Below are 43,463 nucleotides of genomic sequence, written 5' to 3' on the forward strand. Positions count from 1 at the left end.
GCAACGCCGGCAGCCGCTGCTCCGGGTCGACGCGGTGAAGCTCGCCCACCACGGCAGCGCCGGCAACATCAGCGACGAGTTGCTGGCGCTGATCGACTGCCCGCGCTTCCTGATCAGCACCAACGGCAGCCGCTTCCGGCACCCGGACGCCGAAGCGATGCAGCGGATCATCGCCCGCTCGCTCCACCAGCCGCCGACACTGTGCTTCAACTACGACAGCAAGACCACCCGCCCGTGGGCCTCGGCCGAATTGCAGAAGCAGCTGAATTACCGTGCCGAATACAACCCGCGTCCGGATGCGCCGTACCTGGTCGAACTTTGACGCCCGGCGCAGGAACGTCGGGCCGGCGTGCGAAAAGCCACGCTCGCGGCATGGCCCGCGTTGTATTCTGAAATGATCAGGCTGGTGAGGCCTCGGAGGTCAATCGGTGACAGATGAACAGGCAAGCGCAGGGCAACTCGCCGGGCCGCCGCCGGCAAACGCGTCCGCGGCGTCGCCCGAGTGCCGCCGCCCCGAGCACTTGCCGATCGTCGGCATCGGCGCCTCGGCTGGTGGCCTCGAGGCCTACGAGGCATTCTTCCGCCAGCTGCCGCCCGACAGCGGTTTCGCCTTCGTGCTGGTGCCGCACCTCGACCCGGACCACGCCAGCCTGCTCACCGAGATCCTGCAGCGCTCGACAGCGATGCCGGTGGTCGAGGCCGCAGACCAACTGACGGTGGCTGCCGATACGGTCTACGTCATCCCGCCCAACCGCGAGATGGCGATCCGCAACGGTCAGCTGTGCGTCTCCATACCCGCGTCGCCGCGCGGCCTGCGGATGCCGATCGATGCTTTCCTGCGCTCGCTGGCCGACGACCAGGGCGACCGGGCGATCGGCATCGTCCTTTCGGGCACCGGCACCGACGGCACCCTCGGGCTGCGGGCGATCCATTGCGTCGGCGGCATCACGCTGGTCCAGGAGCCGGCGTCGGCAAAATTCCCCGGCATGCCGGAGAGCGCGATCGGCGCCGGTTACGCCACCTGTGTGCTGCCGGTCGCCGACATGGCGAGCGTGCTGCTGGCCGGGGTGTGCCAGTCAGTCTCGCACCAGCGGTCGCCAGCGATCCGTGCGGCGACCGGGACCACAGAGGCCACCGAGGCCGAGCTCGACGCGGTGTTGAAGCTGCTGTACGCCGCCACCGGTCACGATTTCTCGCTCTACAAGAAGGGCACCATCGGCCGGCGCATTGCGCGACGCATGCTGCGGCAGCAACTGTGCCGCGTCGACGACTACCTCGACTACCTCGGAGCACATCCCGACGAGGCACAGGCCCTGTTCAAGGACCTGCTGATCAATGTCAGCAGTTTCTTTCGTGACCCGGAAGCCTTCGCGCTTCTCGGACAGCAGATCCTGCCGCAGTTGCTCGCCGACAAACCGGCGGACTACGTGCTCCGCATCTGGGTGGCCGGCTGCGCTTCGGGTGAAGAGGCGTACTCGATTGCCATCCAGGTGCGCGAATTCATGGACCAGACGCAACAGGCGTTCAAGGTCCAGATCTACGGCACCGACCTCGACGAGGAGTCGATCGCCGTGGCCCGCGCTGGATTCTATCCGCCGAACGTCGCCGCCGACCTTACGCCGCAACGCCTGCAGCGCTTCTTCCTCCGCGAGGACGCCGGCTACCGGATCAAGAAGGAAATTCGCGAGATGCTGGTGTTCGCGGTCCAGGACGTGATCAAGGATCCACCGTTCACCAGGCTGGACCTGATCAGTTGCCGTAACGTGATGATCTACCTTGAGCCGGAAGCGCAAGACCGCCTGGTTCCGTCGCTGCACTACGCGCTGCGGCCGCAGGGCGTGCTGTTCCTGTCGCCGGCGGAGAGTCTCGACAGCTATTCCAAGCTGTTCGCGCCGGTGAACCGCAAGTGGCGCTTCTACCGGGCGATCGGCACCGCGGCTTCGACCTCCGCCTGGATGATCGGCGGCCTCGGCTTGCCCGGCGGGCACCCTGGCAAACCGGACGACGGCCTGGCCAGGAAAGCCAGGCAAGGCAGTATCGCCGACCTGACCCGGCGGGCGCTGCTGCAGTCCTTCGCGCCGGCGTCCGTGGTCACCGACGCCACCGGCAACATCGTCTTCGTGCACGGCGACACCGGCCGATTCCTGCGCCCGGCGCCGGGACGGGCAACGCTCAACGTCGTCGATATGGCCGTCGATGGCCTGCAAGCCGAACTGCGCAGAGCCCTGGGCAGTGCTTCCGGGCAGGGCGTCACGACCAGTGGGCGCCAGGTGCCGGTACGCATCAGCGGCGACCTCCGGACGGTCCGCCTCAGCGTGCGTCCGCTGGCCAGCCCGGACACCAGTCAACAACTCGTGCTGGTAAGTTTCCAGGATGTCGCAGCAAGCGCGGCCAGTGAACCGGCCGCACCGGCGCTCGACAAGACAAGCCCCGCGCTGCGCCGGGTCGAAGAACTCGAGCGCGACCTCGCGCAGACCTGGGAAAACCTGCAGACGACGATCGAACGGCAACAGGTCACCAACGAAGAACTGATGTCGACCAACGAGGAACTGCAATCGACCAACGAGGAACTGCAGTCGACCATCGAGGAGCTGGAAACGTCCAAAGAGGAACTGCAGTCGATCAATGAAGAACTGGTGACCGTGAACGGCGAGTTGCAGGCCAACATCGAACACCTGGCAAGCACGCAGAGCGACCTGAAGAATCTGCTCGACAACCTCAGCAGCGGCCTGATCTTTCTCGACCGGCAACTGCTGGTCCGCCGCTTCACACCCGCGTCGACCGACCTCTATCGCCTGCTGGCCAGCGACATCGGCCGCCCCCTGGCCGATATCAATCCGTGTTTCGACGGCCCGGACCTGCTGGGCGACGCCCGAACGGTACTGGCTACGCAACAGCCGGCCGAGCGCGAACTGCGCTGCGTCGATGGCCACCACTACCAAGCGCGCCTCAAGCCTTATCGCACACCGGATGACGACGTGGATGGGGTGGTGATCACCTTCACCGACATCAGCGCGCACGTCGCCAGCGAAGCCCGCGCGCACGCCTCCCAGATCTTCGCCGAAATCGTCGATACGGTACGCGAACCCTTGCTGGTACTCGATGGCGATCTGGTCGTCGTCGCCACCAGCCGCTCGTTTTACCGGCGCTTTCAGAGCAGCAGTCAGGAGACCATCGGCTGCCGGCTGTACGATCTTGGCGACCGGCAGTGGGATATCCCCGCCTTGCGCGCGCTGCTGGGCGAGGTCCTGCCGCGCGACCAGATCGTCAACGCGTTCCTCGTCGAGGCCGACTTTCCCCGCGTCGGCCACCTGCAACTGCTGCTCAACGCCCGCCGCGTCGCCGGCGAGACGGCATTGATCCTGCTGGCCATGGAAGAAGTGCCCAGCGCCCGGACAGACCCCGGCGTTTGAACGCTGCGTTGCGCACCGTCATCGTCGCGTCGGCGCGGCCATCGTGCCCGAACCGCCGAAGACCCGGCGCTTCACTGCTCAGCCGCCGGCCAAGCAGACGCCTTCGGCGACAACGGCAGCCAGACCCGGAAGCAGCTCCCTTCGCCAGGCGCGCTGCGCACCTCGATGCGCCCGCCGTGCCGACTGACGATCCCCCACGCCGACGCGAGGCCGAGTCCGGTGCCGGCGCCGATCGGTCGCGTGCTGAAGAACGGATCGAAGATGCGCTGCAGGTTTTCGGGCGCGATCCCCTCCCCGTTATCTTCGATTTCGATCCACAGTTGATCGCCCGTACGGCCGGTGCGCAGGAAGATCTGTCCAGGCCGGGCGCCGTCCATCGACTGCATGGCATTGACCAGCAGGTTCATGAACACCCGGTTGAGCTGACTCGGACAACAGTGCAGCTCCGGCAACACACCGTACTCACGAACCACTTCGGCGGTTTGGCGAAGCTCGTGACAGGCCACGTTGAGGGTGCTCTCGATACACGCGTGCAGGTCGACGACCTGCCATTCGGACTCGTTGATTCGGGAAAAATCCTTCAGGTCGCGCACGATTCGCGCCACGCGCGCGACGCCATCGGCCGATTCGCTGACCAGAGTGCCGGCATCCTCGCGCACGAAATCGATGTCACAGCGCTCGCGCACAGCGAGGATTGACTTCAGGACCGAAGCGTCACAGCCGATCAGACCTTCGGCAGCGGCGTAGGCATCGATCACCGCCAGCAGGTCCGCGACATAGCGGCCGAGAGTCGTCAGGTTGGACGCGACGAAGCCCAGCGGATTGTTGATCTCGTGCGCGACACCAGCCGCGAGCTGGCCGACCGAAGCAAGCTGCGCGGATTGAAGCAGGTGCGCCTGCGCGCTTGCCAATTCCTGCAGCAAGCGCTTCTGCTCGGCTTTTTCGCGGGCCAACTCCCGATTGGCGCGAGTCAGGGCGCGCTGCTGGTTGGCCAGCTCGTCATTGAGGCGCATGACCGCGGCGAACAGGCGCTGATGCTCGTGCACGTCATGCTCGGCGACCAGCCCGAGATGATCGTTGTGCCGAAAGACCCTGCTCAATAGCGAATGCGGCTCGCCGAGCTGGTCAACAAAAGTGATCAGGCCGCGGTAGACAGCTTCGCCGGGGGCGGCGCGGGAGGCCGTTGCGGCCAGCTCCGCGAAAGTCGGATTGACGAGGTAGCGGGCGACATCGTCCACCGTGCTGCCTGGCGGGCGCTGGAGCAGCACGTAGAAACCGTCGTTGGCCGAGAGCACCTCGCCCGACAGACTGATTTCCGCCAGCGCGACGGACTGCAGCGACTGCAACCATGGCACGGGTACGGCCCAGGTGCCCTGCCCCACGCCACGCTGCTCGCCGGCTTCCTCGTCGCCTCCCCCGCGGTGGCTCATGGCGCGGCGCCACCGCGATCGTCTGCCGCCGCGCTGACGACGCGGTTGCGGCCACCCTGCTTGGCCCGATACAGCGCCGCATCGGCGCGCGCCAGCAGGCTACCGCCGTTCTCGCCGGGAGCCAGAACGGCCACCCCAAGGCTGGCAGTGACGCCGGGCAGCTTGGCCATCGCTCGGCCGGCCACCGCCTGCCGCAGGCGCTCGGCCGCCTGTTCGGCCTGGAGCGCGGTGGCGCCAGGCATCAATACGACGAACTCCTCACCGCCGAGGCGTGCAACGGTGTCGGACTGGCGCCGGCAGGCGCGCAACAGCGCGCCGACTTCCTGCAGCACCTGGTCGCCGGCTTCGTGCCCCCAACCGTCATTGACCCGCTTGAAATGGTCGATGTCGAGAATGATCAGCGCCAGGGGTTGCTGGTAGCGCTGCGCTCTTTCGCATTCGGCGGCCAGATTCTCGTCGAGATGGCGACGATTGCCGACACCGGTCAAAGCGTCGGTGAGCGAAAGCTCGCGGATCGCCGCTTCCCGTCTGGCCAGTTCGCGGTTGGCACGGATCAGGTCGCGATGCGCCGCGTCGAGCGCGCTGTTCAGTTCCAGCATCAGCACCGAGCTGCGTTCGAATTCGTCGATATCGTAGCCGGCGACCACCAGCATCCCGCCGTCACTGGCGAACACCGTCCCGGTGAGCGTGCGCATCACGCCGCCATGCATGTCACCCAGCGTCAGGCGCCCCCGATGGACTACCCACCGGGCATCGGGCAGGACCCGCGCGAGCGCGTCGAGGCGCGGCTGGGAGAACAGGTCCCAGGCCGCGTGCCCTTGATCGGCGCAGACCCGCAGCAAGCCTGCGTTGCCGTACAGCAGTGCGCCACCCGCGCCAAAGCGCGCGATGACCACCGCCTCCAGCGAATCCAATACTTCCGGCATTTCGGGTAGCGGCACCGGCGAAGCCTAGCCGGCCGGCAGCGAACCAGCCGCGGCGGACGCGCTCAAGGCGTCGGCACCGAGCAGGTCGGCGCCGATATTCCGCGCGAGGAGCGGGAACTGGTTGAACACCAGCCCGCCGACGACGATCCGCGGGCAGTCGTCGACAAAGCTCGCCCGCAGCACGCCTACCGCTTCGCGCAGAGCACGCAACTGCTGCGGTAGCGACGCCGACAGCCCGACCAGATCGGGTTGCAGCTGCCTGATCTGGTCGGTCAAGGCCGGCAGCGGCGTGTTCGCGCCCAGGTAATGCACCGTCCAGCCCGAGACCTCGAAGGCATCGGCGACCATTCGCAGTCCGACGCAGTGGTGGTTCCCCGCCGGGCAGGCGAAGAGCGCCTTGCGGCCATTGTCCGGCGCCGGTTCCACACGCCCGAAACCTTGCGCCATCATCGTTTGCGCGATCGCCGTCGCGAGGTGCTCCTGGGCCACCGATACGTTGTTCTGCTGCCAGCGGCGGCCCACTTCGTAGAGCGCCGGCTGGATGACGTGGATCTCGGCGCCCGGTAGCGAACCCTCGCGGTCGAGCGCCTGGTTGAACAAGGCCGACGCCTCGCGCCGGCGGCCTGCGAGCATGGCGTCCGCGAAGAGCGCGGCTTCCTCCCATGGATCGGGGCACGGGCGATCGTAGGCGGGCGCGGCAAGGCCGGCAGCCAGCGCCGTTCTCCCCGCGACCAGCGCCGCAACCATCGGCGCCGCCGCAGAACCGAGCTGCCCGCTGAAGAACAGCGCCAGATCGTCGAGCGAGCGTGTCAGCGAAGCGTCCGGTATGCCGCGCGCGGACAGGACCTGCGCCAACCAGCCGAGGTAAGCGGTGAACGCCGAAAGATCGCCGGTCTCGAGCGTCGGGCGCAGAAAATCAAGGTGGAAAGCGATGTCCTCGGCACAGGCTTCGCGGGCGCGCGGCCCGCGTCGGGCAAACAACTCGGGCCAGGCACTCACGCTCGCGGCCGTCGCATGGGCAATGGCCGCGTCGCGCAGGGCAACGAAGCGTTCGATCGTTTCACCATCGGTCTGGTAACACGCTCTGCTGTTCATTGCGCTCTCCTGCTTGGATAAAGCTGCCGCATGCTCATTCGGCGACCAGCTCAAGACGGCTGATCTCGGTGCGGCCCGGCACCAGCTTCAATCCCTTGGGCATGCCGCGGTGCGAATCGTGGTAAACATGGCTGCGATGCCAGGCGTCGAAGGATCTCTCGTCGAGCCACCAGGTCATCAGCCAGAACTCCTCGGGGTGGCCCTGCGGGCGCAGCACTTCCATGCGCACAAAGCCGGCCACCGCGTCGACCAGGTGCGGCCGCGCCACAAAAGCCGCACGGACCTCCTCTTCCATGCCGTTGGCAACAGTGAAGCGGCTCAGGGCAACGAACATCGACTCTTTCTCCTCGTGGTTAGCCGGAATCATCCGGACCGTGTGCCGGGTCGGCAAACCCGCCTGCGTACAGCACCCAGCGCGGCAAGCGCTTGCCGCCCCATGCACTGTGCTCACCGTACCGCCAGTCGCCGCCGTGTTGAGCATCGTGGGGGCGCAAGGACTCCGGCCACCGCTCAGCCGCCGTCGCTGCTGAAACGTTCCTTCCAGGCGCGGAAAGCGTCCCTGATCTCGCTCTTCAGGTGTTCATCGTCCCAGGGCTTGCTGAGGTACTTGTGGATCGATCCGCGGTTGATCGCATCGGTGACCGCGGTGATCTCCGAGTAGCCCGAGAGCACCAGGCGCACCGTGCGCGGGTGGAGCGTCTTGACCCGGGACAGCAGTTCGGTGCCGGTCATCTGCGGCATGCGCTGGTCGGACACGATCACTTCGACCGTTTCGCGGGCCAGCACGCCGAGTGCCGCGGCGGCGCTGTCGGCGACCAGCACCCGATAGCCTTCGCGGCGCAAGACGCGCCTCAGCGCCGACAGGATACTGGGCTCGTCGTCGACCAGCAGCACCGTCGGCGGGGTGTCACCCTTGCCGGCGCCGAAATCGAGCCGCCTGCCCGAACGGCGCAAGGCAGCGATTTCGGCGGCCGGCAGTGGCCGCGAGAACAGGTAGCCCTGCATCTCGTCGCAGTCGCTGCGGCGCAGGTAATGCATCTGCTCCTCGGTCTCGACCCCCTCGGCGAGCACCACCTTGCCAAGCTTGTGCGACATGGCGATGGTCGCCTGCGCGATCGCCGCGTTGGTCGGATTGCTGGTGATGTCGCGAACGAAGGACTGGTCGATCTTGACGACGTCGATCGGAAAGCGCGAGAGGTAGGCGAGCGACGAATAGCCGGTGCCGAAATCGTCGAGCGACAGCCGCACGCCGATTTCCTTGAGCCGGTCGCTGGTCCGCGCGGCGATCGCCACGTCGTGCATCATCGCCCCCTCGGTGATCTCCAGTTCCAGCGTTCGCGGGTCGATGCGGTGCTGGGCGAGCGCATCGCCAACCGTCGAGTACAGCTTCGGAAAGCGGAAATGACGCGCCGACAAATTGACCCCGACCTTGATCGGCGGCAGGCCGGCGTCCAGCCACTCGCGCATCTGCCGGCACGCCTCGGCGAGCACCCACTCGCTGATCGGGATGATCAGCCCGCTCTCTTCGGCCCAGGGAATGAATCGGCCCGGCGGCACCAGACCCCGCTCCGGATGCTGCCAGCGCAGCAGCGCCTCCAGCCCGATCAGCGCGCCGGTCTGCAGGCTGAGCTGCGGCTGATAGTGCAGGATCAGCTGCTGCCGGTCGACCACGTGGCGCAATTCGCCGAGCAGTTCGCGACGATCGGCGTCTTCGCCACCCGCCGCCCGGTCGAAGGTGACTGCGCTGTCGCCGCCGTCGCGCTTGGCCAGTTGCGTGGCGCTGGCGGCGCTCGCCAGGAGTTCGCCGGCATCGCTGCCGTCAGCCGGAAAGCAGGCGATGCCGATCGACATGGTGAGTTCGATGCTCCGCTCGCCGACCTTGAACGGTGGCCGAATGGCCGCGAGGAGGCGGCTGGAGACTTCTTCGCAATGCGCCGCCAGAGGCACTTCCGGGGCCGGCAGCAACAGACCGAACTCGTCGCTGCCGAGGCGCGCGACGACGTCGGCCTCGCGGACGGTGGTGTCGAGCCGGCGCCCGATCTCGACCAGAACGCGGTCGGCATCGTCGTGCGCGAGCAGGCTATTGACGCTCGAAAAGTCATCGACGTCGAGATGGACGACGGCAATTCCGGTCCTGGCGGCGCTGGCGCGCTGCGCCAGACGCGCCAGTTCGACCAGGAAACCGGCACGGTTGCGCAGCCCGGTCAGCGCGTCGGTGCTGCTCAGCTCCAGCAGTCGCATTTCGGCTTCGTGCTGCTTCGACGAGTCTTCGCCGATGGCGAAGTAGAAGCTGCAGCGTCCCGCCTGGTCGACGATCGGTGAAATGGTCTTTCTCTCGGTGTAGATCGCGCCGTCCTTGTGCCGGTTGACGAACTCGCCAGTCCAGGTCAAACCGGCACCGAGTGCTGCCCACATCGCCTGGTAGGTCTCGTCGGGAGTCAGCCCGGAGCGAAACATCTGCGGGCGGCGCCCGATCACCTCGTCGACGGCATAACCGGTCATCGCCAGTGCCGCCGGGTTGGCGAAGAGGATCGTCAGGTCGGCGTCGGTGATGACTATCGACAGCGGGTTGTTCTGGGCGATGTGCTGGAACAGCAGCGCCGAGGCCATGCTCTGGTGCACCCGCGTGACGTCGGCGCCGACCAGAAAGATCGGCGCGAGGATTGCGTCGGCCGCGACGCGGTATTCGATCGACCAGGAAATCCAGATCTGCCGGCCATCGTGGGTGGTCAGCGGCGCCTCTACCTGGTGAACGCCGCGGTGCGCGCTGCAATCGCGAAGTTCGGCGAGGAACTCGGGCGAGTTCGTCGGGTCCGCGCCGAACAGTTCGATCAACGGCCGCCTGAAAACCTGTCCGAGCCGGGCGAAGCCGAGCAGGCGCAGGCCAAAGGAGTTGACATACCAGACCTTGAGATCGGCGTCGACGCGGATCACCACCATGCCGAGCGCATCGTAGATCGATTCCTGCGGCGTCTCCGGGCTCAAGGCCGCGTCCCCCCGGCTGGGCCGGCGATCGGCAGCAGCACACGGAAGCGCGACCCACACCCTGGCTGGCTATCGACGCTGATCGTGCCGTGGTGGCGCTGGACGATTTCCGACGCGATCGCCAGCCCCAGGCCGCTTCCCTGGCCGACCGCCCGGGTGGTGAAGAAGGGCTCGAAGATCCGCTCCTGGACTGCCTGTGGTATGCCGCTGCCGGTATCCTCGACTTCGACCCAGGCGTAGCGCCCTTGCTGGCCGGTGCGCAGGGTGATCGTCCCGGCGGTGGCGATCGCCTGCCCGGCGTTGACCAGCAGGTTTACGAACACCTGATTGATCTGCGCCGGAAGACAGCGCACCGCCGGCAGCTCGCCGAAGTCGCAAACCACCTTGACCTTGTCGTGCTGCTCGTTCCAGACCACCTTCAACGCTCTCTCCAGCCCGCGATTGAGGTCGGCGTCCTGCCACTCGGCTTCCTCACGGTGCGAAAAATCCTTGAGGTCGGTAACTATCTTGCGCACCCGCGCCAGGCCGTCGGCCGAATCGCGGATCAGGTCGGGGATGTCCTGCCGCAGGTAGTCGAGTTCGATGTCCTGCCATGCCTGCTCGGCGGCAAGCCGCGCCGGATGATGGCGGGCCAGCGCCGCAACCGCTGGCGCCGTGGCATCGATGGTCGCCAGCAGACGTTCGACATAGTCCTTGAGCGAGGCCAGATTCAAACTGGCGATACCGACCGGTTTGTCGATCTCGTGCGCCACCCCGGCCGCGAGCTGACCGACGGCGGCCACCTTTTCGGACTGCAGCAGGCGCCCTTGCGTTCTCTCGATGGCCTCGATCGCCCGCTGCAGCTCGCCCTGCTCGCGCAACAGGTCGGCATTGGTCGCCGCCAGTTCGCGGCTGCGTTGGTCGACCTGTCGCGCGAGATCGGCGTTGGCCTCGACCAGTTTCGCCCGCGCCGCCTGCAGCTGCACGTTCGCCTCAACGAGTTTGCGGTTGCGCTCGGAGACGACCGCATAGAGGTCGAGCAGCGCGTCGGCGAGCACCGTCTGCGCCGTATCCTCCTTCGTTTCGCGCGCCAGCGTCGCCGCTTCGGCAGGCGTGTGCCCACTGGCGATCAGCGCCAGTTGCCTGGCCATCGACTGGTCGTCGGTGAGCAGGTGGAGCGTCAGCCAGTTGGCCAGGAAGCGCAGCAGCAGCTGACCGTCGATCTGTTCGTCGGCATCGACCTGCCGCCGCATCAGCGCAACTTCATCGACAAAGGCGCGGTGCGCACGCGCCTGCTGGCCGAGGCACGAATCTCCCAGACCGCCCTCGCGCATCAGGCGTTCCTCGTCGCGAAAGTGCGTCTGCGCGTATTCCGCCAGACGGTCCAGCAGCGCTTGGGCGGCCTCGGCACCGACCGGCTCACCGCCAGAGAGCAGCGGTGCGACGTCGTTGATCAGATCGACGAGTCGGCGATGCTGGCCATCGATCAGGTCGATGCCGGTCACAAAGTGCCTGCTCCATTTCATGAAGGTCATAGCTGTTCTTTCTGGTGCATCGGCCAATGCCGCCCGGCCGGCAAGGCCACGCGCCCGCCCCCGCAAGCGTCAGCGAGCAGCCGGCCGGGTGCAGCGACGAGGACGCCGTTCATGCGTTCATGCAGTCATCGAACCGCTCTGACTGCCGTCGATCGGCAGCGTGATGCGAAAGCGCGTGCCGCGACCGACCGCTGACCGGAAGTCTATACGACCGTGATGCTTTTCGACGATCCCGAAGGCAATCGAAAGGCCAAGCCCGGTCCCCTGGCCGATCTGCTTGGTGGTAAAGAAGGGCTCGAACAGCCGCTTCTGAACTTCTGGCGACATGCCGCGCCCGGTGTCCTCGATCTCGACCCAGACGGCATTGACCACACCAGCCGCATCTACCTCGCTGCCGGTGCGAATGTCGATTCTTCCGCGCGTCTCGATCGCCTGCGCGGCATTGACCAGCAGGTTCATGAACACCTGGTTGAGCTGCGACGCCAGGCAGTTGATCGGTGGCAGTCCGGCGTAGTGGCGTTCGACGTCGGCCTTGTACTTGAGCTCGTTCCAGACGATGTTGATCGTGCTGTCGAGACCCTGCTCGAGGTCGGCCCACTGCCACTCGGCCTCGCCGACGCGCGAGAAGTCCTTGAGGTCGATGACGATCTGCCGCACACGTTCGAGCCCTTCCTTGCTTTCAGCGATCAACTTCGGCAAGTCCTCGACGATGTACGGATGGTCGCACGCGGCCTTGAGCCGGCGAACCTCGTCGAACATGCTGCCGCCGGCTTGCGCCGGCAGCTGCGCCACGCGGTCGACAGCGGCGTCGATCGCCAGCAGGTCGTCGACGTACCCGGCGAGCGTCCCGAGGTTGGAGTACACGAAGCCGATCGGGTTGTTGAGTTCGTGCGCCACGCCGGCCGCGAGCTGTCCGATCGCCGACATCTTCTCCGATTGCAGCAGTTGCAGGTGCGCCTGTTCGAGCTGGTCCTTGAGTTCGGTCACCTCGGCGAGCCGGCGCGCCAGATCCGCCTCGGCGCGCCCCCGGCGGACGACGTTCCAGACGTCGTTGCCGATCAGTTGCACGCTGGTGACGTCGAAATCGTCATAGGGGCCCGTCTTGTTACCCACCCCGATGATCATTCGCACCGCGCCCTCGTCGAGCACCGGCACCGAGATCAGCCGCTGCAGTGGCGCGTGCCCGTCGGGCAGGCCGCGCCGGGCGGGATGCGCGGCGTAATCGTTGAAACAGACGGCGCGGCTCTCGCGGCAGCAGTCGGCCCATATCCCCGCCTGGCTGATCGGGTAGTGGGCGTCGAACATCGCGCTGCAGCTCTGCAGCGCGCCAGCGGTCCAGGTCGACAGCTCGATCGTCTCCTGGTCGTCGTTGACGAAATGCAGGAAGCCGATACGGCTGGTGGTCAGTTTCTCGGCGAGTTCGAGGGCGCAAGCGAGGAACTCCTTCTCTGGCAGCGTCCCGCCACGCGCGTTGATTTCGAGCAGCGCCGTGGTTCTCTGCTCAAGCTTGTAACGCTGCGTCACGTCGATCGTGATGCCGCCGAGCAGGGGCGGATCATCGTTCTGCCTGATCACGAAGCGGATCGACTGATACCTGCTGTCGCCGTAGCTGCGCTCGACGACCTCGCTGTTGCCGGAATCGAGTACCTGGCGATCGCGGGCGCTGACCCCTTCGCCCCGATCGCCGGGAAAGATCTCGGCGCTGGTCTTGCCGATCAGCTGTTCGGCGTCGCGGTGCAGCAGGTCGCGGCAGCGGCGATTGACGTGCAGCATGCGCAGCGACTGGTCCTTGATGTACGCCAGCCCGGGCAGGTGGTCGAGAAAATTCCTGAGCATTTCGCGCGTGTGGCCGAGCTCACGTTCGGCGCTCTTGCGCGCGTCGATGTCCTCGATGATCACCACGAAGTGCTTCGGCGTACGGTCTTCGTTCCAGATCAGCGCCACCGTGATGTTCACCCAGACGCTGCCGCCGTCCTTGCGGATGTAGCGCTTTGCCTTGCTGTAGGTGGCGATTTCGCGCGCCAGCATGCGGTCGACCTCGGCGACATCGGACGCCAGGTCGTCCGCGTGCGTGATGTCCTGGAAACGCAGGCGCAGCAGTTCTTCCTTGCGATAACCGACGATCTCGCACAAGCGATCGTTGACGCTCAGCCAACTGCCGTCGGGGGCCACCAGCGAGATTCCCACCGCGGCCTGCTCGAAGGCCGCACGCAGTTCCTCTTCGCTCTGGCGCAGCCTGGCCTCGTCGCGCCGCTGCGCGGTGACGTCGAGGACGACGCCGACCACCGTCGGCTTCGCCGCGTCGGGCGCCAGCAGCTGCGCCGTGCTGCGCACCCAGCGCAGGCTGCCGTCCAGCGGTCGAACGATCCGGTATTCGATGCCAGGAACATCGTGCCTGGTGGCCACCACGTTGCGAAAGGCGCGGTCAAGCGCCTGCCGGTCATCGGGGTGCACCAGCGCCAGCCAGCCCGCCCAGCTGTGGGGATAGGCCGCGTCGGCGCCGGCGATCGCGTACAGGGACTCGCTGACACCAAAGCGGTCAGTAGCGACCTCGTACGAGAAGAGACCGAAGCCACCGACCTGCTGCGCCTGCCGGATCCATTCGTCGCGTTCGAGCAGGCTGGCCGTCGCCGCCGCCTGTTGCTGCCAGTGGCGGCTCAGCAACAGCCCCAGCAGGGTGCTCAGCACGGCAAACAACGCCACCCCACCGGCGCCCACCCAGGCGTGCCGCCGCCATGCCGCGAGCACGGCCGCGCGCGGCTGTCCGACGATGACGTAGAAACCGAATGTCGCGCTGCGCGCGTAGGCGACCAGCATCTCGGTGCCGGTCCTCGTCGTGGCAAAGAAACCCTCCTGTGGCGCTGTTTCGACAGCCGTTCGCAGGGCAGCGACCAGCAGCCCGCTTTCGCCCTCGGCAGCGTCAGACTGCCAGGCACGGCCCGCCACCCAGCGAAACTCCGAGTCGATCAGGCCGACTTCAGCCGGGTCCTTGGCGACCATGCCGATCAGGGTGTTGTGCAGGTGCTCGACGCGCAGCGATGCCAGCACGATGCCATTGAAGCGCCCGTCCGGAAGAGCTATCCGCCGCGCCAGGACGATGATTGGCGTGCGGGTGATCCGGCCGGTCAGCGGCTGACTGATCGCCAGCCCGGCCTTCGGATCGTCGCGCAGGTGGATGAAGTAGGCTCTGTCGGCGATCGGGACCCGACTTCGGCGGTCCTCCGCAGGCGAATAGACGATGTTGCCATCGGCATCGGCGATGCGCAGCAGCGCCAACGCCGGATGCCATCCGGCAACGCGCTGCAGCCAGTTTTCCACTTCGTCGCGCCCATGCGAGATCTGCTGGGCGTACTCTTCCGCAACGATCTGAAGCGTCAGGTCGATCCTTCCGTACTGGTTCTCGACCTCCTTGGCGATCAGCCGGACGAGCGCCGCCCCCTGCGCCTCGCTCTTGTGTTCCTCGCTACGCCGCGACTCGGCGAAGAAGTACAGTACCGCAGCGGCGACCGCCAGGTTGAGGCCAACGATGATGACGGCGAGGTAGCGGCTGAAGAGCTGCGGCGGCGCCGACCAACGACGCATCCCGCCGGTACTTGACGGCTGCTGGCCTGGCGATGTGGGCGAGCTTGCATCAGACATGACTTTGCTGGTTCTCCGAAAGCGCTCTGACGCGCGTCTGGCCGTCCAGCGAGGGAGAATAAGCCCAGCGCGGCAAAAAGGCCATCGCAATAAGGGCCTACCCGGCGTTGCCGACGCGACATTGCCCAGGCCGCCGGTACGGGGCACGACGCGCTGCCGCGGCGCTGGCCGGCGATGACCAAACGGGTGCTCTCTGATAAAGTTCGGTTCGGCGCGACGGTGACCGCGAGAGCGCAGCGAAAGGACCCTGATGAGCAGTCTGGAAGGTGCGTCGATCCGCGCAGCAAGCCGGGTGCGCGAAGCGCGCCAGCGCTTCGCCGTGTGGGCGCGCCGCCCGTCCTGCCGCGCGCGGACCTTGCCATGACGATCAAGCTGAGCATCCGTCAGGGCCTGTGGCTGTTCGTCGTGCTTGGCGCCATGATCCTGAGCAGCATCGCCGGGCTGGGCATGTGGGGCACCTGGCGCGGCCAGGAGGGTCTTCGTCAGGTGCTCGAAGACGAGGTTGGACCTACGCAGAACCTGATTGTGGTCGACAAGGAACTCACCCACCTGCGCGCGCTGTTGTACGGCGTCCTCAACGACGACATGAGCGCTGCGGGTGCCCGACTCCACCTTGAAACGGCCCGCCGCGACCTTCCCCGCGCCTGGGCGCTGTATCGCGAGGCGACGGCCGGCGAGGCCACCGCCGATGAGCAGCACCTGGTCGACACCATCGAAGAGGCCATGCTCTGGCTGCCGGGCTTTGCTTACGGCCTCGACGAACTGCTGGCCCGGCGCGACCTGGCGGCGATCGCGACCGTCCTGAAGGAGGACTGGTGGGCGTTGCAACTGCAGGTGGTGATCCCGGTCCGGCAGCTGATCGCGTTGCAGGAAGGCCACGTCGCCGAGTCTTACGCCGCCGCACAAGCCGTCTATCGGAAAGCGCTGTTCGGCGAGCTGGCGCTCTTTGTCGTTGGGTTGGTGCTGCTTCTGACGTTTTCGCGCCGGCTGTTGCGCTACGTCGGCTACAAGCTAGACGTCATCGAGGGCGCCCTGCTGCGGATCGGCCAGGGGGACTTCGACACGCGCGTCAAGGGCACTCATCGCGGTGAGTTCGGCCGCATCATCGTGGCACTCGACCGGACCGCCGATACCCTGCGTGCGGATCGCGAGGCGATCAATATCCTGCAGCAGCGCCAGGCGTCGATCCTCGAATCGATGGTCGAGGGGCTCTACGGAACCGACGCCGAAGGCCGGATGAACTACGTCAATACGGCGGCCGAGCGCCTGCTTGGCTGGACCGCGGCCGAGATGCTCGGCCAGCGCCCGCACGCCATGTTTCACCACACGCGCGCCGACGGCAGTCCGTATCCGGCCGCGGAATGTCCGCTCTCAGGCGCCCGACTTCGCCAGGAACCGAGCGCCGCGAGCGATGAAGTGTTCTGGCGCAAGGACGGCAGCAGCTTTCCGGTCGACTTCGCCGGTTCGCCGATCGTCGCCGGCGAACGCACGGTTGGCGCCGTGGTCGTCTTTCGCGACATCAGCGAGCGGCGGAGCGCAGAGCGTGCCAGGCAGAAGTTGCTCGCCGAGTTGCACCAGCGCAACGAGCAACTGACGGTGACCGAGGACCAGTTGCGTCGCAAGGAGGAGGAGCTGCGCAGCGTCCTCGACAACCTGCGCGACGGGGTGATCACGATCGATGAGCAGGGTTTGATCCGCTCGTTCAACCCGGCGATCTGCAGCATCTTCCAGCAGCCGCCGGAAGCCTTGTACGATCAGAGCGTGACGATGCTGATACCGTCTGAACTGCGCGAACCGCATCGCCGCGGCGTGGCGCGTCATCTCGCCACCGGTGGGGCGCACCTGCTCGGCAAGACGGTCGAACTCGAGGGGCTGCGCAGCGACGGATCGCGCTTCCCGATCGAGCTGTCGATCAATGCCTATTCGGTCCGCGGAGAGCGTTTCTACAGCGGCATCATCCGCGACAGCACCGCCCGCAAGGACGCCGAAAAAGCCTTGCGCAATGCCCTCGACCAGGCCCAGGAATACCTCGACGTGGCGCTGGCGGTGATCGTGGTCATCGACTGCGACCTGCGCGTGCGGATGATCAACCGCGCGGGCTGTGAGTTGCTCCGGCTGAGCGAAACCGAGATCGTCGGCGCCAAATGGTTCGATCGCTTCGTTCCCGAGCCGCAACGCGAGTCGCTGGGCGACAGCTTCCGGTGCTGGCTGGCGGGCAGACCGAAGGGCGTCATCGCCGCCCACAACCAGAACGACCTCCTGACCGCCGACGGCCGGATCAGGCGCGTGTTGTGGAGCAATGCCCTGCTGCGCGATTCGTCCGGTACGGTGACCGAGACGCTGAGTTCGGGCATCGACATCACCGAGCAACACGCCGCCGAACTGCAGCTGCACGCCAGCATCGAGCACCTGACCGAGCTCAACCGCAAGCTCGGCGAAGCGCAGAACCAGTTGCTGCAAGCGGAGAAGATGGCTTCGATCGGCCAGCTGGCAGCCGGCGTGGCGCACGAAATCAACAACCCGGTCGGTTTCGTCAATTCCAACCTCGGCAGCCTCAGGGACGAAGTGAGCAGCCTGCTGCAAGTGATCGATGCCTATGCCGCTGCCGACACGGTCATCGCCGAGCATCCCGCGCTGCGCGACGCGATTGCCGCCGCCAGGGAAGCCGCCGATCTGGATTACGTGCGCGACGACGTCGGCAAGCTGATCGATGAATCGCTCGAAGGCCTGCAACGCGTCCGCAAGATCGTCCAGGACCTCAAGGACTTCTCCAGGGTGGACACCGCGGAGTGGCAGTTCGCCAATCTCGAGGCCGGCCTCGACAGCACGCTGAACATCGTCTGGAACGAAATCAAGTACAAGGCCGCGGTACACAAGGAATACGCCGGTGTTCCCGAGGTCGAATGCATCCCGGCGCAGATCAACCAGATCCTGCTCAACCTGCTGGTCAATGCCGCACACGCCATCGAACAGCGCGGCACGATCACCCTGCGCACCGGCTTCGATGCGCAGCAGGTGTGGGTCGAGGTCGAGGACAGCGGCAAGGGCATCGCCCCGGGGAACCTGGAGCGGATCTTCGAACCGTTCTTCACCACCAAGCCGGTTGGCCAGGGGACCGGCCTCGGACTGTCGCTGGCCTACGGCATCGCCAAACGACACGGCGGCCGCATCGAGGTCAGCAGCGAAGTCGGCCGCGGCACCCGCTTCCGCCTGCTGCTGCCGAGCACGCGGCCGCCGGCCGATGCGCTGGCGGCGACCGCTGCCCTGACTTCCGTCGATGACCAGCAGCACTGAGCGCGCCGCAGCCATGCCGACCTTCGCCGGCTCGCTGTTACCTGCGCCAGCCTGGGCCGGTACCTCCGGCAACGACGGATGGTCGGCACGGAGCGCGACGCCATCGAAGTGATCGAGGTCGCCGAAGGCCGACCGATCAAGACGTGGACCGCAGGCGTCCCGGTCGAGGCCGCGGCGCGCCAGCAGTTGCTCAACACCGCCCGCCTGCCGTTCATCTTCCACCACCTGGCGGTGATGCCCGACGTGCACCTCGGCAAGGGGTCGACCATCGGCAGCGTCATCCCGACCAGCGGCGCGATCATTCCGGCGGCGGTCGGCGTCGATATCGGCTGCGGGATGATCGCCACCCGCAGCACGCTCAAGGCCGGCGACCTGCCGGACCAGCTGCACGGCCTGCGCTCGGCGATCGAGCGCGCGGTGCCGCACGGCCGCACGATCGGCCACGGCCAGCGCGACCAGGGCAGCTGGCGAGACCCGCCGCCATCGGTCGACGCGCTCTGGGCGGGGCTGCTGCCCGGCTTCAAGCGCATCGTCGCGAAATATCCGCAGCTGCACGATGCCAACCACCGCCAGCACCTCGGCACGCTGGGGACCGGCAACCACTTCATCGAGGTCTGCCTCGACGAAGCCGAGCGCGTCTGGTTCATGCTCCACTCGGGGTCGCGCGGCGTCGGCAACGCCATCGGTCGCTGCTTCATCGCGCTGGCGCAGGCCGACATGCGCCAGCATCTGGCCACGCTGCCCGACCGCGACCTGGCCTATCTGCGGGAAGGCAGCGTCCATTTCGACGATTACCTCGAAGCCGTCGGCTGGGCGCAGGACTATGCCCGCTGCAACCGCAGCGCGATGATGGCCCAGGTCGTCGCCGCCGCACGCCAGGTGATCGGCCAGCCCTTCGCGATCGACGCCGAGGCGGTAAATTGCCACCACAACTACGTAAGGAAGGAAACCCACTTCGGCAGCGAGATTTTCGTCACCCGCAAGGGCGCACTCTCGGCCCGCCAGGGCGAACCGGGGATCATCCCCGGCTCGATGGGCGCCCGCAGCTACATCGTCCGCGGCCTGGGCAACGCCGAATCGTTCTGCTCGTGCAGTCACGGTGCCGGACGGGTGATGAGCCGCAACGAAGCCCGGCGGCGGTTCACGCTCGCCGACCAGCAGCGCGCCACCGCACACGTCGAGTGCCGCAAGGATCAGGAGGTGATCGACGAGATCCCGATGGCCTACAAGGACATCGACGCCGTGATGCACGCCCAGCGCTCGCTGGTCGAGATCGTGCATACCTTGCGGCAGGTGGTGTGCGTCAAGGGCTGACTCGCCGGGGTGAGCGCGGCAGCGCACCGTCGGCGAGACGGTGCGGGGCGAGCACTGCCGCTGTCAGGCGTGTTCGATCGGCGGCGCGACCTTGAAGATTTCGGCCAGCGTGGTGACCCCGGCGGCGACCTTCATCGCCCCCGAGATGCGCAAGGGTTTCATCCCTTCGCGGAATGCCATCTCGCGGATCTTGGCAATGTCCTTGTTTTCGCTGATCGCCAGCTTGACGTCCGGCGACAGCATCAGAATCTCGTACAGGCCGACGCGTCCGAGGTAGCCGGTCATGCGGCAGTCGAGACAGCCCACCGGCCGGTAGAAGCGCGCCGGACGGTTGGCTTTCCAGGGAGCGACCAGCTGATCCCACATCGTTTCCTCGAGGCCGTTCGCCTGATGCTCCTGCTTGCAGTGCGGGCAGAGAATGCGCACCAGCCGTTGCGCCATTACCCCGAGCACCGTCGCACTGAGCAGGTACGAGGGAACGCCGAGGTCGAGCATGCGGGTCACCGCGGCCGAGGCGTCGTTGGTGTGCAGGGTCGACAGCACCAGGTGGCCGGTGAGCGCCGCCTGGATCGCCACTTCGGCGGTTTCCAGGTCGCGAATCTCGCCGATCATGATGATGTCCGGGTCCTGCCGCATCAGCGCCCGGACGCCCTGCGCGAAGCCGAGGTCGATCATGTTCTGCACCTGCATCTGGTTGAACGCGGCCTCGACCATTTCGATCGGGTCCTCGATGGTGCACACATTGACCGCCGGCGTCGCCAGTTGCTTGAGCGTCGAATAGAGCGTCGTGGTCTTTCCCGATCCGGTCGGGCCGGTGACCAGGATGATCCCGTTGGGCCTTTCCGACATCGTTTTCCAGCGCGCCTGGTCGTCGTCGGTGAAACCAAGGTCGGCGAAGCTGCGCACCAGCACCTCGGGGTCGAAAATCCGCATCACCAGTTTTTCACCGAAAGCGGTGGGCAAGGTCGACAGCCGCAGTTCGGCCTCCTGACCGTCGGCGGTGCGGGTCTTGATCCGGCCGTCCTGTGGTCGGCGCTTCTCGACGACGTCCATCCGGCCGAGAATCTTGACCCGGTTGATCATCGCCGCCATGACGCTCATCGGGATCTGGTAGACCTGATGAAGAACGCCGTCGATCCGGAAACGCACGATGCCGACTTCGCGCCGGGGCTCGATGTGGATGTCGCTGGCGCGCTGTTCGAAAGCGTACTGCCACAGCCAGTCGACGATGTTGACGATGTGCTGGTCGTTGGCGTCGAACTGGCGATTGGTCCGGCCAAGCTCGACCAGTTGCTCGAACGACGACAGGCTGCCGCCCTGACCGCCGAGCTGCGCGGCCTTCTTGACCGAACGCGCCAGGTTGTAGAACTCGACCAGGTAGCGCGCCACATCGACCGGGTTGGCCAGCACCCGGCGGATGTCCTTCTTGACGATCGGCCGGATCTCCTTTTCCCAGTCGCGCAGGAAGGGCTGTGTCGTCGCCACCACCACTTCGCGCGTCGTCACCTTGATCGGCAGGATGCCGAAGCGCGTCGCGTAGGCGCTCGACATGACTTCGGTGACGGCTGTGAAATCGACCTTCAGCGGGTCAATGTGGTGGTAATCGAGCCCGACCCTGCGCGCCAGCCACTCGCCGAGTTCTTCCAGGTTCAGCGCTTTCGGCGGCTCCTGATGCGACTTCCATTTCTGGTCGGCGAGGATCACCAGCGGATGCGCGACGAGGCGATTGAGACGGCTCTCCTTGAGCAGGGTATCGGCCTCCGGCTGGCCGACCAGGCGATCCTCGACCAGCCAGCCGAGGAGCTCAGCGAGCGTCAGACGATGTTCGTGGACGGTATTGACCGCTGCTTCGGGCATCTGCGCGCTTCCTGGACGATGATCGGCAACTATACCGGACAAGGCTCGCACTGCTCAATGCCGGCCGCCAGACGGTGTAAGATGGTGCCGCCCCGGCTCGCCAGCCGGGTGCCCCTTCTGGCGGCCGATCAGGCGGCCAGCACTCGAGCAAACCATCAGGAGACCCCCATGCGCCACAATTCACTGATTATCGCTGCAGTCGCCGCCGCCCTGTTGCCGATGCCGGCAGCGGCCCAGTTCGCCGCCGGCATGCAGAGCGGGATGGGCCAGGGGATGTACGGCACGGGGCCGGGCTCGACCGGAATGGGAGCGGGCATGCACGGCGGCAAACGCCACCAGGCGATGCACGGCCCGGCCGATTGCAGCAAGTCGGCCAACCCGGAACAATGCGCGGCGCGCCAGGAAGCGCACCGGAAAGTCTTCGAGGCCTGCAAGGACCAGGTCGGTTCGGCGCGCCGCCAGTGCATGCAGGAGCAGGCGCAGAAAACCGACTGCACGCAAGCGCGCGACGCGCAGCAATGCCAGGCCCGCAAACAGGCCTACGCGGCGTGCGCCAGCCAGTCGGGAGCGAAGTTCCCGACTTGCGTGCAGCAGCGGCTGCCGTCCGCCGCCTGCAGCACGGCGACCGACGCCGCCCTCTGCGCGCAGCACGAGAAGGCCAGGACCTTGTGCGCCAACAGGAACGGACCGGACCATCTCCAGTGCCTGCGTGACGTCCTGGCACCGGGCAAGTAACGCGGGTTGAATGGGTTGAATGGGCCGACCCGGGTGATCGGGTAGCCGGCTGCAAGCAGCGCGGCGCACCAGCCGCATCGGGACCGTCAGTTGCCGGCGGTCAGCTGCAACGCCACCGCCGCCGCTCGCCACCTTTCCAGCTTGCTGGCGAAGGCCAGCGTATACGCCGGGCTGGTCGACGGCAGGATCCGCGTTTCGTAACCCTGCGCCTGGAACCAGCAAGCGGCTTTGCCGGCGGTCTGACCGTTGAAGCAGACGCTGACCAGGCGTGGCGCGTCCACCAGCAGCCGCGAGAAGTCGTTGCGTACCGGCGACTCGATCGCCGAATCGAGCGCACCCCGCCGCCGGCAACTGCGGTAGACGTCCCAGACGCCGAGCCGATGACGCAGCAGGCAACGCTGCTTCTCGGCGTACGCGAGTTCGGGCAGAGGCTCGTCAAGGACGGCGCCGAGCAGCCGCCAGAACTGGTTCTGGCGGTGCCCATAGTACTGTTGCGCGGCCAGCGACGCCGGTGAAGGGAAGCTGCCGAGAATCAGCGTTCTGACCCCGGCGTCGAGAATCGGCGGCAGTCCGTGCAGAAGCTCCGGGCCGCCACCGCTCACTAGCGTCCGCTACCCAGCGACAGCGCCAGCATCAGGTCGTTGATCCGCTTGACGAAACCCGCCGGGTCGTCGAGCGAGCCCCCTTCGGCCAGGGTTGCCTGCTCGAGCAGCAGGTTGGCCCAGTCGTCGAAACGGTTTTCCTCGTACTTGAGGCGCTGCACCGCCGGGTGCCGGGGGTTGATCTCGAGGATCGGCTTGCTCGCCGGCGCCTGCTGCCCGGCAGCCTTGAGGATCCGCTGCAGGTTGCCGCCGAGGTCGTACTCGTCGGCGACCAGGCACGACGGCGAATCGGTCAGGCGGTGCGTGACGCGAACGTCCTTGACCTTGTCGCCAAGCGTCGTCTTGACCTTTTCAAGGAGCTCCTTGTACTCGTCAGCGGCCTTCTCGGCCTCTTCCTTCTCGGCGGAGTCCTCAAGCGTGCCGAGGTCCAGCCCGCCTTTGGCCACCGACTGCAGCTGCTTGCCGTCGAACTCGGTCAGGTGACTGGTCACCCACTCGTCGACGCGATCCGAGAGCAGCAGCACTTCGATGCCCTTCTTGCGGAAGATTTCGAGGTGCGGGCTGTTCTTCGCGGCGGTGAAGGTCTCGGCCGTGACGTAGTAGATCTTTTCCTGCCCCTCTTTCATCCGCGACACGTAGTCGGCCAGCGAAACGCTTTCCTCGGGCGTGTCGGCGTGCGTCGAGGCGAAGCGCAGCAGCTTGCCGATGCGCTCCTTGTTGGCGAAGTCTTCGCCGACGCCTTCCTTCAGCACCCGCCCGAACTCCTTCCAGAAGGTGGTGTACTTTTCCTGCTCGGCGGCTTCCTCGCTGTCAGCCAGGCCTTCCAGCAGGCCCAGCACGCGCTTGACACAACCGCCGCGAATCGCCTCGATGTCGCGCGACTGTTGCAGGATCTCGCGCGAGACATTGAGCGGCAGGTCGTTCGAGTCGACCACCCCGCGCACGAAGCGCAGGTAGAGCGGCATCAGTTGCTCGGCGTCGTCCATGATGAAGACACGACGGACGTAGAGCTTGATGCCGTGGCGCGCACCGCGGTCGAGCAGGTCGAAAGGTGCTTTCGACGGGATGTAGAGCAGTTGCGTGTACTCCTGCTTGCCCTCGACGCGGGCATGGACGTGCGCCAGCGGGTTCTCGAAGTCGTGCGCGACGTGCTTGTAGAACTCGTTGTACTGCTCGTCGCTGATCTCCGACTTGGGACGCGTCCATAGAGCCGAAGCCTGGTTGACGGTTTCGTCCTCGTCGGTGACCACCTGTGCCTTCTGCTCGTCGTCCCAGCGCTCCTTTTTCATCAGAATCGGCAGCGTGATGTGGTCGGAGTACTTGCGGATCGTTTCGCGCACCTTCCAGCTCGACAGGAACTCGTCCTCGCCGTCGCGCAGGTGCAGCACCACCTCGGTGCCACGCGCTGCCCGCTCGACCATCTCGACGGTGAAATCGCCCTCGCCGCCCGACTCCCAGCGGACGCCCTGATCGGCTTCCAGACCGGCGCGGCGCGAGGTCACGGTGACCTTGTCGGCGACGATGTACGACGAGTAGAAGCCGACGCCGAACTGGCCGATCAGGTGCGCGTCCTTCGCCTGGTCGCCGGTCAGCGCCGAGAAGAATTCGCGGGTACCCGACTTGGCAATCGTTCCCAGGTGCTGCACCGCCTCGTCGCGCGACAGGCCGATGCCGTTGTCGGTAATGCTGATCGTCCGCGCTTCCTTGTCGAAGGCGACGCGAATCTTCAGCTCGGCGTCGTCACCGTACAGGCCGGCATTGTTCAGGGCCTCGAAGCGCAGGCGGTCGCAGGCGTCGGAAGCGTTGGAGATCAGCTCGCGCAGGAAGATCTCCTTGTTGCTGTACAGCGAGTGGATCATCAAGTTCAGCAGCTGCTTGACCTCAGCCTGAAAGCCTAGTGTTTCCTTTTGTGCACCCATTGAAAACTCCGTGAAAGCGTTATGAAAGAACCCGGATCGAACCAGACTGCCGCGCGCCAGCGCGCAATGGAGCACCACTTGGGGGCAATCGCAGCGATTTCAAGGCCCGCCGGCGAAGCCGGGAACCGCGCATCGGCTCCCTACGGTGCTGGCTCGCGAAGCCGTTCATCATTGGAAAATGATCGTCGGCGCCGACCTGCTCCGGTTACCGGACCTTCGCACGCACCGTGCCGGCAGTCAGTGCGGCCACGGTAAAGCAACCCGCGCGCGACTGAACCCCTTGCCCGGAAGCAATCCATGCGGAGCGAATTTAGCGCATAATATCATCTGTCTGAATTCTCGATAAAAAGGAAGCTCGGTAACTTTTTGGAAGCCTTGCCGATGGAATCCAGCTCCGGCAACAAGCCCTTCCGCATCTTGTCGCTCGACGGCGGCGGCACGTTTGCGTTGATTCAGGCAAAGGTGCTTGACGATCTTTTCCCGGGCGAGGATGGGCATCAGGTTCTCAGCCATTTTGACCTGGTGTCGGCGTGCTCGGGCGGGGCGATCGTCGCCGCAGCACTGATCGAGGGTTATGCGCCGCGTGAAATCTTCGGTCTGTTCGACAACCCGGTCAATCGCCACGAACTTTTCGGGCGCTTGCCCTGGTACCGGAGTCTATTGCAGTTGCTTACCGGTGTTCTTTCACCTTCGAGCCCGGTCGGCAAGCGTTTTTCCACCGACGGCAAGCTTGCATTCCTGCATCGCATACTGCCCGGGATGGGCAGCACCCCGCTGCAGGACCTGCACGGCATCCTCAACGCCAGTATCGCTTCGCTGCGGGCGCGGCGCGATGAAGCGAGCCGACCCCTGTCCTTCCTCTTTGTCACCTACGACTTCGATCGCGACCGGGCGCGCATGATGCGCAGCAATGTCGGCAGCCCGGCCGCCAGTTTTCCGCACCGGCAGCAGCGCGCGACGCTGGCGCAAGCGGCGCATGCGTCAAGTACCGCACCGATCAACTGGTTTGACAAGCCGGCCGAATTTGACGGCTGTCGCTTCTGGGACGGCGCCATGACCGGCTACAACAATCCGGTGCTGGCGGGCGTTGTCGAGGCCATCGCCCTGGGTGTGCCGCGCCGCGACATCGGCGTGCTGTCGCTGGGCACCAGTACGGTCTTTCTGCCCGAACAGGGCACCCCAGGGATCCCGGATGCGCTCTGCCGGTCGCGCGCCAGAACCGGCTTCCTCCCTGAACTGGTCAAGGTCGGCAAGACGATCATCGCCGACCCCCCGGATGCGCACACCTTCATCGCCCACATGATGCTCGACGGCGGGCTGCCGCTCGACGTCTCGTGTTGCCCCTACACCGAAACCGCGGTCGTGCGCATGAATCCGGTGATTCAGCCGATCATCGACCGCGCGACAGGGGAGTGGACCGTTCCGGCCGGCTGGAGTATCGACGAGTTCCGGCGCATCGCCGAGATGGATATCTCGGCGAGCAGGCAAGACGACGTCGACTTGATCAAGCGGCTATGCGACGGGTGGTTGGGTGATGGCTGGCACAACCAGCCGGTCCGGGGTTGCGGGATCTGGGCATCGCCGCCTTCGCAGTCGCCCTCGCCCACCTCGCCGAGCACCGATCGTCTGTGCGAAATCGGCCATCGCTGGTACAGCGACGCCAGGGCGGCCTGGACCGCGCTGTCGGCTCAGTGACAGCGGACTGAGCCCCTCATGCCGAAGCCACGAATCCTGATCGTCAACTGCTATTCCGACAACCACCGCGGCGCAAGGGGGAACCCCTGGATTGTGCCGCAGTCGATTGCGCCAGCCGTACTGGCCGGAATGCTGGACCCGCCCCGCGTCGATATCCGGCTCGCCTGCGAGTTTCGCGACGGTCCTTTCGAGGATCTTCACGCGCTGCAATGGGCGGAGCTGCTGGTACTGACCGGCCTGAACCCGGCGTTCGACCGCATGAAGCAGGTGACGGCCTATGCCCGAGCGGTCAATCCGGGCATTGTCGTGGCGATGGGTGGGCCTTTGGCGCGGATGCTGCCGAATCTCAGCCAGCGCTACTTCGATTTCGTCTGCGGCGACGATGTCGAGCAGCTGGTAGCGGTCGTCGATGCCGTCTTTGGCCCGGGGCACGCCGCCGAAACGCCGATTCCGCGCCACGATCTGTTGCCCGCGAGTCGCATCATTGGCTACGCCGAATCGTCCCGCAACTGCAACTTTCGCTGCAGCTTTTGCTCCATGACCGCCGAAGACCGCAAATTCATGGCCTACGACCTTGCCGCTGTGCGCCGGCAGATCGAAGCCCTTGGCTACCGCCAGTGTGTGATGTTCCTCGACCAGAACTTCTTTGGCGGACCGCGCGCTTACTTCAAGGCGCGCATGGCCCTCCTGAAGGAGTTGTTCGAGCAACGAAGGTTCGGCGGCTGGGCGGCGCTGGTGACCGCCGATTTCTTCACCGACGCCGACAACCTCGCGCTGGCACGCGAATCCGGCTGCATCGGCTTTTTTAGCGGCGTCGAATCGTTCAGCCGCGCGCAGGTCACTGCCTTCAACAAGAAACAGAATCTGCTGCTGCCACAGGAGGAAACAATCGCTTCCTGTCTGCAGGCCGGTCTGGTCTTTCACTACGGCCTGATCTTTGACCTGGCTGACCAGACCATCGACGAAGTGCTGGCGGAAACCGAATTCATCGTCGCCAACCCGCGCATCACCCTGCCGAGCTTCCTCAGTTTTGCCATCCCGCTGCTGGGCACGCCGCTGTTCGGCAACAGGCTGCGCGAGGGGCTGTTCCTGCCGAACGTCAGGCTGCGCGACATGGATGGGCGATCGCTGCTATGTCACCCTCTGGACTCCGTCGAGAAGGCCGTCGCCTTTGCGGCGCTGATGGATAAAGGGCTGATGTCAAAGCGCAAATTGGCAGCGCATGCGTGGGGATTCTGGCGCCGCTATGGCGCCACGCTGTCCGGCTGGGGACTGTTGAGCGGCCTAGGAAATGCCTGGGCGATGAGCTACCCGCGTTTCGGCAGCAATGGTCGCGACGGCATCCGGCCCGGCCGGGACGGCTGCCGCAGCTACCTTGCCGGCCGCGAACCGCTGGGGTCGCTGTATCGTCCACGGATCAGGATTCCCGAACGCTACCGCGCGCATTTCGAGCCGCTATGCGTCACCGGTCCCGATGGCGAGCTGCACGACGACCTGCTTGACGACGCCGCCCGCCTGCTCCACCCGGTCAGCGGCGAAACGGCGACCATTCCCACCTATAATGCGGTCGCAGTGCCCTGACCCGAGCAGGTTCCAGGCGACTCCGGCGACAGGGAGCGTGGATGCCGACAAACTACGGATGACGCGTGTGATGACCAAGCGGCTTTTCAAAGGTCTGGTGCTCCTGGTACTGATCGCCCTGATGCTTCCGGGCGCCTCGCCGAAGACCAATATCTTCTCGGCGGGATTGACCCCTTTGTGGGATGCGCCGCAGGGTCCCGGCCGGTCGAACGAGGCGAGCCGCTGGCTGACCCAGATCCGCGACTCGGTGTCGCTGCCGCGCGCGGGTTGCGCGACGCTGGAGTTGCCGGACCTGTCCCTGACCAAGCCAGCCCGCGCCTTCCAGATCAAGGTCGCGCGCGACCAGTTCCGGTCCGGATCGCCGATCATCTACCTGCAGGAACCGATCGCCGAGTTCTTCATAGTCATCGCCACCGATGTCAATGGCTGCCCCTGGTTGTCCATTTCCGGTCGCGGCTTGCCGTTCGCCCACCGCGACATCGTCAGCCCGTTTCCTTATGCGCGTCTTCCCGCGTTGGCCGAAGGCGCGCCAATCACGGCGATCGTCCAGGACTACAAGGCCATTCGTCCGTGGATCATGCTCGCCAGCGAGACCAGCTTCGTGCGCGACAACACCGTGCTGTGGGTCGGCCTGGGAGGCTACAGCGGCATTCTGCTGATGATGATCATCGTCGCCATCGGCTTCGACGCCTACGCCGGCAGCCGGGTCGCATTGGCCTACGCCTTCTATTGTTTCGCGCTGCAGGTCTGGCTGGTGCAGAATTTCGGCATCGGCTCCGCTTTCGTTCCGTTCTGGCCTGGCCCGCACTACTTTCCGATCCTGCAGGCGGTCTCGGTGGCGGGCGTGGTGCTCGGTATCGGCTTCGCGGTGCTGGAGTTCCTGCAGCTTCGCGGGCGGGTGCGCGCGGCAATTGGCGGCTTTGTCGTGCTCAGCGCGTTCTTCTTCCTCGCTTCGGCCTGGCAGCCCGCCGGTTACCGTGCCGGCGCAGCCGTTCTCTTCGTCCTTGCGCTGGCCACCATCGTGCTGCTCGTCAAGGGCGTTTTCAGGGGCGATACCTCGATCAGGCTGTTCACCCTGGGGCTGGGCGCGACCATGGTCGGCGGCGGGGTGCAGGCTTTTTCGGTAATCGGTAGCGGCGTCGAGGTCAGCCGCATGGCGGCATTCGCCTTTCCGATCGGCAGCCTGTTGCAGGCCGCTTTCTGGCTCGCGGCACTGATCATCCGGCTGCGCAGCGAGCATCGCGAATTGCACGAACTCGAAGGAAAACAGGCGGCGATCATGTGGGCGACACCGGACTTGATCCTGGTCATCGATCGGCAAGGAATCTGCCTCGACTACAAACAGCCTTACGCTACCCGATTCTTCGTCGCCGAAGGAGATCTGCTCGGCAAGAACGTCTCCGCCGTTCTGCCGGCCGACACGGCAAGCACCATCCAGCAGGGTATCGAGGACGCGCTGCTGCGTGGCGATCTGCAATCGGTGTTCGTCGAGCTGCCGGTGGATGGCAGCATCCACCACTACGAGGCGCGCATCGCGCCAAACGGACCCAACAGGGTGGTCATCGTGGTGCGCGACATCACGCTCCAGAAGCACAACGAGGAAAAAATCCGTCGCCTGGCCTATTTCGACACGCTGACCGGCTTGCCGAACCGCCAGAGCTTTCTCGAGCGCCTCGACCGCGAATTGCTGCGTGCGCGGCGGACGAATCGGGGCATGGCGCTGCTGTTTCTCGATCTCGACGGCTTCAAGCGCATCAACGACACGCTTGGGCACAGTGCCGGCGACGCCCTGCTGCAGACAGTCGCCGACCGCCTGCAGGGACAACTGCGCGCCGGTGCCTTCATTGCCCGGCCGGCACTCGACGAATCAGGCCTGCATTTCGCACGCCTTGGCGGTGACGAGTTCACCGTCGTCCTGCCCGATGTCGACACCGCCGAGACCGCCTGCATGGTCGCACAGCGGATCCAGACGGTGCTTGGACGACCGGCTCTGATCGGCGAACAGGAGATCACGATAACGTCGAGTATCGGCATCGCGCTTTTCCCCGACGACGGCGACGACGCCGCGATGCTGCTCAAGCACGCGGATACCGCGATGTACTACGCCAAGGAGCAGGGGCGCAATAACTGGCAGCTGTACGAGCGCACTCTGACCGCCCGGACGACGGCGCGGCTGGCCCTTGAGGGCGATATTCGCAAGGGCCTCGAACGGGGCGAATTTCGTCTGTTCTACCAGCCGCAGGTAAGCGCCAACGATGGTGCGGTGGTCGGCATCGAGGCGCTGATTCGCTGGCAGCACCCGCAACGGGGCTTGGTGTCGCCGGGAGGGTTCATCGCCGTTGCGGAAGAAAGCGGCCTGATCGTGCCGATCGGCGAATGGGTGCTAAATGCCGCCTGCAGTCAGGTGCGGCAATGGCAGCGCGGCGGCATCTCGGTACCGCGGGTGGCGGTGAACGTTTCGGCACGCCAGCTTGGTGCCGCGGATTTCCTGGACAGCGTTGCGGCGATCATCGCCGCCACGGGCATCGCGGCAGAGGTGCTCGAACTCGAGTTGACCGAAAGCATCCTGATGGATCCGGAGGCCAAACGAATCAAGGAGCTGTTTCACCTGCGCGCAATGGGAGTGCACTTCTCGATCGACGACTTCGGCACCGGCTACTCGTCGCTGTCGTACATCAAGCGCTTCCCGATCGGCACCCTGAAGATCGATCAGAGTTTCGTCCACGGCCTGCCGCAGAATGCCGACGATGCAGGGATCACCACGGCGATCATCTCCATGGCCCGCAGCCTCGATCTCGATGTCATTGCGGAAGGCGTGGAAACCAGAGAACAACTCGCCTTTCTGCAGCGTGCGCACTGCCCGAAGCTGCAGGGCTACCTGTTCAGCCGCCCACTGCCGCCAGATGAGATGGAAGCTGTCCTGCGTCGCGGCCGCATCGACCTGCCCGCAAGATGAGATGCAAGCTCTCCTGCGTCGCAGCCGCATCGACCTGCCCGCCAGATTCGCCGGAGAATGAGCCAGACCGCGCACCAGCTGGACCGCCGCACTCAGTCGTCGATTGCCCGATAAGCCACTTCGACGACGTCGACCGTACGGCTGCCCGCCGGACTCTGAAAGCGCACCGTGTCGCCCGCCCGCGCCTTGAGCAAGGCGCGCGCCAATGGCGACACCCAACTGACCCGCCCGCGCGCGAAGTCGGTTTCATCGACGCCGACGATCCGGTAGGTCTGCTCGTTTCCCTGCTCGTCACAGATCGTCACCGTCGCCCCGAAGAACACCTGCTCGGTGCCCGCGCGGCCAGCCGGATCGACGATCTCGGCGAGATCGAGACGTTTGGTCAGGAAACGAATCCGTCGGTCGATCTCGCGCAGCCGCCGCTTGCCGTAGATGTAGTCGGCGTTCTCGGAGCGGTCGCCGTTCGACGCCGCCCACTGGACGACACTGACCAGCTGTGGCCGCTCGACACGCAGCAGTTGCTCGACTTCCGCCCTGATCCGCGCGTGCCCGGCCGGGGTAATGTAGTTGCGCGTCCCCGCCGGCAGCCGGAACGAAGGATCGAGGCCCCTGCCGTGGTCTTCGTCATCCTCGTCGTCAGCCGCCGACTCCATCGTCAATGCCTTGCTCATGCTGCTTCCGCAAAGGGAACTGGCAAACCGGGAAAATCCAAAGCAAACGGCGCAGGTCTGGAAACCTGCGCCGCAATCCAGACCCCGGCAGCGATCAGTAGCCGATATTGAAAGCGGCGATGTCGATGCGCACCGTGTCGCGCCCCAAAGCCAGCGCCGTGTAGCGGGCGAAGCGCGTCGCCCAGTCCTGCCGGTCGACAAAGCGCTGCTCGCCACCGTAGCGCGCGACATGGAGGATCTTGTCGATGATCAGGACCTTGCCCATCGGGTTGCTCGGTTCGCATTCGAGGTCGGCAAACTCCTTGTCAAACCAACGGCGCGCTTCTTCGGGAGACCCTGCAGCCAGTTCGGTATGGGGAAACTTGAACTCATACTCCCTGTCCCGCCCAAACGAAACGATAATGTGATAAACCATCTGCCTCCTCCCGGCGGTATTTCCAAACAACAATTTGACCCCGTATTCTATTCGCAAAAGGCAGCCGATGCGGCAAGTCCCGAACGCGCGCAGCGAGTTTACCACCGGCGCCCGCGCCTTTGTTCCGCTGAGCATGAGCATCATACCTTTTGGCGTCGTTTGTGGCGCAGCGGCGAGCACCGCGGGGATGACGCCGCTGCAGGCGCTGGCCATGAGCTGGGTGATCTTCGCCGGCTCGGCGCAGATCGCCGCCACCCAGCTCTTTGCCGGCGGCGCGCCACTGCTGGTCATTCTCGCCACCGGGGCGATCGTCAACCTGCGCTTCCTGATGTACGGCGCGTCGCTGGCGCAGCACTTCCGCTCGCTCGGCCGCCGCTGGCAAGTGACCATCGCCTACCTGCTGACCGATCAGGCCTATGCGCTGACGGTGGTACACAGCACGCAGCACCCCGAACGGCAGGACCACCTGCACTGGTTCTACCTCGGCCTGGCCGGAGCGACCTGGGCTTCGTGGCAGCTGGCGACGATCGCCGGCATCCTGCTCGGCAGTCTGGTGCCGCCGAGCTGGTCGCTGGATTTCATCGTCCCGCTGACCTTCATCGCGATGGTCGTGCCACTGCTCGGCGACCGCGCGATGAGCCTGGCGGCGGCGGCCGGCGGTCTGGCATCGGTGCTGCTGGTGCTGCCGTTGAAGCTCAACCTGATCGGCGCCGCGCTGATCGGCGTCGCGGTCGGCCTGAGCGCGGAAAAATTGCGGGTGGAAGCGTGAGTACCGTCGGCAGCGGGCCGACCGGCGACTTGTTGGTCTGGTCGATGATCATCGGCATCGGCGCCGCCACCTTCGTCATCCGCCTAGCGCCGATCGCCCTGCTCGCCCACCTCGAACTGCCGCGATGGCTCAAACAGGCCCTGCGTTACGTTCCGCCAGCCGTGATGGCGGCGATCATCGCCCCGCCGTTGTTTTTTGCCGGTGGCGGGCCTACCATGAGCCCAGACCTGCCGCGCGTCGCGGCCGCCACGTTGGCGGCGCTGATCGCGTGGCGAACGCGCAGCACCTTGTGGACGGTCGTTGTCGGCATGCTCGCCCTGTGGGGTCTGCAAGCCGTGCTCGGCTAAGCCACTCACCAACCTACCGATAGGCCCCCGACCATGATGACCGAAGAAGAGATCGCTGCAACGCGCGCCAACCTCGCAGAACTGCACGTCGAGCATCACGACCTCGACCTGGTGATCGATCACCTGCTGCTCAGCCCGCCACCTGACGATCTCCTCATCCGCCGGCTCAAGAAACGCAAGCTGCTGCTCAAGGACCGGATCACCCAGCTCGAGGGAATGCTCGAGCCCGACGTGCAGGCTTGAGTGTTGCGGAACGTTCGACGCAAGCCTGGAGCGCGTCCGCACGCGACGCCGGAAGCCAGAATACCAAGCCACGGCAAATGGAACGGCCAACGCCTCGCCGAACGCCCCCGGGGAGAGCCGCATGCAACTGACCGTCAGCGGTCGCCGCTGCCAGATCGCCACCGGCGGACGCCCCTTCGAACCGGCCGGATCGGCCTGGCCGCCGCTGCTGCTGGTGCACGGCGCCGCCAACGACCGTGACTGCTGGCTGCAGGTCGCCGGCGCTCTGACCGCGGCCGGCTGCGCCGTGCTCGCGCCCGACCTGCCCGGGCACGGCCTGTCGGACGGTCCGGCCTTGCGCAGCATCGAGGAGATCGCCGACTGGCTGCCGGCGCTGCTCGACGCCGCCGCGGTCAGCGACGCCGTGCTGGTCGGGCATTCGATGGGTTCGCTGGTCGCCCTCGAGTGCGCTGCGCGCCATCCGCAACGCGTCAGGCGGCTGGCGCTGCTTGGCAGCTCGGCGCCGATGCCGGTCGCCGAGGCCCTGCTCGGACGCGCGGCGAGGCACCCGGACAGCGTCTGTCGGTTGATCACCGAGTACTCGCACACGCCGCAGTTCCTGCTCACCGGCGGTAGCGGGCACGGTGTCTGGGGAGCGGGCGCGACGCTGGCGATCATGCGCCGCAGCCCGCCTGGCGTGCTGGCCACCGACCTCGCCAACTGCAACGACTATCTGCATGGTCTCGAAGCGGCGGCACAGGTGTCGTGCCCGACCCTGCTGCTGGTCGGGCGCCGCGACCGGATGACGCCGCGCCGCAACCTGCCGCCGCTGCAATCGGCGTTGCGCCAGGTCGTTCGCTCCGAGATCGCGGACTGCGGGCACGCGATGATGAACGAGCGGCCACAAGCGATCGTCGCCGAACTGCTGGCCTTTGTCGCCGCGCCGGCTACAGCGGCGGCGTCAGCGACGCCGGCCCCCGCAGTCGCTGGCCCCCCCGGCCCTTTTCCTCTCCCGAACGCGCCAGGACGATCACCGCGGCAAGGATGATCGCGCCGCCGAAGCCCTGCCAGGGACCGATCGCCTCTCCGAGGAACACCGCCGCCAGCAGTACGGTCACCACCGGTTCGAGGGTCGACAGCGTCGCCGCGTCGGCGGCACCCAGCCGCGCCATGCCGGCGAAGAAGGCGATGATCGCCACCACCGTCGACAACAGCGCGATGCTGCCGACGGCCGCCCAGGCCCCGGTCGACACCGGCCAGGCCGGCCCGCGCCAGAGCACGACCAGCCCGAAGACCAACGCCGCGGCGAGCATGATCACCGTCGCCGAGGGGATCGCGCCGCTCAGCGGTGTCACCCGCTCGCCGACCAGGATATAGACCGAGTAGATCAGCGCCGCACCGACACCGAGCAGAATACCGAGCGCACTGCCGGCAAGGCTGCCGCCGACGGCCAGCCCGGTACCGAGCAGGGCAGCAGCCACCGCCAGCAGCCGCAGCGGCGACAATCGCCGTCGTGTCAGCAGCGCCGACAGGACCGTGACGATCGCCGGATAAAGGTACAGCAGCAGCGCGGTCAGCCCGGCCGACGCGTACTGCAGTGCGGCAAAATAGCAGAACGACTCGCCTACGTAGCCGATCGCCCCCATCGCCGCCAGCAACAACAGCTGCCGTCCCCGCGGCCAGGCGATACCGCGAAGCTGCATCAGCAGCGCCATCGCCCCACCGGCCAGCGCGAAGCGCAGGAACAGCATGCTCGGCAGGTCGACGCCGTCGGCGTAGGCCAGTTTGGCGAAAATCGGCATCGCCCCGAAACCCGCCGCCGAAGCGACGATGCAGCCGACACCGACGAGGCGCCGGCGGGCCGCGGGATCAGCGATGACGGTCACCATCGGCAGTCACCATCGGAGCCGGCGGGCGCAGCCGCGTTGCCGGCGGCGCCCGGCTCACAGTTCAAGCTCGGCAATCAGCGGTGCGTGATCCGAGCAGCGCGCCCAGGCCAGGCCGTTGGGAACGTGCATGTCGAGCACCTGGAAACCGCGCACGTAGATGCGGTCGAGCGTCAGCCACGGCGCGAAGCTGGGGAAGGTGCGCGAGACGCCGGCGCGCGGGTCCTTGGCGGTGCGCCACGAGAGCAGCCACTGCAGCATGCCTGGTGTTTGCGGCACCGCCCTGGCGGCGACCGCCACTTCCTCGACGCCCAGGCGGTCGCGCAGCAGCCCATCGACCCGCTGCTGCCAGTCATTGAAATCGCCGGCGATGATCAGCGGCGCGCCGGCTGGGACTTCGCGCAGCACCAGATCGGCGAGAAAGGTCGCCTGGCGAAGGCGGCTGCGCTTGATCAGGCCGAAGTGCAGGCAGATCAGGTGCACGTCCTTGCCCCGGCCGCGGCCAAAGCGCATCACCGCGTGCAGCAAACCGCGCTTTTCAAGCACGTGGTCGGAGATGTCGTGGTTGACGAAGTTAACGATGCGGTGGCGCGAGAGAATGGCGTTGCCATGATGACCGTGCGGATAGACCGCGTTCATGCCGTAGGCGCGGTGCGCGTAGGCGCCGAAGGACAGGAACTCGAGCTGGGTGCCCAGCGGCTGGTCGGGGTGGTGCGCGAGCCGCTCGTTGCGGTCCTGCACTTCCTGGAGGAAAACGATGTCGGCGTCGATCGCCTGCAGCGCCTGCCGGACGTCGTGGATCCGCGGCCGCCCGCGAATGCCGGTGACGCCCTTGTGAATGTTGTAGGTGGCAACCCTGAGCTTCATGGCTGGGCCTGTGAGCTACCGTCTCGATCGTGCGTCACGGCAGGCGTTCAAAATAGCGATCGATCAGTGTCGGATCGTCGAAATGACGCCGCCCGACGAAAGCCGTCGCGTGGCGTCCCCATTGTCGCATCTGGCCGGGGCTGGCGATACCCATCGGCCAGAAGAAGAAGCGTTCGAGCCGCTCGCTGCCGGCGATCAGTCCGTCAGCATCGAAGGCGCTGCGCGACCCGCCGTCGGGTAGCGGCAGCATGCGCAACTGGTCGTCGTCGCGCAGCGCCATGACGACACCGACCCCGCCGTTTGCGTCCGCGCGCTCGACGGCGACCCGCTGCAGGTAATGCGTTCGTGCCGCCAGCCAGAGCACGACGCGTTCATTGTCCGCTGGCGAACGTACGCTGGCGGGCGCGAACAGACCTTCGTCGATCGACTCGGGCTGCGGCCTCGCCCGCACCCGCTCGGTCGGGAAAAAGAGGTGATAGCAACCGCAGGGGTGAATGCTGTCGTAGAGCAGTGCCGCTCCGTCCTCGGTCAGCGTGACGCGCCACAGCAGGCCGTCGAGGCGTCCGGCGAGGACGTCGAAAGCGTGCGCTGGCGGCCGCGCCGGGAACCAGGCGGTGTACACCAGTTGCAGCAGCCAGCGGCCAGCGATCCGGGTGTGCGCGGCGCGCACGTAGAGCAGCGCTTGGTCAACGGCGACGCCGATCCGGAGCGCGTCGCCGTCGCGCTGCCAGACCAGCGCACCGGGGCGATCGTTGTCGTCGGCGGTCGCGATCGCCAGGCGCGGCGCGTGGCGAACGATCAGCTCGGCCAGTTCCTCTTGCGCAATCGCTGGCAGCCCGAGCAGCGGTGCGACCGGCAAGCTCGGCACCGCGTCCAGTCGGGCGGCCGGGCGATAGGGAAGGCGCGGCAGGCTGCCCGGAGCGCTGGCCGGGGCGGCGCCGGCAAACTCGGCGAGCGTCTCGCGCTGCCAGCGGCGGATTCCGGTGGCGAACGGATAGCGCGTCAGCGCGTACAGGCCGACGATGCGCTCGGCGGTCGAGTAATCGTCGGGGACCTGCGCGGCTTCCAGCAGGGCCGCCAGACGACGCTGGTCGGCGCGCGCCAGGACATCCCGGCAGGCGGCAAGCGCATCGGCTGCGGCGGCGGTGTCGCCACCGGCGTTACGCAGCTCAATGCGCCGCGCGCCATCGTCCAGCGCGGCCAGCGCCGACATCCACTCGCCAGCGCGCTGCGGGTCCTTGGCTACCGCCGCGGTACTGGCCAGCAGCGCCAGCGACCGGTCGACGCGCAGGTAGGGAAAACCGGCAACGCGCGGCGCCTGGGCGTCGCGCGTGCCAGCCGCTTCGATCGTCGCGTCGCTGGCCTTGAACAGACGCGCACAATCGCCGAGCGCGTCGTCATGCTGCAGAAGCTGTGCCACCGGTTGCTGCCGGTAGGGGTCGATGCTGACGCAGCCGACCAGCACGCAGCCGCTCAGGGCAATGCCGAGGGCGCGCATCAGCCGGCGGCCGCGGCCGCCTGCCGGCGGGCGATCTCGCGCAACATCGCCTCGAACTGCTCGCGCATCGTGCGGCGCACCGCGCCGACGCCGAACAGCGAGCCGATCAGCGGCGGCAGTGGCCGCGCCAGCGCGAAGCGCGCGTCGTAATCCAGGCGCACGCCGGCGCGCTCCGGCAGAAGGATCGGGGTCAGGCTGTAGCGGCCGGTGAAGCTGCGCAGGGTCGCCTCCTCGCTAGCCGCCGAGCTGGCGGCCAGGGTCGCCAGGACGGTGCTGTAGGGCGTGTGCCGGACCAGCAGACGAAGCTGCACCGGCAGCTCGACGAACAGCACGGAGAACACGCCCACCTGCTCGATGGTCAGCAGATTGCCAGTACGGTCCAGCACCCGGGCGCGGGTCACGCCGGGGACGAATTCGCGCAAGCGCTGGTAGTCGGTCAGCGTTCCCCAGACCAGTTCCTGGTCGGCGGCGACCTGGGCGCTGGCATGCACCACATAGGTCTCGTCATCGAGCGCCACGTCGATCGTAACGGCCGTCGTGGTGTCGATAGCAGGTGTCGCCGCCAGACCGGCGCCAAAAGCCAGCCCCAGCATGGCGAGCAGCAGCCAGCCCCGACGGCGGTCAGAGCAAGGCGCCGCCAGGCTGCGTGCGGGATCACTCATGCTCGTCCGCGGAGCGGCCGTCGCCCGCCGACGCCAGGCCAGCTGCGGTCGCCTTCCCGGCCTGCCCCCGCGCCGCCAGCCACTCGCTGCAACGGTCGAGGTAGAGGTAGATCACCGGTGTGAAGTAGAGCGTCAGGAACTGCGAGAAGAGCAGGCCACCGACCACCGCCAGGCCGAGCGACTGCCGGCTGGCGCCGCTGGCGCCGAAGCCGATGGCGATCGGCAGGGTGCCGAGGAGCGCTGCCATGGTGGTCATCATGATCGGCCGGAAGCGCACCAGGCACGCCTCGTGGATCGCTTCGCGCGGCGGCCTGGCGTGCCGTCGCCGGGCCTCGATGGCAAAGTCGATCATCATGATCGCGTTCTTCTTGACGATGCCGACCAGCATGATGATCCCGACGTAGCCGTACATGTCGAGTTCGCGCCCGAACAGCGTCAGCGTCACCAGCGCGCCAAGCCCGGCGGTCGGCAAGCCCGAAAGGATGGTCAGCGGGTGGACGGTGCTTTCGTAGAGAATGCCGAGAACGATGTAGATCACGAACACGGCCATCACCAGCAGCATGCCCATGCCGGCCAGCGACGCCTGGAAGGCCTGCGCCGCGCCCTGGAAGCTGCCGAGCAGCGTTTCCGGAACGCCCAGCATCGCCTGCAGCGCGCGCACCTCGGCGATGGCGGTGGACAAGGACACCCCCGGTGCGAGGTTGAACGAGAGGGTGACCGCCGGCACCTGTCCCTGGTGGTTGATGGTCAGCGGCGCGACGCCGGTGCTGGAGCGGGTAACCGCGTTGAGCGGCACCAGCGCGCCGGTGCTCGAACGAACGTGGAGCATGGCCAGCGCCGCCGGGTCGGTCTGGAACTTCGGCTCGACCTCGAGGATCACCCAGTAGGCGTTGGTCGGCGTGTAGATGGTCGACACCTGGCGCTGGCCGTAGGCGCTGTACAGCGCATCCTCGATCTGCGCCGGCGTCACCCCGAGCGCCGCGGCCCTGTCACGATCGATCTCGACCGCCACCTTGGGCGTCCGGATCTGCAGATCGCTGGAAACATCCTGCAGCCCGGGCAACGTTCGCAGCTTCTCCTCGAGGATCGGCGCCCAGTGATGGAGTTGGTCGAGGTCGGCGTCCTGCAGCGTGTACTGATAGAGGCTCTTGGTCAGCCGGCCACCGATCCGGATCGTCGGCACGCTCTGCAGGAAGACCTTCATTCCCGGCACCGCGGTCAGTTGCGGTCGCAACTCCTGGATGATCTGCTCGGGACTGGCGCGCTCGCCGTACGGCTTGAGGACGATCAGCATGCGGCCGAGGTTGAGCGTCTGCGAGAAGCCCGAGGTCCCGATGAAGGACATCACGGTGGCGACGTTGGGATTCGCCTGCACCAGGCGCGCGACCTGTCGTTGCTTGTCCATCATCGCCTCGAAGGAAACGTCCTGCGCGGCCTCGGTGAAAGCGAAGATCTGTCCGATGTCGTCGCTGGGCAGAAAGCCCTTGGGGGTGTTGTTGAACATCACGGCGGTGGCCGCGATCACCAGCAGGAAGGCCAGCATGGTCGCCCGTGGTCGGGCCAGCACCCACCCCAGGCTGCGCTGGTAGCCGCGCCGCCAGGCTTCGAAAAAGCGCTCGGAGAGCTGGTACAGGCGGCCGTGCCGGTGGTGATCGGTGGGCTTGAGCAGGCGGGCGGCGAGCAATGGCGTCAGGGTCAGCGAGACGAAACCGGAAACCAGCACGGCGACCATGATGGTCACCGCGAACTCGTGCAGCAGCCGGCCGAGAATGCCGCCCATGAACAGGATCGGGATGAACACCGCGACCAGTGACACGGTCATGCTCAACACCGTGAAGCCGATTTCGTCGGTCCCGCTGAGCGCCGCCTCAAGCGGCGTCTCGCCCATCTCCATGTGGCGGGTGATGTTCTCCAGTACGACGATGGCGTCGTCGACCACCAGACCGACGCACAGCGTCAGCGCCATCAGCGAGATGTTGTCGAGGCTGAAATCCATCAGGTACATCACCGAGAAGGTGCCGATGATCGACATCGGCAATGCCAGGCTGGGAATCAGCGTCGCCGAGACGTTGCGCAGGAACACGAAGATGACCATGATCACCAGCGCCAGCGCCAGCAGCAGGGTGAACTTGACGTCGGCGACCGACGCACGGATCGACTGTGAGCGGTCGTACATGACGTCGATCTTGATGCCGGTCGGTGCCTGCTCGCGGAACGACGGCAGCAGCGCCCGGATGGCATCGACCAGCTCGACGGTATTGGTCCCCGGCTGCCGCTGGATGGCCAGGATGATCGTCCGTTCGTCCTTGTACCAGGCCGCGTACTTGTCGTTCTCGACGCCATCGATGACCCGTCCCAGCGCGCTCAGGCGCACCGGCGCGCCATTGCGGTAGGCGACAATCAGCGGCCGGTAGGCGGCAGCGTCCTTGAGCTGGCCGCCGGCCTCGACCGAAAACGCGCGCTGGGCACCGTACAGCGTGCCGGTCGGCTTGTTGACGTTATGGCTGGCGATCGCCTGCTGCACTTCGTCGATGCCGATGCCGCGCGCCGCCAGCAGGTTCGGGTCGAGCTGCACCCGCACCGCATACTTCTGGCTGCCGAAGACCTGCACCTGTGCGACCCCGGCGATCGTCGACAGGCGCTGCGCGATGCGCGTCTGGGCGTACTCGTCGACCGCCGAGAGCGGCATCGTCTCGGAGCGGGCGACCAGGTAGAAAACCGCCGCATCGGCCGGGTTGACCTTGCGGAACGCTGGCGGGTTGGTCATCTCCGGCGGCAGCTGCCGCAAGGCCGTCGAGATCGCCGACTGCACGTCCTGCGCAGCGGCGTCGATGTTGCGATTCAACGCAAACTGCAGGGTAATCGAAGTCGTTCCCACGGCACTGGTCGAGGTCATCGACTCGAGCGCGGGAATCGTCGAAAACTGCTTCTCGAGCGGCGTCGCGACGGCGGCGGCGACCGTCTCGGCGTTGGCGCCGGGCAGGTTGGCGCTGACCGTGATGGTAGGAAAATCGACGTTCGGCAGATCGGAAACCGGCAGCAGGCGGTAGGCGATCAGGCCGAAGACCAGAATCGACAGCATCACCAGCCCGGTCATCACCGGGCGATAGATGAAGGGGCGCGAGATGTTCATGCAAGGCTCATGACGGCTGCGCGATCACTTCACGACCCTTGCCGGGTGGCGTCCCGGACCAGCACCGGGCTGCCCGGGACCAGTCGCGACTGGCCATCGACGACCACCTGTTCGCCCTCGGCCAGGCCGCTGGCCAGCACCGCTTCAGCGCCGGCCGTGCGCGCCACCTCGACTTCGCGCCGCTGCGCCTTGCCCTCGGCGTCGACGACGAAAACATAGCTCCCCTTGGGGCCGGTCTGCACCGCATCCACCGGAACGACCAGCGCACCCGCCTGCTCGCCGAGGGCGAGCACGGTACGCACGAACTGCCCCGGCCACAGCCCGGTGTCGCGGTTGGCAACGCTGGCGCGCAGCTTGACGGTGCCGGTGGCCGGGTCCACCGCGTTATCGACGAAGGCCAGCGTGCCACTGGTCTGTACCGCCTGCCCGTCGGCGTCGCTGCCGACGACGGTGACCACCGCTGCCCCGGCACTCCGTACCTGCGCCAGGTATTGTTCGGGCACCGAGAAGTTGACGAAAATCGGTGTCAACTGCTTGATCACGACCAGCGCTTCGCTGTCGTTGGCCTTCACCAGATTGCCCTGCTGAATCAGGATCCGCCCGGCGCGCCCGACGATCGGCGCGCGGATCGTGCAGTACTGGAGCTGCAGCCGGGCGCCGTCGACCGCGGCGCGGTCGGCCTCGACGTTGGCCAGCGCGCTGTCGAGCCGGGTCTTGTACTGCTGATAGCCGTCGGCGGAAATGAAGCGCTGCTGCAACAGGTCCTGGTAGCGCGCATCCTGCGCCCGCGCCTGCGCCAGCAGTGCCAGATCGCTGGCCAGTCTCGCCTCGGCCTGCCTGAGCTGCGCCAGCGCCGGACGGCGATCGATCTCGAACAGCAGCTGTCCGGGTTTGACGTCGTCGCCGTCGGCGAATGCCACCTTGACGATCTGGCCGTCGATACGCGACTTCACCGCCACGCTGGCGATCGCCTCGACATTGCCGATCCCCTCGACGCTCACCGGCACGTTCCTGCGCTGGACGGAGACCAGCACCACCGGAACGTCTTGCTGACTCGCTTTCGCGGCATTGCCGGCAGACGGCGATTGGTCCACGCCACAGCCGCCGAGAACGCTCAGCGACCAGACGAGGACGGCGGTCTGCAGACGGGCGCGGGTATCGATAGCCATCGTTGTCGCGGGGTCGGTAAGGAGCCTGTGAGCATAGCGCTTGCGCAGCGATTGTGCACCAGCCATGGACGGAGTCGCCCACTTCAACCTGCCGCCGGGCCGCCAGCGCGCATGCCACCAATCCGCCCGAGAACGGCCGATCTGCGCTGAACGACGCGTCGGCCCTCGCTGCCTTGCCCTGGGTGCGAGATGCGGCAGCGAAAGCAAGCCGCTTCGGCACTTAATGAACTGGAAATCACGGCTCCTGCGACCTTTTTACCGCAGCACTCGCTGGTTATTCGGGTCAAGAAATAAGTAGAATATCGCTTGAATCGCCACAACCGCACGACTATATTATTTCTATCACTCCGTTTGGCAAGAAAGACTCCCGCGTATTCGCGCCAACTGTCGTGGCTGCCGGTGCTGCGTCGCGAGCCCTCGCAGCGGCACGTTAACCAGCCGTCGCAACACGGCGACGCCAGGAAAATGCAAAGCAAGCGTAAATCCGGTGTAGATAATGGCTTGTTTGCTACGCTCAAAATCGCTGGCACTCTGGCGGACATCGCTCTGCATCGTGACCTTGGCGATATTTTCTGGATGCGCCGCGATGCCAACGCTTGACGAGAAAATAAGTGAGGCAATCCCGATTGAAAGCGATTGCGCGGAGTACGAAATGTTCCTTGCCGACGCCGATAGCGGGGTCTATGTCGTTTCGTGTGGAACGGGCGCTGGTTTTGGCGGTTTGAGTGGGCGGTGATGTCAAGGGCGGGCGCAGCCGAACCCTTTACATCGCTGCCCGCTCGCTTACGCTTCCTCCGGGCCGAGGAAGGCAGTCTGCCGCCCTCGGCATGGAGGACAATAGCGGCCTTTCCTCTCGCGGCCACTTCCTC

The 43,463-nt window shown here is 66.3% G+C and carries 31 protein-coding genes (1 of these 31 only partly in view); 13 read left to right on the forward strand and 18 right to left on the reverse strand.

Annotated features, from left to right (window positions below; all coding sequences use genetic code 11):
• Positions 1 to 322 carry the 3' portion of a hypothetical protein gene (locus Q1L50_RS15680; protein WP_300340367.1) on the forward strand. Its footprint begins 788 nt before the window's first position, so the window shows 322 of its 1,110 coding nt (coding positions 789–1,110); its start codon lies beyond the left edge, outside the window; the stop codon is at positions 320 to 322.
• A 106-nt stretch (positions 323 to 428) separates the two neighbouring features.
• The gene (locus Q1L50_RS15685; RefSeq protein ID WP_300340370.1) at positions 429 to 3,413 is read left to right on the forward strand and encodes a chemotaxis protein CheB; all 2,985 of its coding nucleotides are present in this window, start codon (positions 429 to 431) and stop codon (positions 3,411 to 3,413) included.
• A 71-nt stretch (positions 3,414 to 3,484) separates the two neighbouring features.
• On the opposite strand, the gene Q1L50_RS15690 is transcribed toward Q1L50_RS15685, so the two are convergent.
• From Q1L50_RS15690 to Q1L50_RS15720, 7 genes are all read right to left on the reverse strand, one after another.
• Positions 3,485 to 4,843, reverse strand: coding sequence for an ATP-binding protein (locus Q1L50_RS15690; protein WP_300340372.1), 1,359 nt, complete (start codon positions 4,841 to 4,843; stop codon positions 3,485 to 3,487).
• Positions 4,840 to 5,769: a GGDEF domain-containing protein gene (locus Q1L50_RS15695; RefSeq protein WP_300340374.1), complete on the reverse strand. Its 930-nt coding sequence runs from the start codon at positions 5,767 to 5,769 to the stop codon at positions 4,840 to 4,842. The genes Q1L50_RS15690 and Q1L50_RS15695 overlap by 4 nt, the downstream gene beginning before the upstream one ends.
• Positions 5,770 to 5,793: 24 nt before the next feature.
• Entirely contained in the window at positions 5,794 to 6,864 is a 1,071-nt protein-coding gene (locus Q1L50_RS15700; protein WP_300340376.1) for a cobalamin B12-binding domain-containing protein, read from the reverse strand.
• 34 nt (positions 6,865 to 6,898) lie between these two features.
• On the reverse strand, positions 6,899 to 7,198 hold the full coding sequence (locus tag Q1L50_RS15705) for an antibiotic biosynthesis monooxygenase (RefSeq protein WP_300340378.1): 300 nt from the start codon (positions 7,196 to 7,198) through the stop codon (positions 6,899 to 6,901).
• A gap of 176 nt (positions 7,199 to 7,374) precedes the next feature.
• The gene (locus Q1L50_RS15710) at positions 7,375 to 9,849 is read right to left on the reverse strand and encodes an EAL domain-containing protein (RefSeq protein WP_300340381.1); all 2,475 of its coding nucleotides are present in this window, start codon (positions 9,847 to 9,849) and stop codon (positions 7,375 to 7,377) included.
• Positions 9,846 to 11,363 (reverse strand): bacteriohemerythrin, encoded by a 1,518-nt coding sequence (locus Q1L50_RS15715; RefSeq protein ID WP_300340383.1) that lies wholly within the window; start codon positions 11,361 to 11,363, stop codon positions 9,846 to 9,848. The genes Q1L50_RS15710 and Q1L50_RS15715 overlap by 4 nt, the downstream gene beginning before the upstream one ends.
• 117 nt (positions 11,364 to 11,480) lie before the next feature.
• Positions 11,481 to 15,002 (reverse strand): PAS domain S-box protein, encoded by a 3,522-nt coding sequence (locus Q1L50_RS15720; protein WP_300340386.1) that lies wholly within the window; start codon positions 15,000 to 15,002, stop codon positions 11,481 to 11,483.
• Positions 15,003 to 15,362: 360 nt separating this feature from the next.
• On the opposite strand from Q1L50_RS15720, the gene Q1L50_RS20070 reads away from it, so the two are divergent.
• Complete coding sequence (locus Q1L50_RS20070) at positions 15,363 to 18,296, forward strand: PAS domain S-box protein (protein WP_366145253.1); 2,934 nt, start codon at positions 15,363 to 15,365, stop codon at positions 18,294 to 18,296.
• A 78-nt stretch (positions 18,297 to 18,374) separates the two neighbouring features.
• Positions 18,375 to 19,610 carry an RtcB family protein gene (locus tag Q1L50_RS15735; protein WP_300340389.1) on the forward strand — a complete coding sequence of 412 codons (1,236 nt, stop codon included), beginning with the start codon at positions 18,375 to 18,377 and terminating at the stop codon, positions 19,608 to 19,610.
• A 63-nt stretch (positions 19,611 to 19,673) separates the two neighbouring features.
• Here Q1L50_RS15735 and Q1L50_RS15740 read toward each other — a convergent pair whose 3' ends face one another.
• A complete protein-coding gene (locus Q1L50_RS15740; protein WP_300340392.1) occupies positions 19,674 to 21,467 on the reverse strand; it encodes a GspE/PulE family protein in 1,794 nt (597 codons plus the stop codon).
• Between the two features lie 168 nt (positions 21,468 to 21,635).
• Here Q1L50_RS15740 and Q1L50_RS15745 point away from each other — a divergent pair, with 168 nt between their 5' ends.
• Positions 21,636 to 22,202: a hypothetical protein gene (locus Q1L50_RS15745; RefSeq protein WP_300340394.1), complete on the forward strand. Its 567-nt coding sequence runs from the start codon at positions 21,636 to 21,638 to the stop codon at positions 22,200 to 22,202.
• Between the two features lie 86 nt (positions 22,203 to 22,288).
• Here the strand turns inward: Q1L50_RS15745 and Q1L50_RS15750 are convergent, their stop codons facing one another.
• Positions 22,289 to 22,804, reverse strand: coding sequence for a DNA-deoxyinosine glycosylase (locus tag Q1L50_RS15750; RefSeq protein ID WP_300340397.1), 516 nt, complete (start codon positions 22,802 to 22,804; stop codon positions 22,289 to 22,291).
• Positions 22,804 to 24,723, reverse strand: coding sequence for a molecular chaperone HtpG (gene htpG, locus Q1L50_RS15755; protein ID WP_300340400.1), 1,920 nt, complete (start codon positions 24,721 to 24,723; stop codon positions 22,804 to 22,806). Before htpG ends, Q1L50_RS15750 begins: the two co-directional genes overlap by 1 nt.
• A 381-nt stretch (positions 24,724 to 25,104) precedes the next feature.
• On the opposite strand from htpG, the gene Q1L50_RS15760 reads away from it, so the two are divergent.
• From Q1L50_RS15760 to Q1L50_RS15770, 3 genes are all read left to right on the forward strand, one after another.
• On the forward strand, positions 25,105 to 26,418 hold the full coding sequence (locus tag Q1L50_RS15760; protein ID WP_300340402.1) for a patatin-like phospholipase family protein: 1,314 nt from the start codon (positions 25,105 to 25,107) through the stop codon (positions 26,416 to 26,418).
• A gap of 18 nt (positions 26,419 to 26,436) precedes the next feature.
• A complete protein-coding gene (locus Q1L50_RS15765) occupies positions 26,437 to 27,999 on the forward strand; it encodes a radical SAM protein (protein WP_300340405.1) in 1,563 nt (520 codons plus the stop codon).
• 70 nt (positions 28,000 to 28,069) lie between these two features.
• Positions 28,070 to 30,955, forward strand: coding sequence for an EAL domain-containing protein (locus tag Q1L50_RS15770; protein ID WP_300340408.1), 2,886 nt, complete (start codon positions 28,070 to 28,072; stop codon positions 30,953 to 30,955).
• A gap of 92 nt (positions 30,956 to 31,047) precedes the next feature.
• Here the strand turns inward: Q1L50_RS15770 and greB are convergent, their stop codons facing one another.
• The gene (greB, locus tag Q1L50_RS15775) at positions 31,048 to 31,626 is read right to left on the reverse strand and encodes a transcription elongation factor GreB (RefSeq protein WP_300340411.1); all 579 of its coding nucleotides are present in this window, start codon (positions 31,624 to 31,626) and stop codon (positions 31,048 to 31,050) included.
• A gap of 94 nt (positions 31,627 to 31,720) precedes the next feature.
• A complete protein-coding gene (locus Q1L50_RS15780; protein ID WP_300340414.1) occupies positions 31,721 to 32,041 on the reverse strand; it encodes a hypothetical protein in 321 nt (106 codons plus the stop codon).
• A gap of 67 nt (positions 32,042 to 32,108) precedes the next feature.
• Here Q1L50_RS15780 and Q1L50_RS15785 point away from each other — a divergent pair, with 67 nt between their 5' ends.
• The 4 genes from Q1L50_RS15785 to Q1L50_RS15800 all read left to right on the forward strand — a co-directional run bounded on the left by Q1L50_RS15785 (position 32,109) and on the right by Q1L50_RS15800 (position 34,427).
• Positions 32,109 to 32,810: an AzlC family ABC transporter permease gene (locus Q1L50_RS15785; RefSeq protein WP_300340415.1), complete on the forward strand. Its 702-nt coding sequence runs from the start codon at positions 32,109 to 32,111 to the stop codon at positions 32,808 to 32,810.
• A complete protein-coding gene (locus tag Q1L50_RS15790; protein ID WP_300340418.1) occupies positions 32,807 to 33,157 on the forward strand; it encodes an AzlD domain-containing protein in 351 nt (116 codons plus the stop codon). Before Q1L50_RS15785 ends, Q1L50_RS15790 begins: the two co-directional genes overlap by 4 nt.
• 36 nt (positions 33,158 to 33,193) lie before the next feature.
• On the forward strand, positions 33,194 to 33,400 hold the full coding sequence (locus tag Q1L50_RS15795) for a DUF465 domain-containing protein (RefSeq protein WP_300340451.1): 207 nt from the start codon (positions 33,194 to 33,196) through the stop codon (positions 33,398 to 33,400).
• A gap of 121 nt (positions 33,401 to 33,521) precedes the next feature.
• Complete coding sequence (locus Q1L50_RS15800; RefSeq protein ID WP_300340420.1) at positions 33,522 to 34,427, forward strand: alpha/beta hydrolase; 906 nt, start codon at positions 33,522 to 33,524, stop codon at positions 34,425 to 34,427.
• Here the strand turns inward: Q1L50_RS15800 and Q1L50_RS15805 are convergent.
• Genes Q1L50_RS15805 through Q1L50_RS15830 form a run of 6 tightly spaced genes read right to left on the reverse strand, consistent with a single transcriptional unit; the run spans position 34,327 to position 42,594 of the window.
• A complete protein-coding gene (locus tag Q1L50_RS15805) occupies positions 34,327 to 35,268 on the reverse strand; it encodes a DMT family transporter (RefSeq protein ID WP_300340422.1) in 942 nt (313 codons plus the stop codon). The two genes, Q1L50_RS15800 and Q1L50_RS15805, sit on opposite strands and share 101 nt — an antisense overlap.
• Before the next feature lie 54 nt (positions 35,269 to 35,322).
• Complete coding sequence (locus Q1L50_RS15810) at positions 35,323 to 36,132, reverse strand: endonuclease/exonuclease/phosphatase family protein (protein ID WP_300340425.1); 810 nt, start codon at positions 36,130 to 36,132, stop codon at positions 35,323 to 35,325.
• A 34-nt stretch (positions 36,133 to 36,166) separates the two neighbouring features.
• Entirely contained in the window at positions 36,167 to 37,630 is a 1,464-nt protein-coding gene (locus Q1L50_RS15815; RefSeq protein ID WP_300340427.1) for a hypothetical protein, read from the reverse strand.
• Positions 37,630 to 38,292, reverse strand: coding sequence for an SRPBCC family protein (locus Q1L50_RS15820; protein WP_300340429.1), 663 nt, complete (start codon positions 38,290 to 38,292; stop codon positions 37,630 to 37,632). Before Q1L50_RS15820 ends, Q1L50_RS15815 begins: the two co-directional genes overlap by 1 nt.
• Entirely contained in the window at positions 38,285 to 41,425 is a 3,141-nt protein-coding gene (locus tag Q1L50_RS15825) for an efflux RND transporter permease subunit (RefSeq protein WP_300340432.1), read from the reverse strand. The genes Q1L50_RS15820 and Q1L50_RS15825 overlap by 8 nt, the downstream gene beginning before the upstream one ends.
• Positions 41,426 to 41,454: 29 nt before the next feature.
• The gene (locus Q1L50_RS15830; protein ID WP_300340435.1) at positions 41,455 to 42,594 is read right to left on the reverse strand and encodes an efflux RND transporter periplasmic adaptor subunit; all 1,140 of its coding nucleotides are present in this window, start codon (positions 42,592 to 42,594) and stop codon (positions 41,455 to 41,457) included.
• A gap of 306 nt (positions 42,595 to 42,900) precedes the next feature.
• On the opposite strand from Q1L50_RS15830, the gene Q1L50_RS15835 reads away from it, so the two are divergent.
• Complete coding sequence (locus Q1L50_RS15835) at positions 42,901 to 43,194, forward strand: hypothetical protein (RefSeq protein WP_300340438.1); 294 nt, start codon at positions 42,901 to 42,903, stop codon at positions 43,192 to 43,194.
• Positions 43,195 to 43,463: the final 269 nt, after the last annotated feature.

The organism is Accumulibacter sp. (assembly GCF_029255145.1).
Taxonomy (GTDB): domain Bacteria; phylum Pseudomonadota; class Gammaproteobacteria; order Burkholderiales; family Rhodocyclaceae; genus Accumulibacter.

Bases quoted from the DNA above. Each gene is read 5' to 3' on its own strand.
- Q1L50_RS15690 (WP_300340372.1), bottom strand. From the start codon at position 4,843: ATGAGCCACCGCGGGGGAGGCGACGAGGAAGCCGGCGAGCAGCGTGGC.
- Q1L50_RS15695 (WP_300340374.1), bottom strand. From the start codon at position 5,769: ATGCCGGAAGTATTGGATTCGCTGGAGGCGGTGGTCATCGCGCGCTTT.
- Q1L50_RS15700 (WP_300340376.1), bottom strand. From the start codon at position 6,864: ATGAACAGCAGAGCGTGTTACCAGACCGATGGTGAAACGATCGAACGC.
- Q1L50_RS15705 (WP_300340378.1), bottom strand. From the start codon at position 7,198: ATGTTCGTTGCCCTGAGCCGCTTCACTGTTGCCAACGGCATGGAAGAG.
- Q1L50_RS15715 (WP_300340383.1), bottom strand. From the start codon at position 11,363: ATGACCTTCATGAAATGGAGCAGGCACTTTGTGACCGGCATCGACCTG.
- Q1L50_RS15720 (WP_300340386.1), bottom strand. From the start codon at position 15,002: ATGTCTGATGCAAGCTCGCCCACATCGCCAGGCCAGCAGCCGTCAAGT.
- Q1L50_RS20070 (WP_366145253.1), top strand. From the start codon at position 15,363: ATGACGATCAAGCTGAGCATCCGTCAGGGCCTGTGGCTGTTCGTCGTG.
- Q1L50_RS15735 (WP_300340389.1), top strand. From the start codon at position 18,375: ATGGTCGGCACGGAGCGCGACGCCATCGAAGTGATCGAGGTCGCCGAA.
- Q1L50_RS15740 (WP_300340392.1), bottom strand. From the start codon at position 21,467: ATGCCCGAAGCAGCGGTCAATACCGTCCACGAACATCGTCTGACGCTC.
- Q1L50_RS15745 (WP_300340394.1), top strand. From the start codon at position 21,636: ATGCGCCACAATTCACTGATTATCGCTGCAGTCGCCGCCGCCCTGTTG.
- htpG (WP_300340400.1), bottom strand. From the start codon at position 24,723: ATGGGTGCACAAAAGGAAACACTAGGCTTTCAGGCTGAGGTCAAGCAG.
- Q1L50_RS15760 (WP_300340402.1), top strand. From the start codon at position 25,105: ATGGAATCCAGCTCCGGCAACAAGCCCTTCCGCATCTTGTCGCTCGAC.
- Q1L50_RS15765 (WP_300340405.1), top strand. From the start codon at position 26,437: ATGCCGAAGCCACGAATCCTGATCGTCAACTGCTATTCCGACAACCAC.
- Q1L50_RS15770 (WP_300340408.1), top strand. From the start codon at position 28,070: ATGACCAAGCGGCTTTTCAAAGGTCTGGTGCTCCTGGTACTGATCGCC.
- greB (WP_300340411.1), bottom strand. From the start codon at position 31,626: ATGAGCAAGGCATTGACGATGGAGTCGGCGGCTGACGACGAGGATGAC.
- Q1L50_RS15780 (WP_300340414.1), bottom strand. From the start codon at position 32,041: ATGGTTTATCACATTATCGTTTCGTTTGGGCGGGACAGGGAGTATGAG.
- Q1L50_RS15785 (WP_300340415.1), top strand. From the start codon at position 32,109: ATGCGGCAAGTCCCGAACGCGCGCAGCGAGTTTACCACCGGCGCCCGC.
- Q1L50_RS15795 (WP_300340451.1), top strand. From the start codon at position 33,194: ATGACCGAAGAAGAGATCGCTGCAACGCGCGCCAACCTCGCAGAACTG.
- Q1L50_RS15800 (WP_300340420.1), top strand. From the start codon at position 33,522: ATGCAACTGACCGTCAGCGGTCGCCGCTGCCAGATCGCCACCGGCGGA.
- Q1L50_RS15805 (WP_300340422.1), bottom strand. From the start codon at position 35,268: ATGGTGACCGTCATCGCTGATCCCGCGGCCCGCCGGCGCCTCGTCGGT.
- Q1L50_RS15810 (WP_300340425.1), bottom strand. From the start codon at position 36,132: ATGAAGCTCAGGGTTGCCACCTACAACATTCACAAGGGCGTCACCGGC.
- Q1L50_RS15815 (WP_300340427.1), bottom strand. From the start codon at position 37,630: ATGCGCGCCCTCGGCATTGCCCTGAGCGGCTGCGTGCTGGTCGGCTGC.
- Q1L50_RS15820 (WP_300340429.1), bottom strand. From the start codon at position 38,292: ATGAGTGATCCCGCACGCAGCCTGGCGGCGCCTTGCTCTGACCGCCGT.
- Q1L50_RS15825 (WP_300340432.1), bottom strand. From the start codon at position 41,425: ATGAACATCTCGCGCCCCTTCATCTATCGCCCGGTGATGACCGGGCTG.
- Q1L50_RS15830 (WP_300340435.1), bottom strand. From the start codon at position 42,594: ATGGCTATCGATACCCGCGCCCGTCTGCAGACCGCCGTCCTCGTCTGG.